This is a genomic window from Methylopila sp. Yamaguchi (assembly GCF_002897035.1).
GTDB lineage: Bacteria > Pseudomonadota > Alphaproteobacteria > Rhizobiales > Methylopilaceae > Methylopila.
In genome coordinates, this window is sequence record NZ_BAUX01000002.1 from 55,620 (window position 1) to 112,085 (window position 56,466).

A 56,466-nucleotide genomic window follows, 5' to 3' on the forward strand; every position below is an offset into this window, starting at 1 on the left:
GATCGCCGTAGAGAGGGCGGCGACGCGGGAGTACCTACCAAAATTCATGAGCGTTCCCTTCATGTCGTTCGAGACGACCGTCGCATCGGCGGCCGCGCGGATCGGATGGCGTCAACACGTGCGCCGAGATGCGCGAAGCCGAGCGTTTCTAACGCGAAGACGTCGCTGTCTGTCCAGCAAATGCGGCGACAGAGTGGCGCTTTTCGCTCCGTCCCCGCCTTGTCCGGGCGCGCTTCGCGGTTGTGATACGCTCTTTCTCGTGATTTGCGAATCGGACCCCGCGTCGGACCCTTACCGAATGCCGACACGATCCGACAGATGTCCGCGGCGCCGACTTTCGCTGATGCTGGCGGCGGTCGCGCTTGCCGCCGCCGCTTGGGCGGGCGCAAGCGCCCCAGGACGAGCCGACGAGCCAGTGCTGCGCACGGGCGTCGCCATGCATGGCGCGCCGGCGCTGCCTCCCGGTTTCGACCATCTCCCCTACGCCAATCCCGACGCGCCGAAGGGCGGCCGGGTGACCTACGGCTGGCTCGGCGCCTTCGAGACGCTCAATCCCTTCGGTTACCGCGGCAAGCCTGCGCAGGGTCTGAAGGCGAACGTGTACGAAAGCCTGCTCGCCCGCTCCTACGACGAGCCGTTCTCGCTCTATGGGCTGATCGCCGAGAGCGTCGAGCTGCCGGACGACCGCAGCTCCATCACGTTCCATCTGAATCCCAAGGCCCGGTTCTCCGACGGCGAAGCGATCACCGCCGACGACGTCGTCTTCACCTTCGAGCTGCTGCGGGAGCGCGGCCATCCGTCGTTCCGGACCAACTACCGGCGCGTGCGCGCGGTCTCCGCCGAGGACGAGCGCACGGTGCGCTTCGACCTCTCGGGATCCGACGACCGCGAGATGCCTTTGATCCTCGGGCTGATGCCGGTGCTGCCCCGCCACGCGACCGACCCCCAGACCTTCGAGGAGACGAGCTTCAAGCCGCTCGTGGGAAGCGGACCCTATGTGGTGAGCGACGTCGCCCCGGGCCGGGCCGTCACCTTCCGGCGGGATCCGAACTACTGGGGCGCGGACCTCCCCGCGAACCGCGGCCTGAACAACTTCGACGAGATCCGCTACGACTACTACCGCGACGCCAACGCGCTGTTCGAGGCCTTCAAGGCCGGGCTGATCGACGTGCTCCCGGAATCGGACCCGATCCGCTGGACCACCGGCTACGACTTCCCCGCCGTGCGGAACGGCGAGGTCGTGCGCGACGAGCTGAAGACCGGCCTGCCGTGGGGCATGAGCGCCTTCGTGTTCAACACCCGCAAGCCGCTGTTCGCGGACATCCGCGTGCGCGAGGCCCTCGCGGCGCTGTTCGACCACGCCTGGATCGACCGCAACCTCTACGGCGGCGCGACGGTGCGGACGTCGAGCTACTACGAAGGCTCGGAACTCGCCTCCACCGGCCGCGCCGCCGACGCCCGAGAGCGCGCGCTTCTCGCTCCGTTCCCCGGCGTCGTGCGGCCGGACGTGATGGAGGGGACGTGGCGGCCTTCGACCAGCGACGGCTCCGGCCGCGACCGCGACCAGCTCCGACGCGCTCTCGAGCTTCTCGCCGCCGCCGGCTGGACCGTGCGCGACGGCGAGCTGCGCGACGCGGCCGGCGCGCCGTTCCGCTTCGAGATCCTGGTCAGCGACAAGGACTTCGAGCGCCTGTCGCTGGCCTATGTCGGCGCGCTCAGTCGCGCCGGCATTCGCGCGACCGTGCGGCTGGTCGACTCCACGCAGGCCTTCCGGCGCCTGCAGACCTACGACTTCGACATGATCCCCTACAAATGGGTCTCGACGCTCTCGCCGGGAGCGGAGCAGAAAAAGTACTGGAGCGCCGCCGCCGCCGACACGCCAGGCGAGCGCAACTACATCGGCGTCAAGCAGCCGGCGGTCGACGCCATGATCGAGGCTCTGCTCGCGGCGCGGGAGCGGGACGATTTCGTCTCCGCCGCGCGCGCGCTCGACCGGGTTCTGCTTTCGGGTTTCTACGTCGTCCCGTTGTTTCATCTCAAAGATCAGTGGATCGCGCGCTGGCGGCGAATCGAACGACCCGATACGACTCCTCTGTACGGCGCGGCGTTCGAGACTTGGTGGCGCGCGCCGGCCTCCGCGGACCGACCGCGCCCCTGACCTTTCGGACCCGGCCCATGCGCCTTCCTGCCGCTTCGAACGACCCTCTCCCCAACCCGGTCGCGGGACGTTCGACGCTTGACGAGGTGCTCGCCCACAACGCCGCCGGTCATCCGGACGGGCGCGCGCTGGTGGAGTCCGGCCTGCCCTTCGGCGGATCCTGGCGCGAGGTGGACCGGGCGGTATCCGCGCTGGCTCATCGCTTCGCGGCCTGGCGGCTGAGCCCGGACGCCGCGGTCGGCGTGCAGATGGGGTCGAGCCCGGAGGGCGCGCTCGTCGTCGCCGCGCTGTGGCGCGCCGGCCTGATCCCCGCTTTGCTGCCCCTCCCCTGGCGGCGTCGCGAGATCGCGGCCGCGCTCGACGCCGTACGCGCCGAGGCGATCGTCGCGGTCACCGAACGCTCCGGTCTCAAGGGCGCTGAGAACGCCTGCGAGGCGGCCGTCGGTCTCGAACGCATCCGCTTCATCGGCTCGTTCGGCGCCAACCCGCCCGACGGCGCGACGCCGCTCGACGCGGCGCTCGTCGAACCCGCGTCGCCGTTCGAGCGCGTGGGCCGGCCGGACGACGCCGCCGACCATGTGGCGGTGATCAGCTTCGAACTCGGCGCCGTGCCGGTCGCCCGGACCCACAACGAGCTCGTGGCGGCGAGCCTCGGCGCGCTGCTCTCGTCCCGCCTCGACTCCTCCGGCCGCCTGCTGTCCACGCTTGACCTTGGCGGCCTCGCGGGCGTCGCCACTGGCCTCGCGCCCTGGCTGCTGGCGCGGTCCGCGGCGACGTTCCACCAGGCCTCGACCACCGCCGCCTTCGCCGCCGCAGCGCGCGCCCTCGACGCGACGCACGTCGCAGCGCCCGGCCGGGCGCTGGAGCGGCTCGTGGGCGATGGCGCGCTGGGCGGGACCATGCCCGAGGCGCTGATCGCCGTCTGGCGCGCGCCTGATCCGCGCAGCGGCGCCTGCGCCTCCGGCCTGACCACGCCCGCGACCCTGGTCGACGTCACCCTGTTCGGCGAACTCGGCCTCTTCGCCGCCGCCCGCAAGGCGCCGACCCGGCCGGTGGCGACCGCCCTCGGGCCGATCGCGCCGGAGGGCCTGGCGCCCCTGATCGAGACCCAGGTGATGCCCGACGGACGCCTGCTGGTGCGCGGCCCCGCCTGCCCCGGAGGCCGTTTCCTCGCCGCCGGCGGGGCGCGGCTGACCCACGACGCCGACGGCTTCGTCGACACCGGCCTGGTCGGAATCGCCGACCGCACCGCCGGCCGGATCTCGCTTGGCGGTCGCCGCCGCGGCGTGGCGCAGGTGGGCGGCGTGGCGCTCGCGCTGTCGGAAGCCGAAACCGCCATGGCCGCCGTCGGCCTCCCCGGAGCGGTCTCCGTCGAGGACGACGCGGTTCTGGGCGGCCGGCTGCGGCTCGAAGCGGCCGGGGGCCGGCGCGTCGCCGAACAGGAAGCCGCGGAGGCGCTCGCCGAAGCCGGCTTCGGCGCGGCCTTCGCCCCGCTGACGACGCCGGCGGAGCGCGCACGCCTGACGGCCTGACGCCGCGACGCGCCATCCGCCGCGGCGAGGAGGCTTACGTCGAGGCGCGCCGAGGCCTATATCGGGCCGACGCGTCCCCGATTTGAAAGCGTCCGCCGTGGCCTCCGAACCCCTCACCATCGACGTCTTCGCCGATCCCGTCTGCCCCTGGTGCTGGCTGGGCAAGCGCCGGCTCGACGCCGCCCTCGCCGCCCGGCCGGACGTCAACGCCGAGGTGCGCTGGCGTCCCTACCAGCTCGACCCTTCGGTGCCGCCGGAAGGCGCGGACCGGGCGGAGTATCTTGAGGCGAAGTTCGACGACGCGGCGCGTGTGCGCGCGACCCACGAGCAGCTTGTCGCCATCGGCCGCGACGAAGGAATCGCGTTTCTGTTCGGCGAGATCGAGCGCTTCCCCAACACGCTGGATTGCCACCGGGCGATCCGCCTCGCCGCGGAGGAAGGGCTGGTCGCGCAAAGCGCCTTCGTCGAGCAGCTGTTCGAGCTCTACTTCACCGAAGGCGAGGACATTTCCGACCACGCCGTCATCGCGCGCGCCGCCGACGAGGCCGGTCTCGACGTCGAAACCTTGCTGGAGCGGCTCGAGTCGGACGACGACTCCGAGGACGTGCGCGACGAGATCGAGCGCGCCCGCGCCATGGGCATCGACGGCGTCCCCTGCTTCATCTTCGCCGGCAAGCTGGTGGTCATGGGCGCTCACACGCCGGAGGTGCTGGTGGAGGCGATGGACCGCGCGCTGGGCGACGAGGACGACGTCGAGGCGTAGGGGACTCGGAACCGCGGCGCCCCGACGTGAAGGGCGGCCTTCAGGGTCCGGCTTGACCGGTCAACCCCCGACGAAGAGCTCCGGGGTCTCCGGTAGGTCCTCCGGTCAAGCCGGAGGCCGACGGCTCGGCTAAAACGACGTTACGGGAACATCGCGAGCTGGTTCAGGCCCTCGGTCTCCGGGAAGCCGGAGATCAGGTTCATGTTCTGCACCGCCTGACCCGAGGCGCCCTTCACCAGATTGTCGAGCGTGGAGATCACGATCGCCCGGTCCGGCCCGCGGTCGGCGATCACGCCCAGCTGGACGTTGTTCGACCCGCGCACGTGGCGCGACTGCGGGACCTTGCCGAACGGCAGAACCTGGACGAAGGGCTCGCCGGCGAAGGCCGCGCCCAGCGTTTCATGCAGCTGCTCCGCCGTCGCGCCGGCCTCAAGCGTCACGGTGATGGTCGCGTAGATGCCGCGGTTCATCGGGATGAGCTGCGGCGTGAAGGTCGCGAGCGACGCGCGCCCCGCCGCCTTGGCGAACTCCTGGTCGAGCTCCGAGGTGTGGCGGTGCTTGCCGACGCCATAGGCATGGACGCCTTCAGACACCTCGGAGAACAGCATCTCCTCCTTGGCCGCCCGGCCGGCGCCGGACATGCCGGTGGACGAGACGATCACGATCTGGGCCGGATCGATCAGCTTCGCCTTCAGCAGCGGAACCAAGGGCAGGATCGACGTCGTAGAGTGACAGCCGGGGTTCGCCACCAAACGCGCGCCGCGGATCGCGTCGCGGTTGAGCTCGACGAGGCCGAAGGCGGCCTCCGCCTGCAGCTCAAGCGCCTGATGCGCATGGCCGTACCATGTGGCGTAGGCGTCCGGGTCGGACAGACGGAAGTCGGCCGAGAGGTCCACCACCTTCAGATCAGGCTTCTTCGCGAAGAGGTCCTTGATCACGGTCTGGGTCGTGCCGTGGGGCAGCGCGCAGAACACGAGGTCGATCGCCGTCAGGTCGAGCTCGGCGATGGTGACGAGCTTCGGCAGGTCGAGCCCCGCGAACTGCGGGAAGACGTCCGCCATCGCCTGCCCCGCCTTGCGGTCGGCGGTCAGCGCCCGGATCGCCACGCGCGGATGGCGCGCGAGCAGGCGCACCAGCTCGGAGCCGGTGTAGCCGGAGGCGCCAAGGATCGCGACGTTCAGGGGGGCGGTCATCGTCTCAAGCCTTACGTTGAAGTCCTCCCGGCTCCGGGGAGCGGAGAGCCGGGACCGTCAGCAGCACTGCCCGTTATCACATTTCGCGCGGCGTCGGGATGACGGCTGTGCGTGCTTCGAGACGCCGGCCTGCGGCCGGCTCCTCAGCTTGAGGAGGTTTTGCGATCCGGACCTCAAGATGAGGCCGCGTCACGCTCCACCTCGTCGTCATGCCCCGGCTTGTCCGGGGCATCCACTCCTCCGCCTTGAGACTTCGCCAACTGGATCCCCCGGACAAGCCGGGGGATGACGCCGCGGCTTCGCCTATCCCGGCCGAGAAAGACAGCAGCTTGGCGTTCAGATCTCCACCACCACCCGGCCGCGGACCTTCCCGTCCAAGATCGCCTCGGCCGTCGGCACGATCTCGTCGAAGCCGATCGTCTTCGTCATGGCGGCGAGCTTGGCGCGGTCGAGGTCCTTGGCGAGCCGGCCCCAGGCCTCGATGCGGATCGGCTTCGGCACGGTCACGCTGTTGACGCCGAGCAGCGACACGCCGCGCAGGATGAACGGCGCGACCGAGGTCGGCAGGTCCATGCCGGCGGCGAGACCGCAGGCGGCGACCGCGCCGCCGGACTTGGTCTGGGCGATGGCGTTCGCGAGCGGCACGGAGCCGACGGAATCGATCACGCCGCCCCAGATCTCCTTCTGCAGCGGCTTGCCGGGAGCGGCCAGTTCCTCACGCGGCAGGATGCGCGCGGCGCCCAGGTCGCGGAGATACTCGGCCTCGCTCTCTCGGCCGGTGGAGGCCACGACCTCGTAGCCGAGCTTGGCGAGCAGCGCGACGGCGACCGAGCCGACACCGCCGGCGGCGCCGGTGACGAGCACCGGACCACGCTCCGGCGTCACGCCATGACGCTCCAGCGCCATCACGCAGAGCATCGAGGTGTAGCCGGCCGTGCCGATCGCCATGGCCTCGGCGGCGCTCAGCCCATCGGGCAGCGGCACCAGCCAGGCGCCCGGCACGCGGGCGATCTCGGCGTAGCCGCCCAGATGGGTCTCGCCGACGCCCCAGCCGTTCAGCACGACCTCGTCCCCGACCTTGAACTCGTCGGTCGTCGACGCCGCCACCTTGCCGGCGAAATCGATGCCGGGGATCATCGGGAAGCGCCGGACCACCGGCGACTTGCCGGTGATCGCCAGCCCGTCCTTGTAGTTGACGGTGGAATGGGACACCCGGACGACGACGTCGCCGTCCATCAGTTCGGCCTCGTCGAAGTCGACCGTCGAGAGGGTCTGGCCGGCGTCGCCCTTGTCGATGCGCAGCGCGCGGAAGGTGGACATGTCGAGCTCCTGACGTGTGACGTTCGGGTGAGGCCCTAGATAGAGGGCCGCCCCCCGTTCGTCATCCCGCAGGCGCCCCGCGGTCAGCCCTCCATCGCGTCCAGCGCGCCGGTGTTCTCCGGCAGCACCTGGCCGCCGTCGACCACGATCGTCTGGCCCGTGACGTAGTTGGCGACGTCGCTGGCGAAGTAGAGCGCCGCTCCGGCAATGTCCGCGACGACGCCCAGCCGCTTCATCGGCACCGAGGCCGCGGTCTTGTCGATGTAGTCCTGCCCGACGCCCGCCATGCCCTCCGTCATGATGTTGCCGGGCATAACGGCGTTCACGGTGATCCCGAACGGCGCGAGCTCGATCGCCGCGGTGCGCATGAAGCCGAGCTGCCCGGCCTTGCTCGCCCCGTAGTGCGACCAGCCGGGATAGCCGGTGATCGGCCCCGTGATGGAGGAGGTCAGCACGATCCGCCCGGCCTTCGACGCCTTCAGCGCCGGCAGGCAGGCCTGCACCGACAGGAAAGTGCCCTTGAGGTTCACGTCCATGACGAGGTCGAAGTCGGCCTCCGTCATGTCGGCCAGCTTGGCCGCCGGGAAGATGCCGGCGTTGGCGCAAAGCACGTCGATTCCCCCGAAGCGCTCGACCGCCGCGGCCGCCATCGCCTGGGCGCCGGCGAGCTTCGACACGTCGGCCGCGAAGCCGCTGGCCCCGCCGCCGATCTCCGCGGCGACCGCATCGGCCTCCGCGCCGTTTCGCGCGACCACCAGCACCCGGTAGCCGGCGTCGGCGAAGCCCTTCGCGATGCCCTTGCCGATCCCCTTCGAGCCGCCCGTCACGATGGCCGTGCGGGATGTTGCGTAAGTCATGGGCGCCCCTGCCGTCTGCCTGTTTCGGCAGCAAGGTCGCTCATAAAAACAACGTTGTAAACCCAACAAACCGGGCGATACTCGCCACAGAAAATGACCGACTTGCCAAGTCGGCAGAGAGGCCGCGGCGGCCGCGGCCTGGCGATCACTCGGGGATCAGGGGACTTCGCATGACCACCGTGACCAAGCGCGACGCGCTGAAACTCTTGGGCGGGGCTGCGCTTGCAGCGCCCTTCGCCGGCGCTCTTCCGGCGTTCGCGGCGCGCGAGAACGAGCTGAACATCCTGTGCTGGGAGGGCTACAACTCCGCGCAGGTGCTGGACCCCTACCGATCCGCCAAATCCGCCACCGTCAAGGCCGAGAGCCTCACCAACGATCCCACCATGATCAACCGGCTTCGGGCCGGCGAGACCAAGGTCTGGGACCTGATCAACGTCAACAACCCCTGGGCTCGCAAGGCGATGTATCCAGAGGGCCTGATCAAGCCGCTGCCGAAGGCCGAATTCGAGCCCTTCTTCGATAAGATGCTGCCTCAATTCAAGGCGCCGTACCGCTGGGCCATGAGCGACGACGGCAAGGAGCTGCTGGGCATGGCCCAGCGCTTCGGGCCCTACAGCTTCGTGGTGAACACCGACAAGGTGAGCCGGAAGACCGCGGAGGAGCAGGGCTGGGAGCTGTTCAACGACCCCTCGCTCAAGGGCAAGTACGGCATCCTCGAGAGCGACGACTGGAACGTCTTCAACATCTTCATGATCGCGGGCATCAACCCGTTCAAGGTCCACGACGCGGCGGAGATGGCGAAGTTCGGCGAGACGGCCAAGAAGGTCTTCGGCGGCGCCAAGCTCGTCGGCGACATCGCAGCGATGAACCAGGCGCTGGTGTCGGGCGAGATCGACTTGCACATGACGGGGGGCACCTACTCGGTCTCCCCCGCCCGCGCCGACGGCCACCCGGAGCTTCGCGCGGTCACCCCGCTCAAGGGCCCGATCGACGGCAAGGGCGGCATCTCCTGGATCGAGATCACCTCGACCGTGAACAACCCCAACCTGTCGCCGCTCGCGACTGAGTTCCTGAAGTACGTGCAGGACCCGAAGGTGGCGCACACCGTGGCCTTCGCCGAAGGCACCTTCAACCCGGTGGCGCAGATGGGGAACAAGGCCTGCTTCGACCTCTTCACCAAGGAGGAGCTCGACGCCATCCAGTGGGACAGCCTGGAGGAGGAGATGTCGCGGTCGGCCGAGTACGACATCGTGCCGGACTACGACAAGGCGCTCGAGATCATGACCTCCGCCAAGCGCACCAAGGGCTGAGACGGGCGCTCGCCGAGCCGCCCTCCACGCCGGCTCATCGCACGTCATCCCGGACGACGGCCGTCGATCCGGCAACGTCCTGCGATGAGCCCTCGCTCCGCGCGATCCCGGCTCTTGCTCCGCGCGGCCGGGATGACGTCCCTTGATCCAAGACGCATGAGGTTCAGCCCATGACGGCGGCCGCCTTCGCCTCGCCCCCGGCGCCCTCGCCTCTCCCGGAGGCCCTGCCCATCCTCCAGCTCGTCGGCGTGCGGAAGACCTTCGGAGCCTTCGCCGCGGTGGAGCGCATCGACCTCGACATCCGCGACGGCGAGTTTCTGACGATCGTCGGGCCCTCCGGGTCGGGCAAGACGACGCTCCTGCGGATGCTGGCCGGCATGGAGGCGCCGAGCGAGGGCGACATCAGCCTACGCGGCGTGCGCATCAACGAGACTCCGCCGGCGCGGCGGCCGACCTGCCTGGTGTTCCAGTCGCTTGCGCTGTTCCCGCACAAGACGGTGGGCGAAAACATCGAGTTTCCGCTGAAGGTGAAGAAGGTCTCGCCTGCGGCTCGCAAGTCCCGCGCGCTGGAGCTGCTGCGCCTCGTCCAGCTGCCGGAGAGCTACTACGCCAAGAACGTCATGCAGTGCTCCGGCGGCGAGCGGCAGCGCGTGGCGCTCGCCCGCGCGCTCGCCTACGACCCCGACGTGCTGTTCTTCGACGAGCCGCTCTCGGCGCTCGACTACAAGCTCAAGAAGGTGATGGAGAAGGAGCTCAAGGACCTCCATCGCCTGAGCGGCAAGACCTTCGTGTACATCACGCACAGCCTCGAGGAGGCGATGGTGATGTCGGACCGCATCGGCGTGATGCGCGCCGGACGCCTCGTGCAGGTCGGCACGCCGGAGGAGATCTACACCCAGCCGTCGACGAAGTTCGTCGCCGAGTTCATGGGCGAGGTGAACGTGTTCGACGCCGTCCGCGCCGAGGGCGGCTGGCGGATCGACGGCGTGGACGGGCCGGCGACGCTCAACCTGCCGTCGGCGCTGCGCGAGGCGGACGCCGCGGCGGTCGTAGTTCGACCGGAGTTCCTACGTTTCGTGGAGGGGCCCGCCGGCGCCCAGAACCGGCTCACAGGCGTCGTCTTCAACGAGTACGCGCTGGGCTCCCGGATCCAGTATCAGGTGCGCGTGGGCGAGAAGACCTTCCTGCTGGAGCTCTCTCGCGCCAACGCCTGGCGCGGCAAGCCCGGGGACGCCGCGATCATCGGCTGGGACGCCCGCGACGCCATCGTGGTGGCGGCGTGAGCGGGGCGACGGCGGTGGCCGACGCCTCTCGGCTCGCTGTCGGCGCGTCGCCCGCAAGGACCCGAGCCGCGTTTCGGCTGTCGCGCGGCGCGCTCTGCTCGCTCCCCGTCGGCCTGACGCTGCTGCTGGGCTTCGTCGCGCCCCTTGCGACCGTCGCCGCCTACGCCTTCGCGACGCCAAAGAGCTTCGACGTCTTTCGCTCGTTCACGCTGACCAACTTCGCTTCGATCTTCGATCCCGCGAACACGGTCTGGCAGTCCTTCGTCTGGTCGCTTGGACTCGCGGTGCTGACGGTGGTCGCGCTCGCGGTCGTGGCCTACCCCATCGCCTGGGGCCTCGCCCGCAGCTTCGGGCGCTGGTCGGGCTTCATCAGCGTGCTGTTCGTGTTCCCGCTGTTCGTGTCGGAGAACGTGCGGCTCTACGGCTGGACGTTGTTCTTCCTGAAGAACGGCGTGCTCGACGGCACGCTGAAGCTGGTTGGCGGCGCCGGCCCCGAGGTGCTCTACACACCCGGCGCCATCCTGTTCGGCATGGTCTACGTCTACCTGCCCTTCATGCTGTTCCCGATGACGCTCGGCCTCGCGATGGTGCCGAAGGACCTCGTCGAGGCCGCGCGCGATCTCGGCGCCTCCCGGCTGCTGATCTGGCGCGAGATCGAGCTGCCGCTCGCGACCCCTGGCGTCCTGATCGGCATGCTGTTGACCTTCGTGCTGGCGGTCGGGGCGGTGGCGGAATCCAAGGTGCTCGGGGGGCAGTCGGTGATCGTCATCACCCACGACATCGAGATCGCCTTCACCTACGCCCAGAACTGGCCGCTCGGTTCGGCGCTCGCGCTGCTGCTGACGGTCATCGTCGGCGCGCTGTCGCTGGCGGCGCTGGCGAAGCTCGACCTCGACCGCATCCTGGGGAGGCGGTGAGCCATGAACCAGTCCGCCCGTCGCTCCAACTTCCTGATCTGGGCCTGGACGCTGTTCGTCCTCGTGCTCGTCTATCTGCCGATCGTCTGCGGCGCGCTCGCGGGGCTGTCGAAGAGCCGCTACTTCGGCTTCCCCGTCGCCCGCTGGTCCACGGAGTGGTGGAGCCGCGCGCTGGAGAGCTTCGAGGTCCAGACCATCGTCAAGACCTCGCTGGCGATCGCGCTCATCGTCACTCTGGTCGCCGTCGTCGTCGCCTTCTTCGGCGCGCTCGCCTTCGCGCGCTACGACTGGAAGGGGCGGCGGCTCTATCAGAAGCTGGTGCTGCTGCCGATCTTCTTTCCGCAGCCGGTGCTCGGCCTCGCGCTGCTGCTGTGGTTCAACGCGGTCGGGATCCAGCCGACCTGGCAGACGGCGATCTTCGCCCATCTGGTCTGGATCGTGCCGGTCGTGACGCTGGTCATCGCGATCCAGGTCTATGGCTTCGACCCGGCGCTCGAGGAAGCGGCGGCCGATCTCGGCGCGGGGCGGCTGTTCGTCCTGCGCGAGATCACGCTGCCGATCCTGTGGCCGGGCGTCTGGTCGGGCGCGCTCTTCGCTTTTCTGCTGTCCTGGGGCAATTTCCCGCTGTCGCTCTACACGACCGGCGCGGACTCCACCGTCCCGGAGTGGCTCTATTCGAAGATGGTGGCGGGCTACACGCCGATGGTGCCGGCGCTCGGCACCATGAGCACGCTCGCCGCCGCGACCCTGCTGCTCGCCGGCGGTCTGATCGCCGCCCTGCTCCGCCGCCGCGCCGCGGGCAAGGCGGCGAGCGCGTAAGCTCCCGGGCGCGGCCGGACGCTCAGCCGCCCAGCTGCGTCAGCGCCGCCTCGATCTTGGCGAGTCGGGCGGCGTAATCCGCGCGCTTCTCACGCTCGGCCTCGACCACCTCCTCCGGCGCACGGGCGACGAAGCTCTCGTTGCCGAGCTTGCCGTCGATGCGCTTGATCTCGCCCTGCGTCTTGGCCCGCTCCTTGGCGAGCCGGTCCTTCTCGGCGGCGATGTCGACCACGCCTTCGAGCGGCACGGCGACCACGCAGCCGCGGACAATGAGCTGGATCGCCGCCTTGGGGGCCTCGTCGGCGAAGGACACCGCGGAGACACGCGCGATGCGGGCGAGCGTCGGCGCCGCCCGCATCGCGCGGGCGCGAGTCTCGCCGTCGCCGCCGACCACCACCAGCGGCAGCGTGGCGGAGGCCGGCACGCCCATCTCGGCGCGGGCCGAGCGCAGCTCCGTCACCACCTCGACCAGCCAGCCGATCTCGGACTCGGAGGCCGCGTCGCCGAGACCCTCCAGCGCCGGCCAGCGGGTGAGCGCCAGCACGTTCGCGCGGGGAGCGTCGCCGGCGCGGGCGTCCCACAGCTCCTCCGTGACGAAGGGCATGAACGGGTGCAGCAGCTTCACCACTTCGTCGAGCACGAAGGCGACCGTGGCGCGGGTCTCCGCGGCTTCCGCGCCCTGCCCTTCGCCCTGGAGCACCGGCTTCACCAGCTCGAGATACCAGTCGCAGACGACGTTCCAGGTGAAGCGGTAGGCCCCGCCCGCCGCCTCGTTGAAGCGGTAGGCCTCCAGCGCCGCCGTGGTTTCGGCGACCGCTTTCGAGGCCTCGCCAAGGATCCAGCGGTTGACGGTCTCCTTCACCGAGGACGGATCGAAGCCGGGAACTGGACGGCAGCCGTTCATCTCCGCGAAGCGCGAGGCGTTCCAGAGCTTGGTCGCGAAGTTGCGGTAGCCCTCGACCCGGGCGCGGGCGAGCTTGATGTCGCGGCCCTGCGCGGCCATCGCCGCCAGCGTGAAGCGCAACGCGTCCGCGCCGTAGGCGTCGACCAGCTCGATCGGGTCGATGACGTTGCCCTTCGACTTCGACATCTTGGCCCCCTTCTCATCGCGGACGAGGGCGTGGATGTAGACGTCGCGGAACGGCACCTCCTTCATCACGTAGAGGCCCATCATCATCATCCGGGCGACCCAGAAGAAGATGATGTCGAAGCCCGTCACCAGCACGGCGTTGGGGTAGTACTTCTCGAGCTCCGGGGTCTGGTCCGGCCAGCCCATGGTGGAGAACGGCCACAGCGCGGAGGAGAACCAGGTGTCGAGCACGTCCTCGTCGCGGGTGAGCGCCGTCGGCGCTCCGTAGTGGGCCTCGGCGGCCGCGAGCGCTTCGGCTTCCGTCTCTTCGACGAAGATGGCGCCGTCCGGCCCGAACCACGCCGGGATCTGGTGGCCCCACCACAGCTGGCGCGAGACGCACCAGGGCTGGATGTTCTCCATCCACTCGAAGTAGGTCTTGGACCAGTTCTCGGGAATGAAGCGGGTGCGGCCGTCGCGGACGGCGGCCATGGCCTCCACCGCGAGCTTGCCGGCGTCGACGTACCATTGGTCGGTCAGATAGGGCTCGATCACCACGCCCGAGCGGTCGCCGTGCGGCACCTGATGGACATGGGGTTCGGTCTCGACCAGAAGGCCGAGCTCTTCGAGGACCGCCAGCACGCGCTTGCGCGCGTCCGCGCGGTCGAGCCCGTCGAGCGACATCATGAGATCGAGGTCGAGCGTCTCCGGCGCGCCGTCCAGGAACGCGTCATTGCCGAGCAGCGCGAGGCGGCCGTCCGGCGTCAGCACGTTGATCAGCGGCAGATTGTGACGCTTGCCGACCTCGAAGTCGTTGAAGTCGTGCGCCGGCGTTATCTTGACCGCGCCGGTGCCCTTTTCCGGATCCGAGTACTCGTCCGCGATGATCGGAATGCGCCGGCCGACGAGCGGCAGGACGACGAACTTGCCGACGAGGTGCTTGTAGCGCTCGTCGTCGGGGTGCACGGCGACCGCGCTGTCGCCCAGCATGGTCTCGGGTCGCGTGGTCGCGACGACGATCGACTCAGTCGAACCCTCGACGGGATAGCGCAGGTGCCAGAGATGGCCCTTCACCTCGACCGACTGGACCTCGATGTCGGAGATCGCGGTGAGCAGCTTCGGGTCCCAGTTCACGAGCCGCTTGTCGCGATAGATCAGCCCGTCCTTGTGCAGGCGGACGAACAGCTTCACGACCGCGCGCGACAGGCCCTCGTCCATGGTGAAGCGCTCGCGCGACCAGTCGGCGGAGGCGCCGAGCCGCTGCAGCTGCTTCAGGATCATGCCGCCGCTCTCGGCCTTCCACTCCCAGACGCGCTCGACGAACTTCTCGCGCCCCATGTCGCGCCGGCCGGGCTGCTGGCGCTCGGCGAGCTGGCGTTCGACGACCATCTGGGTGGCGATGCCGGCGTGGTCCATCCCAGGCTGCCACAGCACGTCCTTGCCGCGCATGCGCTCGAAGCGCGCGAGGATGTCCTGCAGCGTGTCGTTCAGCGCGTGCCCCATGTGGAGCGAGCCGGTGACGTTCGGCGGGGGGATGACGATGCAGTAGGGCTCTGCGCCCGGCTCCGCGCCCGCGCCCGCCTTGAATGCGCCCACCTCGTCCCAGCGGGCCGCGATCCGCGGCTCGATGTCGGCCGGCGAATAGGTCTTGTCGAGCATGGGACGGCCTCGGACGCGCTTGAAAACCTGCGGGCCGCGAACGGCCCGCGCGCGTTGAACCCCAAGCGCGGCGGGGGTGTCAATCTCGGGAGGTAGGCAGCGATCGCCCTGCGCCTCGGAACCGCAGTTCGCGCCCGCCTCTCGGGATCCGTTTGGAAATTCGCGTTCCGGCCGAAGCGCGTGCTTCGAGATGCTCGTCAAGAGGCGGGCGCCTCAGCACGAGATCGCTCTCATCTGCTGGAAACGCAAACGCCTCGTGCTAAGGGGCCACCCTAAGGCGGCCTCTCGAAGCACGCACGACATCGTCGTGACAGTCGACCCCCGGCCTTTTGACGGCCCTCAGCGGCCGCCGCGAGCGACGCGCTCGATTTCGTGGCGCACAAGGCGCTCGACCAGCGGCGGCAGGTTGTCGTCGAGCCACGCCTTGAGCATCGGCCGCAGCATCTCCTTGACGAGGTCGTCCAGGGTCCTGGCGTTTTGCGACAGGATGGTGTGCGCCAGCGAACCGAAGGCGGCGTTGACGGCCTCGCCGGCCGGCTCCGAGATCAACCGGTCCCCAACCACCTCCCGCGCGGCGGGGCGCGGGCTGAAGACCGCCGGCGCGGGCTCCGGCTCCGGCTCGGGCTCGGCCGTCATCTCGTCCGTGAGTTCGAAGACGTCGAGATCGTCGATCTGCGGATCGGTCTCCGGCGCGGCCTCGACGATTACCGGGCGGAGCGGCGCCTTCGCCTCCACGGCGGGCTTCGCAGCAGCCGCGGGCTTCTCGAGCGGCGCCGCTTGCGGCACCGGCGGCGCGTCGAACGACGCGAGCATGGCGTCGATATCGTCCTGGCCGAGCGAGCCGGACGGCTCCGCCTCCATGCGCTCCGGCGCCTTCAGCGGCTCGGCCTTCGCCGGCGCCGGCTCGTCATCGGAGATGATGCGACGGATCGAGGCCAGGATTTCCTCCATCGTCGGCTCGTGAGCCTTCGCGGCAGTGCTCATCCGTCTGTCCTCTCACTCGCGCAGCCGCCCCTCGACGCGACCACAACCGTCGCGGCCCGGCACGAATCGCCCGGCCGCGCACGGATTTCCGTGAGTATGGCGCCGTCGACTCGGCTCACAAGCGGCGGCGGCCCGTCGCCCACAGCCTCGCGCTGGTCAGCGGCCGTCCGGGGTGCGCAGGCCGATCCACTTGTCGCGCACCTGGTCGTAGTGGACGTTCGGATCGTAGCGCGCGACCTGCAGGCCCAGGCGCTCAGCCGTCAGCCAGCCGACTGACGACAGCAGCGCGTAGGTCGCCACGACGCGGTCGCGCTGAGCGGTAATCAGCGACTGCCGTGCGTTCAGAAGGTCCTGCTGCGCGTTCAGCACGTCGAGCGTGGTGCGCTGGCCAACCTTGGCCTCCTCGCGCACCCCGTTCAACGCCGTCTGCGACGCCTCGATCTGGGCCTGCGCGGACTTGATCTGCGCCGTGGTGGCTTCGACCTGGCCCCAGGCGGAGACGACGGCTTGCCGCACCTGATCGCGCGACACGTCCGCCTCAAGCCGACGCTGCCCCGCCGTCTCCTTGGCCTGCCGGGCCTGCGAGTAGACGGTGCCGCCCTCGTAGATCGGGATCGTGAGCTGGCCGACGATGGACCCAGACGTCGTGTGGTTGATCGACGAACCCGGATCGTAGCGGCGCTGGAACGAGGCCTGCAGGTTGAGCGACGGCAGCAGGTTGCCCTCGACCACGCGGATGTCGAGGTTGGCAGCGTCGACGCCGTGCAACGCGGCGAGGATCGCCGGATGCTGCGCCTGGCTGAGGCCGATGGCCTGCGACAGCGACTTCGGCAGCAGGCGATCAATCGACTTCGCCGCTCGGGGCCGTGCGATGTCCTCGCCCACGACCTGACGGTAGGTGGCGCGGCTGGTGTTGAGCTGCGCCTCGGAGGCGCTGACCTCGGAGCGAGCGCCCTGCAACGCGGCCTCGGCCTGCGCCGTGTCGGTGCGCGTCACCTCGCCGACCTGGAAGCGCTCGCGCGCGGCGCGCAGCTCCTCTTCCAGCACCTGCACGTTGTTCTTGCGGACGTCGAGGATCGCGTAGTCCCGCAGCACGTCCATATAGGCCTGCGCGGCGTCGAACAGGATGTTCTGCTCGCTGTTCCGCAGGGTCTCGCGCGCGCCGAGGATGTTCGATTCGGCCCGGCGGACGGAGTTCTTGGTCTGGAAGCCGTTGAAGACGTTCTGCTCGACGGTGACGCCGGCGCCACGGGGATAGCTGTTCTCGATTAAATTGTAGCGCTCGCGAACTGGAGCTAAGCCGGCAGGGGTCTGTTCGAAGCTTGAATTTACACCCTTGGTCCGGTCGCGCTGAAATCCAGCGTCCACGGCTGCGCTGATCGTCGGCCGGTAGCCCGAGAGCGCCTGCGGCACCTGTTCGTCCGTGGCGCGCACCTGCGCGCGCTGCGCGTTCAGATTGGGATTGCCCTGATAGGCGCGCGCTAACGCGCCCTCAAGCGTCTGGGCCTGAGCGGACGTCCCCCCAAACGACAGCGCGGCCAGAACGGCCATCGCTGCGACGCCTAGCGCACGTCGCTGGCGGAGACGATACGAGTCGCTCGTCGACATATACTCACCGAATTTCGTGCGCAGCGGCGGCATGAGAATCCCGTCGCGCGTCGTGACGCGTCCCGGCGGCGATCCTACCGGCGCCGTCCCGCCATGGAAACGACCCAGGCGCGCCGTTAACCATTAAGTCACGACCTGTGACGCAGCGGCGCCACAGCGGCTCACGCGGAGGTGAAGTCCGCGCCTAGAGCGCGAACACATCCTCGGCCGCGAAGCCGGGGAGAACCGCGGCATGGGCGTCGAACGCCGGCGCCGCGCCGAGCTCCGAGCCGTTGCGGCGGAAGATGGTGGCCTTCGTCGGCCGCGTGCGGCCCGCCGGCGCGATGATGCGCCCGTGGGGCTTCAGCTGCGCGGCGAGAGCGCCGAGGCCGTCCTCCACCGCGCCCTCGATGAAGATGAGATCGTAGGGCGCGCCCGCGGGCGCGCCGGCCGGCAGCGGCCCCTCGACCAGCGTCACGCCGTCGACCGCAAGATTCGTCCGCGCTTCCGCCGCCAGGGCGGGATCGCTTTCGACCGCGGTCACCACGCCGACGAGCCGCGAAAGCACTGCGGCCGCATAGCCGAGCCCGGCGCCCACGACGAGCGCGGTTTCGCCCTCGCGCGGATCGGCGAGTTGGATGAGCTTGGCGAGCGTCATGGGGTCGAGCATCTCGCGGCCGCCGCCGAGCGGCGCGCGCGAATCGAGATAGGCGACGTCGCGCCGGCCGGCGGGCATGTAGTTCTCGCGCGGCGTCTCGGAGAAGGCGGCGATGACCCGCGGATCGGTCACGTCCGCGACACGGATCTGGCAATCGACCATGCCCTGCCTGAGGCGCGCGAAATCCGACATGACGTCTCGTCTCCGAACGGTCCTGGCGCCGGGCCAGCCCCGCGCCGCGACGTCCTATCTGCGGCGCCGCGCCGCGTCAGGCAAGCGCGCCGCGTCATTCGCGTGTTGCGATGGCCCGACCTGCAGGCTATGGAGAGCCGCCGTTCCGCGAGCAGCATCCGCCGGGTCTCGAACCCCAGCCGCATCTCGCACGAGGCCACGTGGCGGAATGGTTACGCAGAGGACTGCAAATCCTTGTATCCCGGTTCGATTCCGGGCGTGGCCTCCACTTCTCAGCGGCGCATCCGCCACAGTCTGCTGATCTCTCGACGACTACGCAGTTTCACTGTCGTGCGAATCGGCTCCCGTCCGTCATCCACCTGATCGGCCGCCGCAGGTGCGCGGCCGTTTCGGGGGAATCGGTACTCATGCGCTTCGTTCTCATCATCGCGGCCGCGGCATCGCTCGCGGGCTGCGCCAGCATCACGCGCGGCTCCACCAACCAGGTCACGGTCACGACGGAGCCGGCGGGGGCCAGCGTCCGCACGTCGATGAACCACAGCTGCCCGTCCAGCCCCTGCACCTTCACGGTCGGACGCAAGGACGAGTTCATCGTGACGGCGTCGAAGCCGGGCTACCGCGAGGCCACGATGCCGGTGAAGACGCGGATCGCGGGCTCCGGCGCGGCGGGCTTCGCGGGCAACGTGCTCGTCGGCGGCGTCATCGGCATGGGCGTCGACGCAGCGACCGGCGCGACGCTCGAGCATTATCCCAATCCGATCGTGCTCGCTCTCCAGCCCGAGGCGCCCGCGTCCGCGCCCGGGCCGCGCCGCAAGAAGGCGCCCGCCTCCAGCCCCGCGTCCAAGCCCGTCGCGCAGGCGGAAACGAAGCCCGCGTCGTAACTCCGTCGCGAAAGCGGCTTGGCGCCCGGTCGAATCTTCTGCTATAGGCGCGGCCTCCCGAGAGCGCGGCGCGCTTCTCGCGGTCCTCGGTAGCTCAGCGGTAGAGCCCTCGACTGTTAATCGAGTTGTCGCAGGTTCGAATCCTGCCCGAGGAGCCAGTTTCAGGCCAGGCGACTGGTCCGCTTCGATCCAAACATCCCCGGACGCCCGCGCGTCCGGGGATGTTTGCGTTTAGGGCTCACCGGAACAGCGCGAAGCCCTCGCCCTTCACCCGGTCGAGCCGTTCGCGGCAGGCGGCGTAGGCCGCGTCGCCGGAGCGCACGCGGCCGAGCGGGGCCGCGCTCCAGTCCGTCTCCCGCACGAAGGCGATGGGCGCCGCGATCGGCGTGAGCTGGGAGCCGGGGCCTGCGAGCAGCGTCGACAGCACGCCGTACATCGCGCCGTCGATGGTGGGCCGGCCCACCGTGATCAGCCGGTGCTGCCCGTGGCGGTTGGTGACGAGGTAGAGGTGGCCGGACTGGTGCGGGGCCGCCACCTCGCCGGACTGCGAATAGGGCGCGTCGAGCCGCTCCCGCTCTACGAACACGAGACGGCTGGCGTCGTCGCTCCAGAGGATGTCGGTGCGGTAGGCGTAGACGGCGTGGGCGTCTCCGAAGGAGGGGCGCAGCGTGAGGTAGGCGCCCTCGAGCCAGCGCACGGCAGGGCGGGAGTAGGCGCCCAGCGAGTCGGGCGCGGAGGCTTCGCTCCGGGCGGCGGCGGACGGCGCCGGACCCTCGCGCAGCCGCAAGCCGAGCGCGTCCTCGATCCGGATAACGCTCGCGAGCGTAAAGGGCCGGCGGCCGGACAGCGCCTTCTCGAGCGTCGAGATGCTGATGCGGGCGAGGTCGGCGAGCCCCTGCCGGGACATCCGCCGCAGCGCCAGCTCCTCGCGTACGCGGAGCGCCAGCGCCTGGGCCGCCGCGCCCGCGATCTCCCTGTCCGCCCCCGGCGTCCCGTCCATATCCGCACCGTTCCGCACAAAACCGCACACGCCGCGACAGTGCCGCGCCGCCGTCCGCCGGACAAGGCGGAGCGCGCCGGAAGCTTGCCGATCATCACGCTCGTGCGGCGCAGGTCCTCCGGGCCACGACGGAGGGGCGGCCGATCGGGCCGCGATCCTCCTGTGGAGCGCCTGCGATGACCCTCCCCTGCTATCCCTTCACCTCGTCCGGCGCCGCTCGCCGGCAAGCCGCGGACCGGACCCCGCCGCTGCGGCTCGACCAGGGCCGCGGGTCCGTCCGGCGCTTCCTGATCGCGCTGGCGACGCTGTTCGTGGTGCTCGCCTCGAGCTTCTGCGGCCTGCTCGCCATGGCCGCCGCCGGCCGTGCGGCGGAGAGCGCGGTCGTCACGCCGGCGACGGCTCGGGCCGGCGCGCTGCTGCTGAAGGGCGCGACGCCCGGCGCCTATGTCGAAGCGCCCGCGGTGCGCGCGGACTACGACGTGACGGTCAGCGGCCCGACCCAGCGCACGCGGGTGACGCAGGCCTTCGTCAACCCCGGCTCGGGCTGGATCGAGGGCGTCTACGTCTTCCCGCTGCCGGAGAACGGCGCGGTGGACGCCATGCGGATGGTCGTCGGCGGCCGCGTGGTCGTGGCGGAGGTCAGGGAGCGGGCCGCGGCCAAGGCCATCTACGAGCAGGCCAAGCGCTCCGGCCAGGCCGCCGCGCTGACCGAGCAGGAGCGGCCGAACATGTTCACCAACTCGGTTGCGAACATCGGGCCGGGCGAGACGGTGGTGGTGCAGATCGAGTACCAGGCGCCGGTGCGCCGCGACGGCGACGTGTCCTCGCTGCGCATCCCCCTGGTCGTCGCGCCGCGTTACGCGCCCGCAGCGGCCGGGTTTGAGACCGTGTCCGACGGATCCCCGTCCAAGACGGCGCGCGGCGGCGATCCCGTTCCGGACCGCGACCGCGTCACGCCGCCCGTGCGCGACCCCGCGACCTCGACGCCCACGAATCCGGTGACGATTACCGTGCGGCTTCAGGCGGGCTTTCCCGTCGCGACGATCGAGAGCGCGCACCATGCCGTGCGGACCGAGGCGCCCTCCCCCGACCGGCGCTTGGTGACGCTGGCCGGTCCGGTCGCCGCCGACCGCGACTTCGAGCTGAGCTGGACGGCGGCGCCCGCGACGGCGCCCTCGGTCGGCCTGTTCCGCGAGCGCGTCGGCGACGCCGACTACCTGCTGGCCTACGTCACGCCCCCGGCGGCGAAGGCTGCGCCGGTCGAGACGCCGCGCGAGGCGGTGTTCGTCATCGACAACTCCGGCTCCATGAGCGGCCCGTCGATGGCGCAGGCGAAGGCCAGCCTCGCCTTCGCCCTTGGCCGCCTGAAGCCGGCCGACCGGTTCAACGTGATCCGCTTCGACGACACCATGGACACGCTGTTCGCCGACGCGCTGCCCGCGACCGAGGCCAACGTGGCGCGAGCGCTCCGCTTCGTAGACGCGCTGCAGGCCCAGGGCGGCACGGAGATGCTGCCGGCGCTCAGAGCCGCGCTGAACGATCCCCGGCCGGCCGACGAGCGCTTCCTGCGCCAGATCGTGTTCCTGACGGACGGCGCGGTCGCCGACGAGCAGCGCATGTTCGACGCCATCGCCTCGAGCCGCGGCCGCAGCCGGCTGTTCATGGTCGGCATCGGCTCGGCCCCCAACAGCCACCTGATGAGCCGCGCCGCGGAGCTTGGCCGCGGGACCTTCACCCACATCGGCTCGTCCGCGCAGGTCGAGGACAACATGCGGGCCCTGTTCGGAAAGCTGGAGAGCCCGGCGGTCACCAACCTCTCGCTCACGATCCCCGGCGGCGCAGCCGACGTGACGCCGGCGATCCTCCCGGACGTCTACCGCGGCGAGCCTCTCGTGATGGCGTTGCGCCTGCCGCGCGCCGAGGGCGCGATGGAGATCCGCGGGGCGATCGGCGGCCAGCCGTGGCGGGAGACGCTGAACCTTGCGGACGCCGCGCCGGGCGCGGGCGTCTCCAAGCTCTGGGCTCGGCGGAAGATCGACGACGCCGAGGTCGCGCGGACCACGGCCGCGCTGACGCCGGACAAGGCCGACGCCGCCATCCTGCGGCTCGCGTTGGAGCACCATCTCGTCACCCGTCTCACGAGCCTTGTGGCCGTGGACGCCGCTCCGCGCCGGGCCGCCGACGCGCTGCTCGACCGCGCCGACGTGCCCCTCAACCTGCCGGCCGGCTGGGACTTCGAGAAGGTGTTTGGTCCCCGCGCGCCGGCAGCCCCCATGCGCCGCGCCGATCTCGTGGAACCCGTCGCCGTCGCCGCCGCGCAGGAGGTCTCCCTACCGCAGACCGCGACCGACGCGGAGCTGCGCCTGCTCGCGGGCCTCGGGCTGCTGGGCGTCGCCCTTCTGGCCGCGGTCGCCCGCCGGCGGGAGCGAGGCGCGTGACCCGGCGGCTTTCGCTCAGGACGGCGCTCGTCGCCGTCCTGACGCTCGCAGGCCTGACGCTCGCGGCGCAGGGCCTGTGGATCCCGGCGAAGGCGGCGCTGGCGCAGCTCCTGCTCGACCGCGCCTTCGCCCGCACGCTGAGCGAAGGCCGGCCGGAAAAGGCATGGGGCTGGGCGGACACCTGGCCGGTCGCGCGCATCTCCGTCCCGCGACTCGGCCGCAGCACTGTGGCGCTGTCCGGCGTGAGCGGCGAGGCGCTGGCGTTCGGTCCGGGCTGGGCGCCTGGCACGCCCGAAGCCGGCGACGACGGCGTCGCCGTCTACGCCGCCCACCGCGACACGCATTTTGCCTTTCTCGCCGATCTCGTGGTCGGCGACCTCATCGAGGTGACGCGGCGCGACGGCCGGACGGCGCGGTTCCGGATGACGGGCGCTCGCGTCGCATCGTGGGACCGATCCGGGATTGACCCGAACGCCGCCGGCCGCGGGCTGGCGCTGGCGACCTGCTGGCCCTTCGGCGCGCGCGTCTCGGGGCCTCTGCGCTACGTCGTCGAGGCGACGGAGATAGAGGACGCCCCGGTCACGGCCTCGGCGGAACGCCGTCCTTGAGCGCCGCTACGATCGCCGCGAGGCCGTCCGTGAGCGCCGCGGGACCCGGCTGGAGGATCAGCGGCGGTTTGATCTCGAAGACGCGGCCGTCGCGCACCGCGGGAATCGCGTCCCAGCCAAGTCGCGCGCGGATCTTCGCGGGCGAGACCTTCTTCCCGCACCACGAGGCGAGGATCACGTCCGGCGCGGCGGCGATCACCGCCTCGGACGAGACGATCCGGTCCTTCGCCGCGGCGTTGCGCGCGAGAGCTGCGAAGACGTCGTCGCCGCCGGCCACCTCCACCAGTTCGGACACCCAGCCGATGCCGCTGATCATCGGCTCGTCCCACTCCTCGAAATAGACCTTTGGCCGCGCCCTCCCCGCGACTTGCGCCCGCCGGGCCGCGAGGTCCGCGGCGTAGCCCTCCGCAAGACGCTCGGCCCTCTCCCCCGCCCCGACGAGCGCGCCGACGCAGCGGATCATCGCGAGGACGCCCGCGACGTCCCTGTGGTTGAAGCCATGGACGGCGACGCCCGCCCGCAGGAGCTCCGCCACGATCTCGGCCTGCAGGTCCGAGAACGCGAACACGAGGTCCGGCGCGAGCGCGAGGATCTTGGGGATGTCGGCGGAGGTGAAGGCCGAGACGCGCGGCTTCTCGCGCCGCACCTGCGGAGGGCGGACGGCGTAGCCGGAGACCCCGACGATCCGCCTGTCCTCGCCAAGGAGGTACAGCGTCTCCACCGTTTCCTCGGTCAGGCATACGATCCGCTCGGGGGGAAAGCAGCGCATCTCGTCGCCTCTTCAGGTTCGCGGCGCCTTGGGACGTGGGGCCAGACCTAGCGGAGCCGCCATGACGGGACCAGCGCGGGCCTGCCGCCGACTGATCCGTCGCCCGGCCGCAGCCGTAGGCTTGGAAGATCCCCCTCGTCCCCGCCCGCGAGTCCGATGCCCTCGTCCGGAAAGTCTTCGTCCTGCGCGCTTGTGTGGTTCCGCGAGGATCTGCGCCTCGCCGACAATCCCGCGCTCCGCGCCGCCCTGGACTCGGGCAAACCGGCGCTTGGCCTCTATGTGTTCGACGACGCCACCCCAGGCCAGCGGCCGCTCGGCGGGGCCTCGCGCTGGTGGCTCGCCCAATCGCTGCGTGCGCTTGCGAAGGACTGCGAAACGATCGGCCTGCCCTTCGTCATCCGCCGGGGCAAGACCGCCGAGGTCGTGCCCGCCGCCGTCGAGGAGGCCGGAGCCGATACGGTGCTGTGGAACCGGCGCTACGTCGCGGCGGAGAACCAGATCGACGCGGCTCTCAAGGAAAGCCTGCGCAAGGACGGCCGCGAGGTCGAGAGCTTCAACGCGCGCCTGATGTTCGAACCCTGGGAAGTCACGTCCAAGGCCGGCGGGCCTCTGAAGGTCTATTCGCCGTTCTGGCGCGCCTGCATGGCGAAGGGCGAACCGCGGGCGCCGCTGCCGAAGCCGCGCAAGGGCGAGATCACCGCGGCGCCGGCGCTGAAGGGACTGACGGTCGACGACCTTGGCCTGGAGCCGACGACGCCCCACTGGGCCGGCGGGCTGCGGGAGGCCTGGACGCCGGGGGAGACTGGCGCGCGCGAGGCGCTGACGGAGTTCATCGACCACGGCCTGCGCGGCTACGCGGAGGGCCGGAACCGGCCGGACCAGCCGCACGTGTCGCGCATGTCGCCCCATCTGCGGTTCGGCGAGGTGAGCCCCTATCAGCTGTGGCATGCGGTCGAGCGTGCGAAGGCCGAGGGCGACGCGACGGCGACGGACGTCGAGAAGTTTCGCTCGGAGCTCGGGTGGCGGGAGTTCTCGTACCACCTGCTCCACAGCAACCCGGACCTCGCCACAAAGAACTTCAATGCGCGGTTCGACGCCTTCCCCTGGAAAACCCCGGACCCTGCGCATCGGAAGGCCTGGCGGAAGGGCCTGACCGGCTTTCCGATCGTGGACGCGGGCATGCGGCAGCTCTGGACCACGGGCTGGATGCACAACCGGGTGCGGATGCTTTGCGCCTCGTTTCTGATCAAGGACCTCATGATCGACTGGCGCGAGGGCGAGGACTGGTTCTGGGACACGCTCGTCGACGCCGACCCGGCTAACAATTCCGCGAGCTGGCAGTGGGTGGCGGGATCCGGCGCCGACGCGGCGCCGTACTTCCGGGTGTTCAACCCCTCGCTTCAGGGGAAGAAATTCGACCCGCAGGGAGACTACGTGCGCGCCTTCGTCCCCGAGTTGAAGGACGTTCCTGAGAAGCACATCCACGAGCCCTGGGACGCGCCGCGCGAGGTTCTCGAGCGCGCCGGCGTGACCTTGGGCGAGACCTACCCCCAGCGCATCGTCGACCACGACGCGGCGCGCCACGCCGCCCTCAAAGCCTTCGGCCGGATCAAAGATCAATGACGACGTCCCGCTTGCGCATCGCCGTCGTCGGCTCCGGCATCTCGGGCGCCGGCGCGGCCTTCGCGCTCCACCCCCGCCACGACGTCACGGTCTACGAGCGCGAACCACGTCCCGGCGGGCACAGCCACACGGTGGACGTCGACTACGACGGCGTGCGGATCGCCGTCGACACCGGGTTCATCGTCTACAACGGCCTGAACTACCCGAACCTCACCGCGTTGTTCGACCATCTCGGCGTCGCGACCAAGGCGACCGAGATGAGCTTCGGCCTCTCGCTCGACCGGGGCGCCTTCGAGTGGTCGGGCAAGACGCTGGGGGCCCTGTTCGCCCAGCGCCGCAACCTGGTCGCGCCGTCCTATCTCTGGATGCTGCGCGAGGTGATGCGGTTCAACAAGCTCTGCGTCGCCGACAAAGCGGCCGGCGCGCTGGTCGGCCTCAGCCTCGGCGACTGGCTGGACCGACGCCGCTTCGCCCGGCGCTTCCGCGAGGACTACCTCGCTCCCATGGCGGCCGCGATCTGGTCGACCCCCGCGGCGCACGTGCTGGACTTCCCCGCCGAGAGCTTCGTCGCCTTCTTCGCCAACCACCGGCTGATCAACACCGAGCGTCCGATCTGGCGCACGGTGGAAGGCGGCAGCCGGTCCTACGTCGAGAAGCTCAACGCGCCGTTGCGCGACCGGCTGCGCCTCGGCGCGCCCGTGGCGTCGATCGCCCGCGACGACCTCGGCGTCACCGTGACGGACGCCGCCGGCCGGGCGGAGCGGTTCGATCAGGTGATCCTGGGATCGCACACCGACGAGTCGCTCCGCCTGCTGACCGACGCCAGCGACGCGGAGCGCGCGGTGCTGGGCGCAATCCGGTACCGGCCCAATGACGTGTGGCTGCACAGGGACGCGCGCCTGATGCCGCGGCGCAAGGCGGTGTGGTCGGCCTGGAACTACCTCGGCAGCCGGACCGATCCCGCCGTCGCCGCCCGCGACGTGGCGGTGACTTATTGGATGAACGAGTTGCAGGGCGTCGATCCCGAACGCCCGCTGTTCGTGACGCTGAACCCGCCGTTCGAGCCCGACCCGGCGCTGGCCTTCGCGCGCTTCCGCTACGACCATCCGCAGTACGACGCCGAAGCGCTTGCGGCCCAGCGGCGGCTCCCTGAGATCCAGGGCAAGCGCCGGACGTGGTTCTGCGGCGCCTGGACCGGGTTCGGGTTTCACGAAGATGGCTTGTCATCGGGCCTCGCCGTGGCGGATGCTCTGGGAGCCGCGCCGCCGTGGCGCGCGCCGAGCTTCGCCGAGGCCGCGGAGTGACGGGATACGAGGCGCCCAGTTTTCGGCCGCCGGAGGCCGCCGCGTCGCTCTACCCGGGCGCGGTTATGCACGCGCGCCTGAAGCCGTTTGTTAACCGGTTTGTTTACCGGGTGTTCGCCTTGTTGATCGATTTGGACCGGCTTGACGTCGCTTGTCGCGCCGCGCGCCTGTTCTCGGTCGGCCGCTTCAATCTCGCGAGCTTCCACGAGGCGGACCACGGGCCGGGCGACGGCTCCTCGCTGTCGACCCATGTCCGCGGCCTGCTGGCGCGAGCCGGACAGGACCCGGAGGGCGGCCGCGTGCTGCTGCTCTGCTACCCCCGCATCCTCGGCTACGTGTTCAATCCCCTGAGCGTCTACTGGCGCTACGACGACGCGGGCGCCCTCGCCGCCGTGGTCTACGAGGTGACCAACACCTTCGGCGAGCGGCACGCCTATGTCGCTCCGGTCAAGGACGGCGAACTCACCGAAGCCGGGCTCCGTCAGGAGCGTGACAAGCTGTTCTACGTCTCGCCCTTCCTCGAAACCGCGATGCGCTACGCCTTCCGCATCCGCCCGCCGACGGAAAGCGTGCGCCTGCGCATCCTCGAGAGCGACGCCGAAGGGCCGATCCTCTCCGCCACCTTCGCCGGCGAGCGCCGGGCCTTGACCGACGGCGCGCTGCTCCGGCTGTGCGGCGCCATGCCGTTGATGACGCTCAAGGTTTTCGCCGGCATCCACTGGGAGGCGCTTAAGCTTTGGATCAAGGGCGCGCGCCTCGTGGACCATGACCCTCCCCCTTCGCCTGCGAGCCACGACGCTCCAGGCCCCATACGCCACGGGCGCGGGGCTCGCCGCCCTCAAGACCGCGCCGTGGCGCCGACCGTCCGGGAAACGACCGCGCCATGAACGATCATGCCATGACCGCCGCCCCGATGCCTCAGACTCCCGGCAGCTTCGCCCCCGCGCGCGTCACCGAGCCCGCGCCGCCCGCCGCGCCGTTGCGCGTGACGCTGGACAACGTCGCAGAGGCCGCGCGGGGCCTTCCGCTTGAGGTCCGCATCGCGCTGCAGGTCGCCGCGCGCATCGCCCGCGGCCGTCTGTCCGTGACCTTCCCCGACGGCCGCACTTTGGTGTTCGACGGCGTCGAGCCCGGTCCGGACGCGACGCTCGTCGTGCGCGATCTCGGCTTCGCGCGGCGCATCCTGAAGGGCGGCGACATCGGCGTCGCCGACGGCTTCCTCAACGGCGAGTGGGACAGTCCTGACGTCACCGCGTTCCTGGAGCTGTTCTGCGTCAACGCGGACCATGTTTCGCAGTATCTGATGATGAAGCCGCTCTACCGCGCGCTTCAGAACGTCCGTCACTGGCTGAACCGCAACACCAAGAAGGGCGCGCGTCGGAACATCGAGGCCCATTACGACCTTGGAAACCGGTTCTACGAGCAGTGGCTCGACCCGACGATGACCTACTCTTCCGCGATCTTCGACGGCGGAACGCAGGACCTCGCTGCGGCGCAGCGACGGAAGTACGAAACGCTCGCGCGCTCGATCGGCGCGAAGCCCGGCGACCATATTCTCGAGATCGGCTGCGGCTGGGGCGGCTTCGCGGAGTACGCCGCGACCGAGATCGGCTGCAAGGTGACCGGCCTCACCATCAGCCCGGCGCAGCTGGACTACGCCCGCAAGCGCATGTTCGACGCGGGCCTCTCCGAGCGGGTCGAACTCAAGCTTCAGGACTATCGCGACGAGCGCGGCGCTTATGACGGCGTCGCCTCGATCGAGATGTTCGAGGCGGTCGGCGAACGCTGGTGGCCGGCCTATTTCGCGCAGGTGCGCGACCGCCTGAAGCCCGGCGCCGCCGCCGGCATCCAGGTCATCACCATCCAGGACCGGTTCTTCGACGCTTACCGACGCGAGACCGACTTCATCCAGCGCTACGTCTTTCCCGGCGGCATGCTGCCCTCCCCCACCGTTCTGCGCGACGTCGCCAAGGCCGCGGGCCTCTCGGTCGCGGCCGAGAAGATCTTCGGGATCGACTACGCCCAGACGCTGGTGGAGTGGCGCAAGAGCTTCCGGGCGGCCTGGCCGAGCATCCAGCCGCTCGGCTTCGACGAGCGTTTCCGCAGGCTCTGGGAGTACTACCTCGCCTATTGCGAGGCGGGCTTCCGCTCCGGCAACATCGACGTGCGCCAGGTCGTGTTCGCGCGGGCATGAGGACCGGCCGCGAACTTTCGCTCGCGGCGCTCATCGCCTACGCCCTGCCCGCGATCCCCTTCGCGGCGCTCACCCTGCCGCTCTACATCGTGGTGCCGAGCTACTACGCCGAAGGGCTCGGGCTTCCGCTCGCGGCCGTCGGCAACGCCCTGCTCGCCGTCCGGCTGATCGACGCGATCGCCGACCCCGCGGTCGGGATCGTCGCGGACCGCTGGCGTCCTCGCTTCGGCAGGCGGCGCCTTTGGTTCGCCGCCGCCATGCTTCCAACGGCGATCGCCGCGTGGATGATCTTCACGCCCGAGCGCGGGGACGGGATCGGCTACCTGCTGTTGTGGGGCGCGGCGCTGTCGATCGCCTGGACCGCGGCGCTGGTGCCTTACAACGCCTGGGGCGCTGAGCTTTCGACCTCCTACGCCGGCCGTAGCTGGATCGCCGCCTGGCGCGAGAGCGCGGCGCTGGTCGGCACCTTGGTCGCGCTGTCGCTGCAGGCGATCATCCCCGCCTCGCTCGGCGGCGGTCAGGCGGAGGTGCTCGCCTCCTACGCGGTGTTCGTCGGCCTTGGCCTTCCGCTGCTTGCGCTCGGGACGCTCGCCCTGACGCCCGAACCCGCTGACGCCTCACGGCGGCGCTTGGGCTTTCGCGAAGGGCTCGCGGCCATGAAGGCGAACACCGCGTTCGCCCGACTGTTGATCGCATTTTTCGTCAACGGCTTCGCGAACGGGCTGCCGGCGACCCTGTTCCTGTTCTTCGTCGGCGAACGCTTGGGCGCGCCGGACCTCGCAGGACCGTTCCTTGTCGCCTACTTCGCGGCCGGGGTGCTCGGCGTGCCGTTCTGGCTCTGGCTGGCGCGGCGGACCTCGAAGCACCGCGCCTGGTGCCTCGCCATGCTGCTTGCGTCCGCGGTGTTTCTGCTCGCGCCGCTGCTGGGGCCCGGCGACGTCGCGCTGTTCGGCGTCGTGTGCCTGATGACGGGAGCCGCCGTCGGCGCCGACCTCGCGCTGCCGCCGTCGATCCAGGCGGACGTGATCGACGTCGACACAGCCGCCTCGGGCGAGCAGCGCAGCGGGCTGTATCTCGCGGCCTGGGGGCTTGCGACCAAGCTGGCGCTCGCAGCCGCGGTCGGCCTCGCCTTCCCCGTCCTGGCGGCGACCGGGTTCGACCCGGCGGCCGGGTTGCGCGAACCGCTCGGGCTGACGACCCTCGCCTGGCTCTACGGCGGCCTGCCCGTCGCGCTGAAGCTGGTCGCGGTCTGGCTGATGTGGAATTTTCCGCTCGACGAACACTCCCAGAAGGAGCTCCGCGCCCGCATCGAGGCGGCGGCGTAGGGTCTCGCGCTCAGTCCGTCTTCCTGTCCCAGCCCGTCGCCTTGGTCACCAGCCAGAAATAGGCGGGATAGGGCAGCAGCTTGAGAACCTTCAGCACGTAGGTGAAGCGCTTCGGGAAGGTGATCTCGAAGCCGCCGCGCTCGATGCCGGCGACGATGCGCTTCGCCGCCTCGTCCACAGCCATCAGCGCCGGCATCTTGAAGGCGTTCTGCTTGGTCGCCGGCGTGTCGACGAAGCCCGGATTCACCACCTGGATCGAGACCCCGACCCTGTCGAGATCGAACTTCAGGCTCTCCGCGAGATTGTTCAGCGCCGCCTTGGTGGCGCCGTAGGCGGCGGAGGTGGGAAGCCCGGCGTAGCCTGTGACGGACGCCACCAGCACGATCTTGCCGCCCCGCCGCGCGGTCATCGCAGGAAGCACCGCGGCGAGACATCCCACCGTACCCTTCAGGTTGACGTCGAAGGTCTTGAAAAAGGCGTCGGCGTCAAACGGGACGGCTCGCACGGGGATGAAGAGGCCGGCGTTGAGCACGGCGAGATCGATCGTCCCGAGCTCGGCCGCGACGCGCGCCGCCAAGGGCGTGAGGCTCTCCGCGTCTGAAAGATCGCCGGGAAAAGCTGCGATACGGCCGCCGAAGGCGGCGGCCTCCGCCGCAAGGCTCGCGAGTTCATCCTCTCGGCGGGCGGTGGCGGCGACCGCGACTCCCGACCGGGCGAGTTCGAGAGCGACAGCGCGCCCGATGCCGGAACTTGCGCCGGTCACCCAGGCGACCGCGACGCCCTTCACTTGCCGAACAGTCGCTGCAGGACGCCCCACACGGGTCCGGTCATCTTCAGCGGCGCGTCGGTCACGGCGAAGCAGACGCAGTCCTCGTCCCGACTGGTCGTCGGCCTATGCTCGACGTTGCCGTCAGCCAGCGAGACGTCCCCACGACGATAGACGTCGCGTTCATCGTGAAAAGCCCCCCGCAGCACCAGCGTCGCTTCGGACCCGGCGTGGGTGTGTCTCGGCATCCGACGACCGGCGGAAATGTGATAGAAGACCGCCTCGACGCCGTCCTTGTCGAAGACCTTGTACTCCTTCAGCCCAGGCAGCTTTCGCTTCCAAGGAAGCTGGTCGAGCGGCTTGCCGACGAGCCGATAGAGCGGGGACGGAAGCTCCGGGTCGTGCTGAACGGGACGGCCAGCGCCGTAGTAGCCGCCGGCGTAGATCGCCGAGAGCACGTGGTCCCGCGGCACCCGCTGCGGCAGAGGGGCGTCGATTCGATCGAGCGCCGCGCCGGCTTCGGCCTCAAGAGCCCTGACGAAGCCTCGGTTCTCCTCCGACAGCATCAGGTGCGCGGTGACCAGCGCATGCATATGAGGCTCCAGAGCGCCGACCACATAGCCGGCGAGCAGAGCGTCGATCGGTCGGGCGGCGTCTTCCGGCGTTGGGCTGAGAGGCGAAGCCACGTGAAACGAACCTCGGTGAACCGCTCGGGGTCGGGACGGACCAGCTCACGGCTTCCAGAAGGTTACGCGCGGCTCGCCCTGATGGATTATCGTGTCGCTACGCGTTTCGCCACAGGGGTGGGAACTGCGCGGTCTCGCTTTTCAACCCGCAGCCGCCAGACTACGGTGCCGCCCTCGATAATCTATCGAATGAGGTTGTTCATGACCATCCGCAGCGGCCTGGTCGACGCCATCGGGCGCACGCCGCTCATCCGTCTGCGCCAGGCGTCCGAGCTTACGGGCTGCACGATCCTCGGCAAGGCGGAGTTCATGAACCCCGGTCAATCGGTGAAGGACCGGGCCGCGCTCTGGATCATTGAGGACGCGGTCAGGCGCGGCGAGCTGAAGCCAGGGGGCGTCATCGTGGAGGGCACGGCCGGCAACACCGGCATCGGCCTCGCGCTGGTCGCGAACGCGCTGGGCTATCGCACGGTGATCGTCATCCCGGACACGCAGTCCGACGAGAAGAAGCAGATGCTGCGGCTCGCCGGCGCGGAGCTCGTCGAGGTGCCGGCCGTCCCGTACAAGGACCCGAACAACTACGTGAAGCTCTCCGGGCGCCTCGCCGAGGATCTGGCGAAGACCGAACCGAACGGCGCGATCTGGGCCAACCAGTTCGACAACGTGGCGAACCGGCAGGCGCACATCGACTCGACCGGCCCCGAGATCTGGAACGACCTCGACGGCAAGGTGGACGGCTTCGTCTCAGCGGTCGGCACCGGCGGGACGCTGGCCGGCACCGGAATGGCGCTGAAGGAGCGGTCGAAGGACATCAAGATCGCCCTCGCCGACCCGCCCGGCGCCGCGCTCTACAGCTACTACACCACGGGCGAACTGAAGGCCGAAGGCTCCTCCATCACCGAAGGCATCGGCCAGGGCCGCATCACCGCAAATCTCGAGAACGCGCCCGTGGACTTCGCCTACCAAATCCCGGACGCGGAGTCCGTCCAGATCGCGTTTGACCTTTTGGAGCACGAGGGTCTGTGCCTCGGCGGCTCCTCGGGCGTCAACGTCGCCGGCGCGATCCGGCTGGCGAAGGAGCTCGGGCCAGGCCGCACCATCGTGACGATCCTGTGCGACTACGGCACGCGCTATCAGTCAAAGCTGTTCAACCCCGAATTCCTGCGCTCGAAGGAGCTGCCGGTGCCGGCCTGGCTCGAGAAGCCCGGCGCGGTCGACCTCAGGAAGGTGCTGCAGTGAGCAATCCCAACCTCGTCTCCACCGAGTGGCTCGCCGAGCGCCTCGGCGATCCGACCGTCATCCCCGTCGACGGCTCCTGGTACCTGCCTGCGGCCAACCGGGACGGGCCGAGCGAGTTTCTCGACGCGCGCATTCCGGGCGCGGTGTTCTTCGACATCAACGCCGTGGCGGACACGTCCACTGACCTGCCGCACATGCTCCCCGCGCCTGACGTCTTCGCCGCGGCGGTGGGCGAGCTTGGGATCGGCGACGGCGCGACGATCGTCGCCTATGACGGCGCCGGTCTGTTCGCGGCGGCGCGCGTGTGGTGGACGTTCAAGGCCTTCGGCGTGAAGGACGTCTATGTGCTCGACGGCGGCCTGCCGAAGTGGAAGGCGGAAGGGCGGCCCCTCGAAAGCGGCGCCTCGACGCGAGCCCCAGCACGGTTCACGCCGCGCTTCGACCCGTCCGTAGCGAAGAGCGGAGACCAGGTGGCCGAGGGGGTCGACGCCGGCTTGTTCCAGGTGGTGGACGCGCGACCCGCTCCGCGCTTCCGCGGCGAGGCGCCCGAGCCCCGGCCGGGCCTCGCGCTCGGCCACATCCCTGGCTCGCTCAACGTGCCATTCGACCAGGTGGTGAAGGACGGCCGGCTCGCGGAGGAAGCGGAGCTGCGCGCCGCGTTCGAGGCGGCGGGCGTGGACGTGAACGGCCCGATCGTCACCACCTGCGGCTCGGGCGTTTCGGCCGCCATTCTCGCGCTGGCGCTGGAGGGCGTGGGCGCGAAGGCCGAGGGGATCTACGACGGTTCCTGGGCCGAATGGGGCGCAGGCGGCCGGCCGGTCGAGACCGGGCCGGCGAAGACCGCCCAGTGAGGCCTCGTCCCGGATGGCCAAAGGCCGATCCGGTATCGTCTGCAGAATGAAGCGCGTGATGGTCCGGCTTGATCGGACCATCAATGTCCGGCGTCGAGCCTGACGTCCAGCATGGGTCCGCCGGTCAAGCCGGAGGACGACGCAGCGCTTTACGAACCGGGGCGCAAGACCTCAGTCGGCGCCTCACACCAGCCGGCTCTGCGCCAGAGCCGCCGTCACGAAGCTTGCGAACAGCGGGTGCGGCTCGAAGGGGCGCGACTTCAGCTCCGGATGGAACTGGACGCCCACGAACCACGGATGGTCCTCGTACTCCACGATCTCCGGCAGCAGCCCGTCCGGCGACATGCCGGAGAACACCAAGCCATTCGCCTCCAGCCGCTCGCGGTAGGCGGTGTTGACCTCGTAGCGGTGGCGGTGGCGTTCCGAGATGTCCTCGGAGCCATAGATCTCCGCGACCTTCGAGCCGCGCTTCAGCCGGGCGTCGTACGCGCCGAGGCGCATGGTGCCGCCGAGGTCGCCGTCGGCGCGGCGGGCCTCCAGCGCGTTGCCGCGCGTCCACTCGGTCATCAGGCCCACCAGCGGCTCGTCGGTCGGGCCGAACTCGGTGGAGTTCGCGTCGGGGATGCCCGCGAGGTTCCGCGCGGCCTCGATCACCGCCATCTGCATGCCGAAGCAGATGCCGAGATAGGGCACCTTGCGCTCACGCGCGAAGGTTGCGGCCCGGATCTTCCCTTCCGCGCCCCGCTGGCCGAAGCCGCCGGGCACCAGGATGCCGTGGACGTGCTCGAGGAACGGCGCCGGGTCCTCGTTTTCGAAGATCTCGCTCTCTATCCAATCGAGGTTGACCTTCACGGTGTTGGCGATGCCGCCGTGCGCCAGCGCTTCGGACAGCGATTTGTAGGCGTCCTTAAGGCCCGTGTATTTGCCGACGATCGCGATCGTCACCTCGCCCTCGGGGTTCTTGACCCGATGGGTGACGTTACGCCAGCGGTTGAGGTCGGGCGCCTTGACCGGTTCGATGCCGAAGGCCGCCAGCACTTCGGTGTCGAGCCCCTCGCGATGATAGGCCTCCGGCACCGCGTAGATCGTGTCGACGTCGCGGGCCTCGATCACGGCGCTCTCGCGCACGTTGCAGAACAGGCCGAGCTTGCGGCGCTCCTCGGGCGGAATCGGCCGGTCGCAGCGGCACAGCAGGATGTCGGGCTGGATGCCGATCGAACGCAGTTCTTTCACGGAGTGCTGGGTCGGCTTGGTCTTGAGCTCGCCCGCGCTCGGGATCCACGGCAGCAGCGTGAGGTGGATGTAGATCGCGTCGCCGCGCGGGAGATCATTGCCGAGCTGGCGGATGGCCTCAAAGAACGGCAGGCCCTCGATGTCGCCCACCGTGCCGCCGATCTCCACCAGCACGAAGTCGAAACCCTCGTTGCCGTCGCGCACGAAGTGCTTGATGGCGTCGGTGACGTGCGGGATCACCTGCACCGTGCCGCCGAGATAGTCGCCACGGCGCTCCTTGGCGATGATGTCCTGGTAGATCCGCCCCGTGGTGATGTTGTCTTTCTTGGACGCCGGAATGCCGGTGAAGCGCTCGTAGTGACCGAGATCGAGGTCGGTCTCGGCGCCGTCGTCGGTGACGAAGACCTCGCCGTGCTGGGTCGGGCTCATGGTGCCCGGATCGACGTTCAGGTAGGGGTCGAGCTTGCGCAGCCGCACCGAATAGCCGCGCGCCTGAAGCAGCGAGCCGAGCGCGGCGGAAGCGAGGCCCTTTCCGAGCGAGGACACCACGCCGCCGGTGATGAAGACGTATCGGGCCATCGCTCTCTTCCGCTCGCATCCCAAAGGGCCGCGCGCGTCGCGACCCGTCAGGCCTAACCGGCCGCGTCCGATTCGGGGAGGCGGCGGGCCAGTTGTTCACACCACGAAACAACGCGTCCGCCCGCCCGGCCTTGAGGGGGCGGGTCGATGAGCGGGCGGTCGTTGTTGTCTGGACGCTCCTGTTACATCGGGCGCCCGCCGAGGGGAAGCGTCTCGCGCACGGCGGCGGGTCCGCCATGCGCGAGACGTGGTCTTTGGGTGTCAGTGCGCGAGCACCGCGAGCAGCAGCAGCGCCACGATGTTGGTGATCTTGATCATCGGGTTCACCGCGGGGCCCGCCGTGTCCTTGTACGGATCGCCCACCGTGTCGCCGGTCACCGCGGCCTTGTGGGCGTCGGAGCCCTTGCCGCCGTGGTGGCCGTCCTCAATGTACTTCTTGGCGTTGTCCCAGGCGCCGCCGCCCGAGGTCATGGAGAGCGCGACGAACAGGCCGGTCACGATGACGCCTAGCAGCATGGCGCCCACCGCTGAAAAGGCCTCGCTCTTACCCGCGACGCTGAGCACCACGAAGTAGGCGACGATCGGCGACAGGACCGGCAGCAGCGACGGCACGATCATCTCCTTGATCGCCGCGCGCGTCAGGATATCGACCGCGCGGCCGTAGTCCGGCCGATCGCGCCCTTCCATGATGCCGGGCTTCTCACGGAACTGACGCCGCACCTCCTCCACGATTGAGCCGGCGCAGCGGCCGACCGCCGTCATTCCCATCGCGCCGAACAGGAACGGCAGCATGCCGCCGAACAGCAAGCCCACGACGACGTAGGGGTTGGTCAGCCCGAAATCGAGTTTCACGCCCTCGAAGTAGGGGTACTGCGCCGCGTTCTGGATGAAGTGGCTGAGGTCGGAGGTGTAGGCTGCGAACAGCACGAGCGCGCCGAGGCCGGCCGAACCGATGGCGTAGCCCTTGGTCACCGCCTTGGTGGTGTTGCCGACCGCGTCCAAGGCGTCGGTGGCGTGGCGCACCTCCGCCGGCAGGCCCGCCATCTCCGCGATGCCGCCAGCGTTGTCGGTCACAGGTCCGAAGGCGTCGAGCGCCACCACGAAGCCCGCGAGCGCGAGCATGGCGGTGACCGCGATCGCGATGCCAAACAGCCCGGCGAGCGCGTTGGTCGAGATGATGCCGGCGATAATCACCAGCGCAGGCAGCGCCGTCGCCTCGAGCGAGATGGCGAGGCCCTGGATGACGTTGGTGCCGTGGCCGGTGACGGAGGCCGCGGCGATCGATTTCACCGGGCGGAAGTTGGTGCCGGTGTAGTACTCGGTTATGACGATGATGAGCCCCGTGATGACGAGGCCGATGACCGCGCATAGGTAGAGGCTCCAGCCGGTGAAGGTGACGCCCGTCGTCGTGGTGTAGGACGTCGAGAACCCGACCAGCAAGCCCGTGACGATGGCGAGCCCCACCAGCGAAAACGCCGCTGCGGCGCCGAAGCCCCGGTAAAGCGCGCCCATGATCGACTGGCTCGCCGGCAGCTTCACGAAGAAGGTGCCCGCGATCGACGTGACGATGCAGATCGCGCAGATCGCCAGCGGATAGAGAATCAGACTGTAGAGCGCGGCGTCGCCGGCAAAGAAGATCGCCGCCAGCACCATGGTGGCGACTACGGTCACCGCGTAGGTCTCGAACAGGTCGGCCGCCATCCCGGCGCAGTCGCCGACGTTGTCGCCCACGTTGTCGGCGATGGTCGCGGGATTGCGCGGGTCGTCCTCCGGAATGCCGGCCTCGACCTTGCCGACGAGATCGCCGCCGACGTCGGCGCCCTTTGTGAAGATGCCGCCGCCGAGGCGCGCGAAGATCGAGATCAGCGAGGCGCCGAAGCCGAGCGCCACCAGCGCGTCGACCACCACGCGGTCCTCCAGCGTGTGGCCGAGGATCCCGGTGAGGACGGCGTAGTAGCCGGCGACGCCGAGCAGCGCGAGGCCCGCCACCAGCATGCCGGTGACGGCGCCGGAGGTGAACGCGATCTCAAGGCCTGCGGCAAGCGACTTCGACGCCGCCTGGGCGGTGCGCACATTGGCCCGGACCGAGACGTTCATGCCGATGAAACCGGCGGCCGCCGACAGAACCGCGCCGATCAGGAAGCCGATCGCGACGGTCACCGAGAGGAAGATCGCGACAGCTATGAAGATCGCAAGCCCGACGACGCCGATGGTGGCGTATTGCCGACGAAGATAGGCCTGCGCGCCCTCGGCGATCGCCCCCGCGATCTCCTGCATCCGCGCATTGCCCGCGTCCGCCGCCACGACGGACCGAATGGCCCATACGCCGTAGACGACGGACAGCAAACCTAAGACGATTATCAACAAAAGCGCCATCGAAGCCGTTCCTTGGATTGCGTTTCCTCGTGACGGCGGAACGGCGTGGACGTTCGGCGATCATGCGCCGCGCCCGTTTTTGCTTGTCGTTTTCGACGCCCGCTCCGCCTGACCGATCGGTCGCCGAGAAAGCTGCCAGAAGGCGCCCCCCCGCGCAACGCGCCGTATGGTCGGAGGCCTTGCGTCTCTCCTCGCCTTTGTTCCCGTTGCGCAATCCACGCGCCCCGACGACAGTGCCGGCCAGAGTCTCAAGGCGGGCGGGACGTTCCGCGACGAACGGGGAGTGAGGCGGGTGAAATTCCATGTGGTGGCGGCGACCGCGTCGCTTGGCGGCCTTCTGTTCGGCTACGACACCGGCGTGATCTCAGGCGCCCTGCCCTTCATCCGCGACCTGTTCCAGCTCTCGGAAGCCATGCAGGGCTTCGTCGTCTCGATCGCGCTGCTGGGCGCGGCCGTGGGAGCCGCGACTGCCGGCTCGCTCGCCGACGCCTACGGCCGCCGCAAGGTCATTCTCGTCGTCGCGCTGTTGTTCGTGGTCGGCGCGCTGGTCTGCGCCGCGGCGCATGAGGTCGTCACGCTGCTGATCGGCCGCGCCATCCTCGGCGTGGCGATCGGCGTCGCTTCGATGCTGACCCCGCTCTACCTCGCCGAGATGGCTCCCGCCGAGAAGCGCGGCGGCGTCGTCTCGCTGAACCAGATGTGCATCACGCTCGGCATCCTGCTGTCCTATGTCGTCGCCTACCTGCTGTCGGAGGTCGACGGCGGCTGGCGCTGGATGCTGGCGATCGGCTGCCTTCCAGGCGTCGTGCTGGGCCTCGGCATGCTCGTCCTGCCCGAGAGCCCGCGATGGCTGGCCGGTCAGGGGCGGCACGACGAGGCGTCGGACGCCTTGCGTCGCCTGCGCGACGGGGGCGACGTCACCTTCGAGCTTAACCAGCTACGAACCGATCTGAAGACAGAGCACGGCCAGATCGCGCCGTGGTCCGCGCTGCTCGAGCCGCGGGTCCGCATTCCGCTGATCGTCGGCGTCGGGCTTGCGATCTTCCAGCAGATCACCGGAATCAACACGGTGATCTATTACGCGCCGATCATCTTCGAGAAGGCGGGCATGGCCTCGACCTCAGCCGCGATTCTGGCGACCGCAGGCGTCGGCGTGGTCAACGTCGTGATGACCTACGTGGCGCTCAAGCTGCTCGACACGGCTGGGCGACGGAAGCTGCTAATCGTCGGGCTTGCGGGCATGGCCGCGATGCTCGCCATCCTCACTATCGGCTTCGCGGTCGGCACGGAGGGCGCGCTGGCTTGGATCGCGACGCTGTCGGTCGCGGCTTACGTGGGCTTCTTCGCGATCGGCCTCGGCCCGGTGTTCTGGCTGCTGATCTCGGAAATCTTTCCGCTCGCGGTCCGCGGCCGCGCGATGGGCGTCGCAACCGTCGCGAACTGGGGCTCCAACCTCATCGTCAGCCAGGTGTTCCTGATGCTGATCGCAGGCCTCGGCTCGGCGACGACCTTCGGCGTCTTCGCCGTCATGAGCGTCGGCGCGCTGCTTTTCACCATCGCGCTCGTGCCGGAGACCAAGGGCCGGACGCTGGAGGAGATCGAAGCGGATTTCGCCGGCCACGCCGTCAAGGCATGAGCCTGGAGGAAGACCTCCCCCGAAGCGGCGGCGCGTCCCATATGAGCAGCAGATCTTGCTGCACACGGTGACGCCATGACCGCACGCCTTCTGCTCATCGCCGCCGGGCTCATCGCGCTCGGCGGCTGCGCGGCGGACCCGAAGGAGTTGGCTGCGGCCGACAGCGCCAAATGCCGGGAGTACGGCATGCGCCCAGGCACAGAGGCGTTCGCCAACTGCCGGATGACGCTCGACGTCGAGCGCCGACGGGCGCGCGATCGGCCGATCTATGTGCCGATCGACGGCTATGGCCCGCTAGGACCCGGCGCCTACGGGCGGTTCTGACGCTTTTCGCGCGGAGCGGACTGAATTCGGCGCCGCGCTCCGCTGAGCCCACCGTCAAAACCGGGACGCTCGCCATGGCGCAGCGTCCTGCGGTTCACGCCCGATCAAACGAAAAGCCCCGGCGCAAGCGCCGGGGCTCCGAAACAGAGGATGCGACCGGCGCGTCAGCGGGCCGCCGTCGAGCCTTCGTCGATGCGGGTTGCGGCGTAGGCGATCGCCTTCTGGTAGACGCTCGCCTTGTTCCACTCCGACAGCACGGCGAAGTTGGCCGAACCTTCTTCCCAGCCGCCGCCTGCGCGCCAGCCCTTCTGCTTCAGGTAATTGGCGATCGACGCAACGGTGTCGGCCGATGAGCGGACCATGTCCGCGCGGCCGTCGCCGTCTCCGTCCACGGCGTACTTGAGATAGGACGAGGGCAGGAACTGCGCTTGCCCGATCTCGCCGTGCTCCGCGCCGCGCATCTCGGACATGGTGAGATCGCCGCGGTCGACGAGGGTCATTGCCGCGATCAGCTCGCCCTGGAACATGTCCGAGCGGCGGCAGTCATAGGCGAGGGTGGCGAGGCCGTTGAAGACGTTCTTGGACCCCTGGATGGCGCCGAATGCCGTCTCCATGCCCCAGATCGTCGCGATGATCGGCGCCGGCACGCCGTAGCGGGCCTCGACGCGATCGAACAGCGCCTTGTTCTTCTGGATGCGCGAGCGCGCCTGGCTGATCAGCGAAGCGGGCGCGCGCTTGGCGATGAACTGCTCCAGCGTGAGCTTGAACGGCCGCTGCGTGCGATCGTAGGCGATCAGGCGGCGGTCATAGGACACGCCGGCGAGCGCCGCGCTGGCGGTGCGCTGGGAAATGCCGCGGGAGACCGCTTCCGCCTGGAAGTTCTGGACCCAGGCGTCGAAGCCTGCGCCGTCGTTGCCGCCGCACTGCGCCGCAGACGCCGTCCCGACGGACAGCGCGGCGCCCAGGCTGATCAAGCCGGCGCTAAGAAGCTTCGTGGTGATGCGCATGTCGTCTCCGCCGCGTCTGTTGTTTGTTCATGACGTCTACGGGACCCGACACGACGCCAACGCCGACATCAAGTCGGCTCCGGCGGCATTTTGATGGTCGAAGCTTGCGATTCAATTGCCGCGGGCGGTCATGGCTGGTCACACGTTGCGCAGAGGCAACACGTTGCCGTCAGAAATGGCTGAAACTTGTCTCTCCGAGCATGACCGGCCGGCCGTGGCGCTCCACGCTGACGCCCTCGCCCTCGATCAGCACGCCGATGTCGGTCACACGGACGCCCGCCGCGGCCGCCTCCGACTCGAACGCCTCCGCGTCTTCCGGTTCGATCGCGGCGAGGATCTCGTAGTCGTCGCCGCCTGTGAGGGCCGTCGCGAACGCCGCGGGGTCGACGCGAGTCGCGCGGAACGCCGCCGCCGACAGCGGGACCCGTCCCGCATCGATCACGGCGGCGACCTTTGAGGCTGCGGCAAGTTTGCCGACGTCCCCAACCAGCCCGTCGGAGACGTCCATCGAAGCGGCGGCGTAGGTCGCAACCACCCCGGCCAGCGCAAGGCGCGGTTCCGGCAGCAGGTACCGGTCGAGCAGCGTCTCCTTCTCGGCGCGCCGCAGGTCCCAAAGCGCCGCCAGGCGCTCATCGAGCCGCAGCTTCAGCCCGAGAGCCGCGTCGCCGATCGCGCCAGACACATACAGCCGTTGCCCTGGAGCCGCTCCCGTTCGCCGCGGAGCCTGGCCCTCCGGGGCGTGGCCGAAGGCGGTGATCGACACCATCAGCGGACCCGGCGTCCGGACCGTGTCGCCGCCGAGCAGCGACAGGCTGAACTCCTCCTGGTCGATTGCGAGGCCTTCGACGAAGCCTTCCAGCCAATCGACCTCCCAGTCGTCGGGAAGCGCCAGCGTCACGAGGTAGCCGGCCGGCTGCGCGCCTTTGGCGGCGAGATCGGACAGGTTCACACGCAGCGCCTTGCGAGCGATGGCGTCGGGGGGGTCGTCGGGGAAGAAATGCACGCCGGCGACGATCGCGTCGACGGTGACGACCAAGTCCTTGCCGAAGGCGGGCGGGATCGTGGCGGCGTCGTCCAGCAGGAGCGCGGCGCCGGGGGCTGTGGCCAGCGGGCGGAAGAACCGCGCGATCAGGCCTGCTTCGTCGGGGCGTCCGCGCCGTCCGGTCACGCCAGCGCCGGCTTCGCGCCGTACACGCGGTCGGCGCGCTGTTCGAAGGCCTCGGCGTAACGGCGGAACACGCGTTCGAAGGCGGCGCCTACCAGCATGGAGAGGGTGCGGCTGCGGAGCTCCCAGTCGATGAAGAACCTTACCTCGCACCCCCCCGACTCCAGCGGCTCGAACGACCACCGATTCTCGAGCCGGCTGAACGGACCGTCGAGATACTCCACGAGGATCGAGCGCTTCTCCCGGTCGAGCGTCACCCGGCTGGTGAAGGTCTCCCGGAAGATTTTGTAGGCCACCGTCATGTCGGCGACGAGCACCGGCCGTTGGTCGCGCTCTTCGCGGCGGCGGATCTTCAAGGCCTCGCAGAGCGGCAGGAACAGCGGATATTTCTCCACGTCCGCCACGAGGTCGAACATCTCCTCGGCGGAATGAGGAACCCGGCGGGACGTGCGAAAGCTCGGCATATGTCGTCTTAGGCCCGGATCGAAATCGCGTCGAAGTGAGGGATATAGGTTGTCCGGCGGCGGTTATCGCCCGGATTGCGGCGCGTGGCCACCGTCAGTAGATCGTCCCGTTGCGGGCGAGCCACTCATCGAACACGGCTTCGGCTTCCGGCATCTGAACGCGCTCACACGCGATCCAGCGCTGGTCGAGCGGCCGGCCGATCTCCTCGTAGATCTTGGCGTCGTCGAAGCCGATGCGCGCGGCGTCGTGGCGGCTGTTGGCGAAGACGATCCGGTCCATGCGCGCCCATGCGACCGCCGCGAGGCACATCGGGCATGGCTCGCACGAGGCGTACATGACGTGGCCCGTGAGCACGTGCGTGCCGAGCGCCTCCGCCGCGCGACGGATGGCGACGACCTCGGCGTGGGCGGTCGGGTCGCCATGGGAAAGGACCTGGTTCCAGCCCTCCGCCACGATGCGGCCGTCCGACGTCGCGACGACGGCCCCGAAGGGACCGCCCTCGCCCGCCTCGCTGTGCACGCGCGACAGCTCTACGGCGCGCGCGAGAAGGTCCGGATCGCTCATGGGATCAGGATCGTCGAGCCGGTGGTGGCCCGGCCTTCGAGCGCCCTATGCGCGTCGGCCGCCTGCTCCAGCGGATAGCGCGCCCCGATGTCGATCGTCACGGCGCCGGACGCAATCACGTCGAACAGGTCCTCCGCCGTCGCAAGCAGCTCGGGCCGGGTCGCGGCGTAGTGATTCAGGGTGGCCCGCGTCGCGAAGAGCGATCCCTTCTGGGCGAGCAGACCGATGTTGAACGGCTCGATCGAGCCCGAGGACTGCCCGAAGCTCACCCACATGCCGCGTGGTTTGATGCAATCGAGCGAGGCCGGGAACGTGTCTTTGCCGACGGAATCGTAGACCACGTCCACGCCTTTGCCTCCGGTGATCTCCTTCACCTTGGCGACGAAGTCCTCGGACCGGTAGTCGATGACGTGCGCGCAGCCCTTGGTCTTTGCGAGCGCCACCTTCTCCGGCCCACCGGCGGTGCCGATCACCGTCGCGCCGAGATGGTTTGCCCACTGGCAGGCGATCTGGCCGACGCCGCCCGCGGCCGCGTGGAAGAGGATCGTGTGCTCCGGCCCGACGCGGAAGGTGCGGCGAAGCAGGTACTGCGCCGTCATGCCCTTCAGCATCGCGGCGGCTGCGGTCTCGTCGGTGACGCCGGCGGGAATCTTCACCAGACGCTCCGCCGGGATGACCCGCTCCGTGGCGTAGGAGCCGAGCGGGCCGCCAGCGTAGGCGACGCGGTCGCCCGGCTTGAGGTCGGTCACCCCTTCCCCGACCGCCACGACTTCGCCTGCGCCCTCGGACCCGAGCACGAAGGGCGTCTCCTGCGGGTAGAGCCCCGTCCGATGGTAGACGTCGATGAAGTTCACGCCGATCGCCGTGTGGCGGATGCGGGCGTCACCCTTCTTGAGGGGCGGCAGTTCGACATCCTCGAAGGTCAGCGCTTCGGGGCCGCCGGTCGCATGAACGCGGATCGCCTTCGCCATGGGACAGGGTCCTTTCGATGTGACTCGGGTTTCGCCGCATCACATGGCGCAGAGTCGGCGCGAGAGGAAGCGCGCGGCGCGCAGGGCCGCCGACGAAAAGCGGCGGAGCCGATGACAGGCCCCGCCGCACAGGATCAGGAGAGCAAGCTCACTTTGCGAGCTTGGCGGCGATTTCCGCCACGTGCTTGCCCTGGAACCGCGCCCCGGCGAGTTCGTTCTCGCTCGGCTGGCGGGAGCCGTCGCCCTTGGCGAGGGTGCTCGCGCCGTAGGGCGAACCGCCGGTGATCTCGTCCATGTTCATCTGGCCGGCGAAGGAATAGGGCAGCCCGACGACCACCATGCCGTGGTGAAGCAGGGTCGGGAGGAAGCCAAGGATCGTGCTCTCCTGACCGCCGTGCTGGGTCGCCGATGCGGTGAACACCGACCCGACCTTGCCCACCAGTTTCCCGGCGAACCACAGGCCGCCGGTCTGGTCGATGAAGCTGCGCATCTGCGACGCGACGGTGCCGAAGCGGGTCGGCGCGCCGAAGATGATGGCGTCGTACTCGGGGAGCTCCTCGACCGTCGCGATCGGCGCGGCCTGGTCGAGCTTGAAATGATTGGCCCGAGCGGCCTCCTCGGGGACGGTTTCCGGCACGCGCTTCACCACCGCCTCGGCGCCTGCCTCGCGCACGCCTTCGGCGACGGCGTTCGCCATGGTCTCGATGTGGCCGTAGGTGGAGTAGTAAAGGACGAGCACTTTGGTCATCGGAATCTCGCTGGCTGGAGTGAGTCCGGCGCGGCGCGCCGACGGCTTGGGCGGTAAGGTGCATCGTGCATCGACGCCAATCAATGCTCATAAAATGGATGCACCACTTGCACTCACGCAAATGAACGTACGGCGCTGCGTTGCAGGCTCGCAAGATGCTAAGCGGGAACCGAACATTGTCAGAGAGTCCACCACGATGACCGAGTCCGCACCCGCCGTCAGATTGCTGCGCGAAGGCGCGCGGGCGACAATCCTGATCGACCGTCCAGCCAAGAAGAACGCCATCGACGAGGCGACCTGGCGGGCGCTCCCGCTCGTCGCCGCGGAGATCGCGGCCGATCCCGAGATCGCGGTCGTGGTGGTCCGGGGTGCGGGCGGCGTGTTCAGCGCGGGCGCCGACATCGGCGAGTTCGTGGCGCTCACCGCCGCCGACGAGGCGCGCCGGCGCTCCTACGCCGACGCCGTGCGCGACGGCGAGGAGGCCATCGCACGCATCGCTCAGCCGACCATCGCCGCAATCGAGGGCGTCTGCGTCGGCGGAGGGTGTCAGATCGCCCTCGCCTGCGACCTCCGCGTCGCGGCCGAAGGCGCCCGCTTCGGCGTCACCCCGGCGCGGCTCGGCATCGTCTATCCCGTCGCGAGCACCGCGCGGCTGGTCGGCGCCGTCGGCGCATCGGCGGCGAAGGAGCTCCTGTTCACGGGTCGGCTCATGGGCTCGGACGAAGCTCTGGCGAAGCGGCTTGTGGACCGCCTCACGCCTCCGGACGCGCTCGACGCCGCAATCGACGACCTCGTCTCCGCCATGGCCGCGGCCTCCCGCTACTCCATCGACGCCGCCAAGCGCACGGTCGACGCCATCGTCGGTGGCGCGACCGACCACATGGCGCTGGACGCGCTGTGGCGCGGCGGCTTCTCCGGAGAAGACCTCAAAGAGGGCGCCCAGGCATTCCTGGACAAGCGGCTTCCACGCTTTACGTGGCGGCCGTGAAGCGCCTAAGGCGAGCGTAAACCGCCGCCGAGCTGTCGAGGTTTGACAGCGCTTCGCCGCAGGGTCCAATTCGCAGCTGCAGCAATCCCACGGAAAGCCCGGAGACGTCCCCCATGACGAGCCGAATCGTAGCCGTCGATCCCTTCGATCTGGTGGTGTTCGGCGGCACCGGCGATCTCGCGCACCGGAAGCTGTTTCCGGCGCTGTATCGGCGGGACCATGACGGCCAGCTGACCGAGCCGACGCGCATCGTCGGCGTCTCCCGCAAGGATCACACCGACGAGTCGTTCCGCGCCGAGGTCAAGGAGGCGCTGCAGACGTTCGTGCCGGCAGACGAGCTCGACAAGCCGACGCTGAAGCGCTTCCTCGCCCGCATCCGCTACGTCACCGTCGAAGCGGCGGGCGAGGCAGGCTGGGCGGATCTGAAAACGCTGATCGCCGACGGACTCGACCGCGTGCGCGCATTTTATCTCGCGACCTCGCCCGACCTGTTCGACGCCATCACGCACAATCTGAAGACGCACGACCTCGTCACTCAGAAGACCCGCGTCGTGCTGGAGAAGCCGCTGGGCAAGGACCTCGCGTCCGCCCAGGAGATCAACGCCGCGGTCGGCGAGGTGCTGGACGAGAGCCAGATCTACCGCATTGACCACTATCTCGGGAAAGAGACGGTCCAGAACCTCCTGGCGCTGCGGTTCGCCAACGTGCTGTTCGAGCCGGTGTGGGACTCCGCGCACGTCGACCATGTGCAGATCACCGTCGCGGAGAAGATCGGCGTGGGCTCGCGCGGCGGCTACTACGACACCTCGGGCGCGCTCCGCGACATGGTGCAGAACCACATCCTGCAGCTGCTCTGTCTCGTCGCCATGGAGCCGCCGGGCGAGCTCGACGCCGACAGCTTGCGCGACGAGAAGCTCAAGGTGCTGCGGGCGCTGAGGCCCATCGACGACGCCTCGGTGCGCTCGCTCACCGTCCGCGGCCAGTACCGCACCGGGGCGATCGACGGGAAATCGGTGCCCGGCTACGTCGAGGAGCTGGGCGACGGCGCCCAGAGCCAGACGGAGACCTTCGTCGCGCTCAAGACGGAGGTGCGGACCTGGCGCTGGGCCGGCGTGCCCTTCTATCTCCGCACCGGGAAGCGGCTGCCTCAGCAGGTGTCCGAGATCGTGATCCAGTTCCGCGAGGTGCCGCGCTCGATCTTCGGCGCCGCCGGCGGCTTCCTCGCGCCCAACCGCCTCGTCATTCGGCTGCAACCCGACGAAGGCGTGAAGCTCTACCTGATGATCAAGGACCCCGGCCCTGGCGGCCTGCGCTTCCGCGAGGTGCCGCTGAACCTCTCGTTCGCCGACACGTTCAAGGTCCGGAACCCCGACGCCTACGAGCGCCTTCTGATGGACGTGATCCGCGGCAGCCAGGCCCTGTTCATGCGCCGCGATGAGGTGGAGGCCGCCTGGAGATGGGCGGACCCGATCCTTGAAGCCTGGTCGCGGCTCGGCCACGCGCCGTCGACCTACACCGCAGGCACCTGGGGCCCCTCCTCCGCGGTGGCGCTGATCGAGCGCGACGGCCGCACCTGGCACGAGGACCCCGACGCATGAGCGATCACCACGTCGCGATCAAAGAGTTCGAGAGCCGTGAAGAACTGGCGCAGGCGCTCGCCGACCAGACCGCCGACGCCCTCCGCTCGGCGATTTCCGACGGCGGGGCGGCGACGCTCGCCGTGTCCGGCGGCTCGACGCCGAAGCTCTATTTCCAGAAGCTCTCGCTGGCCGAGCTCGACTGGGAGTCGGTCACCGTCACGCTCGTCGACGAACGCTGGGTCCCGGAAAGCTCCGAGCGCTCCAACGCGCAGCTGGTGAAGGAAAACCTGCTCCAGAACGAGGCCCACGCCGCGAGCTTCGTGCCGCTCTACACCGGCGCGGCCAGCCCCGAGGAGGGTCTCCACGAGGTCGCCGAGCGCGTCGCGGACCTCTCGGGTCCGATTACGGTCGCGATTCTGGGCATGGGCGACGACGGCCACACCGCCTCGTTCTTTCCCGGCGGCGACCGACTGGCCTACGCCATCGATCCGACGAGCCATTTGCTCGTTTCGCCGATGCGCGCCGAGGCCGCCGGGGAGCCCCGCATCACTCTGACCTTGCCCGTGCTGCTCGCAGCCACGATGCTGGTGCTTCACATAGAAGGCGAGGGGAAGAAGAACGTTCTGGAGACGGCGCTCGCGGGCAAGGACGCGACCGAGATGCCGATCCGGGCCGTCGTCGCCCACGCGCCGCACCCGCTGCAGATCGTCTGGGCGCCCTGAGCGCCTGACGGGGAGCACAGCGCAGATTTCACGAGGAGCGCTCGCATGACCCTCGACGCCCGCATCGCGGAGGTGACCGCCGCTATCGTCGACCGATCGCGCGACGAACGCGCGCGTTATCTCGACGCGATCGAGAAGGCCGGGGCCAAGGGCCCGCACCGCGCGGCGCTGTCCTGCGGCAACCTCGCCCATGGCTTCGCCGGCTGCGGCGCGGCGGACAAGCAGGCGCTGAAGGACCAGATCGTGCCGAACATCGGCGTCGTCACCGCCTACAACGACATGCTGTCGGCGCATCAGCCCTACGAGCGTTTCCCCGACATCATCCGCGCGGCGGCGCGCGAGGCCGGCGCGGTGGCGCAGGTGGCGGGCGGCGTGCCCGCCATGTGCGACGGCGTCACCCAGGGGCAGCCCGGCATGGAGCTGTCGCTGTTCTCCCGCGACGTCATCGCCATGTCGACGGCGGTCGCGCTCAGCCACGACATGTTCGACGCCGCGCTTTACCTCGGCATCTGCGACAAGATCGTGCCCGGCCTCGTCATCGGCGCTCTGGCCTTCGGGCACCTGCCGGCGGTGTTCGTACCCTCCGGCCCCATGCCCTCCGGCATGACAAACGACGAGAAGGGCCGCATCCGCGGGCTCTACGCCGAGGGCAAGATCGGCCGCGCCGAGCTGCTGGAGGCCGAGAGCGCGAGCTATCACTCGCCCGGCACCTGCACCTTCTACGGCACGGCGAACTCGAACCAGATGCTCATGGAGATCATGGGCCTCCATCTGCCGGGCTCGAGCTTCGTGCCGCCGAACACTCCCTTACGCGACGCGCTGACCACCGCAGCCGTGAACCAGGCGCTCGCCATCACGCGGTCGGGCAACGGTTACGCGCCGATCGGCCAGATCCTGGACGAAAAGGCCTTCGTCAACGGCATCGTCGGTCTCAACGCCACCGGCGGCTCCACCAACCATGCGATCCACCTCGTCGCCATGGCGAAGGCGGCCGGCATCACGCTGACCTGGGACGACTTCGACCGGCTCTCGGCCGCGACGCCTCTGCTCTGCCGCATCTACCCCAACGGCTCCGCCGACGTGAACCACTTCCACGCCGCCGGCGGCATGGGCTTCCTCATCCGCGAGTTGCGCGGCGCCGGGCTGCTGCACGACGACGTGCTGACCGTCATGGGGCCGGGGCTCGGCGAGTACGTGAAGGAGCCGACGCTGGCCGGGGGTGAGATCGTGTGGAGGGACATCGAGCCCGCAAGCGGCGACCTCTCGGTGCTGCGCCCGGTGGCCGAGCCGTTCCAGGCGGACGGCGGCCTGCGCCTGCTCGACGGCAACATGGGGCGCGCCGTCATCAAGGTCTCCGCCGTCGACCGCGACCGCTGGGTCGTCGAGGCGCCGGCGCGCGTGTTCACCACGCAGGACGGGCTGGAGGCTGCGTTCCGCGCTGGCGAACTCGACCGGGACGTCGTCGCCGTGGTGCGCTTCCAGGGGCCCAAGGCCAACGGCATGCCGGAGCTGCACCGGCTGACGCCCTCGCTCTCGGTGCTGCAGAAGCGGGGGCACAAGGTGGCTCTGGTGACCGACGGGCGCATGTCCGGCGCCTCCGGCAAGGTCCCGGCGGCGATTCACGTGACGCCCGAAGCCGCCCACGGCGGCCCGATCGGCAAGATCCGTGACGGCGACGTCATCCGGGTCGACGCGGAGGCCGGAACGCTGGAGGTGCTGGTGGACGCCGCCGAGTTCGCGGCTCGGGAGAACGCCTTCGAGGAAACCGAGCCCCAGTTCGGCATGGGCCGTAACCTGTTCGCGGCGTTTCGCGCCGCCGTGGGACCCGCCGAGCAAGGCGCGAGCGCTCTCTGACGGCGCACGCCTTCCCGCTGCGGCAGGTTGACACAAGCGGCGTCGATCCCCATCGTCTGCTCACTCCGAGGGGTGCCCGCAGGGGCTGAGACGGCGATCGCCGAACCCTTTGAACCTGATCCGGGTCATGCCGGCGAAGGAACGGGGCGCCTCTCCCAGACGCTTCCCGACATTCGCCGGCTGCGACCTGCTTTTGAAAGCCGCACGCCATGGCCGCGCAGACGCGCGTCACCGTTCTGGGAGCCGGCGTCGCCGGCCTGACCACAGCCGTCGAGCTCGCGGAGCGCGGCGCGAACGTGACCGTGCTCGAGCGCGGCAGCCGCGTCGGCGAACACGCCTGCTCCTGGTCCGCCGGCGGAATGCTGGCGCCCTGGTGCGAGCGGGAGAGCGCTGAGGAGGCGGTAATCGAGGGCGGCGGGGTCGCGCTCAACTGGTGGCCCTCCCACGTCGACGGCGTCGTGCGCCAGGGCACGCTGGTGGTCGCTCCAGCGCGCGACAACGCCGAACTCGCCCGCTTCGCCCGCCGCACCTCCCGCTTCGAGGCGCTCGACGGCGAGGGCGTCGCCGCGCTTGAGCCCGACCTCGCGGGACGGTTCCGCTCCGGCCTGTTCTTCCCCGACGAAGCGCATCTCGACCCGCGCGCCGCGCTGGCGGGTCTCGAGTCGCGGCTCGCGGCGCTCGGCGGTCACATCCGCTTCGGGGTCGAGGCCGAGGCCGACAGCGCCGAAGGCGACGCCGTGGTGGACTGCCGTGGTTTCGCGGCCCGCGCGGAGTTTCCTGATCTTCGCGGCGTCCGCGGCGAGATGCTGGTTGTGCGGACCCGGGAGATCGCGTTCCAGCGGCCGGTGCGGCTGCTGCATCCGCGGATCCCGTTCTACGTCGTGCCGCGGGCCGACGGCCTGTTCATGCTTGGCGCGACCATGATCGAGAGCGCGGAGCGGCGCGGCCCCGTTGTCCGCTCGGTGGTCGATCTGCTGAATGCGGCCTATGCGCTGCACCCGGCGTTCGGCGAGGCCGAGATCGTCGAGACCCGCGCCGACGTGCGCCCCGCCTTCCCCGACAACCTGCCGCGCGTTGATACCCGCGGCCGGGTCACTTACGTCAATGGTCTGTACCGACACGGTTTTCTGCTTTCCCCGGCCTGCGCGCGCGCAGCCGCGGACGCCGTGTTGGGACCCAAGGAGATGAGCCATGAAGCTGATCGTGAACGGCGACGAGCGTGAGCTCGGCGTGCGCGATCTGGCCGAAGCGTTGAGCGCGCTCGACTACGACGACGCGATCGTGGCGACCGCCGTCAACGGCGACTTCGTGCCCGCCCGGGCGCGGGCCGCGACGCCGCTGAACGACGGCGACCGCATCGAGATCGTCTCGCCGCGGCAGGGAGGCTGAGGCCATGGAGCTCTATGGAGTCAAGATCGGCTCGCGCCTGCTGCTCGGCACGGCGCAGTACCCCTCGCCTGCGATCCTCGCCGACGCTGTGAGGGCCTCGGGCGCGGAGATCCTCACCGTCTCGCTGCGCCGCGAATCCGGACGGCTGCGGGAGGGCCAGGACTTCTGGGGCCTGATCGCAGGCTTGAACGTGAAGGTTCTGCCCAACACCGCCGGCTGTCACTCTGTGAAGGAGGCTGTCACCACCGCGCAGATGGCGCGTGAGGTCTTCGGCACCAACTGGTTGAAGCTCGAGGTGATCGGCGAGGCGGATACGCTGCAGCCCGACGTGTTCGGCCTGGTCGAGGCCGCGCGCATCCTCACCGAGGACGGCTTCGAAGTCTTCCCCTACACCACGGAAGATCTCGTTGTGGCCGAACGACTTATCGACGCCGGCTGCAAGGTGCTGATGCCGTGGGGCGCGCCGATCGGCACCGGCATGGGGCTCAACAACGTTTACGGCCTGCGGTCGCTGCGGGCGCATTTCCCCGACGTGCCGCTGGTGGTCGACGCCGGCATCGGCAAGCCGAGCCACGCCGCCGCCGCCCTCGAGCTTGGCTACGACGCCGTGCTGCTGAACACCGCCGTGGCCAAGGCCGGCGACCCTGTCGCCATGGCCGGCGCGTTCAAGCTCGCGGTGGAGGCGGGGCGGTCGGCCTACCTTGCCGACCCGATCGAGCCGCGGGACATGGCGGCGCCCTCCACCCCCGTCTTCGGTCGCGCGAGCCTCGCATGACCCGGCGCCTCGACCCGTTCTACCCCGTCGTGGACAGCGCCGCCTGGGTGCGGCGGATGACCGACGCGGGCGCGAAGCTCGTGCAGCTGCGTGTGAAGGACAAGCCGGAAACCATTTTGCGCACTGAGATTTCGGACGCGCTTGCGACCTGTTCGGCGGCGGGAGCCGACCTCGTCGTCAACGACTACTGGAAGCTCGCGATCGAGCTTGGCGCCTCCTTCCTGCACCTCGGCCAGGAGGACCTCGACGACGCCGACCTCGGGGCGATCCGCCGAGCCGGGATCAGGCTCGGCGTCTCCACGCACACCCCGGAGGAGCTGGACCGCGCGCTCTCCGTGGACCCGCACCACGTCGCTCTTGGGCCGATCTGGCCCACCATCCTGAAAAAAATGCCCTTTGCGCCTCAGGGCCTTGCGCGCATCAGCGAGTGGAAGCGCGCGATTGGCGACCGCCCGCTGGTGGCGATCGGCGGCCTGACGCCCGACCGGGCGGCGCAGTGCCTTGCGGCCGGCGCAGACGTGGTCGCGGTGGTGAACGACGTCGTGGGGGCCCCCGACCCGGAAGCGCGCGCCCGCGAGTGGATCGACCTCACGCGCGCCTCGGCCTGAAGCTCCGAACCGGGCACGGCTGGTTTACTCGGCCGGGCCGGCGGTTAACGCGGGGCGTCACTTGAGTCAACCCCAAGGCGACCGTCGAGGGCGCTTCGCGCATCGGCGCGATCGCTCGCGTCTCACCCCATGCCGCCGTCGTTCGCCGCCGAGAGATCCTCGACGGACGTCGCGCCGGGCGCGGGCAACGGCTTCGGCTCGCCTTCGCCGGGCATTCGCCGGAAGCCAGCGACCTCGGAGGCGTCGGGCGCGTCGAGGTCTTGGGCGTCGTCCGGGCCCGCCTTCGCGCCCGGCTTCACCTGCGGCTGTCGGGCGGCCTCGGCCTCGGAGAGGCCGGTCGCGGCGCTGGCGTCGTCGGGCTTGGGATTGTGCGTCATGGAACCTGTCTCCGGTCGGTCGCCTCCTTGGGAAGCGCCGCCGGAGGCCGAAGGTTCCAGACGCCTCGTCAGTGCAGGATCTGGCTGAGGAACAGCTTGGTGCGCTCGTGCTGCGGGTTGGCGAAGAAGGCGTTGGGCTCGTTCATCTCGATGATCTGGCCCGCGTCCATGAAGATCACGCGGTTCGCGACCTGCCGGGCGAAACCCATCTCGTGGGTGACGCAGAGCATGGTCATCCCGTCGTTGGCGAGGCCCACCATGGTGTCGAGCACCTCCTTGACCATCTCGGGGTCGAGGGCCGACGTCGGCTCGTCGAACAGCATGATCTTCGGCTGCATGCAAAGCGCGCGGGCGATCGCCACGCGCTGCTGCTGGCCGCCGGAGAGCTGACCCGGATACTTCTTCGCCTGCTCGGGAATGCGCACCCGCTTGAGGAAGTGCATCGCGAGCTCTTCGGCGTCCTTCTTCGGCATCTTGCGCACCCAGATCGGCGCAAGGGTGCAGTTCTCGAGGATGGTGAGGTGCGGGAAGAGGTTGAAGTGCTGGAAGCACATCCCGACCTCGCGGCGGATCTCGTCGATCTTCTTGAGATCGTTTGTGAGCTCGGTGCCCTCGACGATGATCTGGCCCTTCTGGTGCTCCTCCAGCCGGTTGATGCAGCGGATCATCGTGGACTTGCCCGAGCCGGACGGTCCGCAGATCACGATGCGCTCGCCGCGCTTCACCTTGAGATTGATGTCCTTCAGCACGTTGAAGTCGCCGTACCATTTGGACATGCCGATGATCTCGACCGCGGTCTCGTTCGAGATCTGCGCCTTCTGGGCGGCGGGAAGTTCGGAGGCGTCGACGACGGACTCGGCCATGGGCGTGGCTCCTTGACGGTTCAGTGCTTGTGGCCGACGTCCAGCCGCTCTTCGACGAAGCGAGAGTAGCGGGACATGCCGTAGCAGAAGATGAAGTAGACGATGCCGGCGAAGGCGAAGCCGGTGTAGACGGTGCCGGGCGTCGCCCAGTTCGGGTCGGCGAAGGCCGCCCGGATGATGCCGAGGAAGTCGAAGATCGAGACGATCGCCACCAGCGTCGTGTCCTTGAACAGGCCGATGAAGGTGTTGACGATGCCGGGGATCACGAGCTTCAGCGCCTGCGGCAGCACGATCAGGATCATCATCGGCCAGTAGCGCAGGCCCATCGCCATGGCGCCTTCGTACTGCCCTTTCGGGATCGCCTGCAGGCCGCCGCGGACGACCTCCGCCATGTAGGCCGCTGAGAACAACGACACGCCGACGAGCGCGCGCAGGAGGCCGTCGATGGTCCAGCCCGAGGGCAGGAACAGCGGCAGCATGTAAGTCGCGAAGAACAGCACGGTGATCAGCGGAACGCCGCGCCAGAACTCGATGAAGGCGATCGCGAAGAAGCGCACCACCGGCAGCTTTGAGCGGCGGCCGAGGGCGAGCAGCACGCCGAGCGGCAGCGAGGCGACGATGCCGGTGGTGGCGACGACCAGCGTGACCAGCAGGCCGCCCCAGGCGCGGGTTTCGACCGGGCGGAGGCCGAACACGCCGCCGCTCAACATGATGACGGCGAAGATCGGGAACGCGACGAAGAACAGGAGCGCGTTCGCCTTCTTGTAGGGCGCCGCGGGGGTCAGCAGCGGCGCGATCAGCGCGACGGCCACGAAGAAGACGGTCGCCGGCCGCCAGTGCTCCTCCGCGGGGTAGAAGCCGTAAAGCAGCTGTCCGAACCGCGCGGTGATGAAGGGCCAGCAAGCCCCCACGCCCGGCGCGATGCAGGCCTCGCGGTTCGCGCCGGTCCACACCGCCCGGAGGACGAGGAAGTCGAGCATGATCCACGCGACATAGATCGCGAGCGCCAGGCAGACCACGGACAGCAACGTGTTGGCGGGCCCGGCGAACAGGTTCTGCCGCGCCCAGCCCGAGATTCCCACCAGCGAGGCCGGGGGCGGCTCGGGCTGCAGGATCTCCTTGCGGACGAAAGGCTGGTCGTTGCCGAAAGCGACGTCGCTCATGTCCGACTCACCGTTCGATCAGCGCGACGCGCCGGTTGTACCAGTTCATGAAGAGCGAGGTCACAAGGCTGATAACGAGGTAGCAGCCCATCGTGATGGCGATGATCTCGATGGCCTGCCCGGTTTGGTTCAGCGTCGTCCCGGCGAAGACCTGCACCAGTTCGGGGTAGCCGATGAAGGCCGCAAGCGAGGAGTTCTTCGTCAGGTTGAGGTACTGGCTCGTGAGCGGCGGGATCATCACGCGCATTGCCTGGGGAATGACCACAAGGCGGGTCGACAGATTGGGCTTGAGGCCGAGCGAGGCCGCCGCCTCCGATTGGCCGTGGCTGACCGCCTTGATGCCGGCGCGGACGATCTCGGCGATGAAGCCGCCCGTGTAGATCGAAAGCGCCACGACGAGCGCCGCGAACTCCGGCAGCAGGCGGGACCCGCCCACGAAGTTGAAGCCCTTGAGCACCGGCGTCTCAAGGGTGAGCGGAAAGCCCACGAGCGCGAAGCCGACGAAGGGCAGCCCCACGAGCAGCGCCACCGAGGTCCAGAACACCGGGAATTGCTGGCCCGTCTTCTCGCGACGGGCGGTCGCCCATTTGTTCAGGACGATCACGCAAACAACGGCGATCGCGAAGGCGATGAAGCCGACGTGGCTGCCCTCGCCGAATACGATCCGCGGGATGTAGACGCCGCGGTTATTGATGAAGACCTCGCCGAAGATGGAGTAGCTGTTCCGAGCGGCGGGCATCGCGGCCAGCACCGCGAGGTACCAGAACAGGATGTGGAACAGCAGCGGGAGGTTGCGCGTCACCTCGACGTAGACGGTGCAGACCTTGCGCACCATCCAGTTCTTCGACAGGCGGCCGACGCCGACGAGGAAGCCGAGGATGGTGGCGAACACGATGCCGACGACGGCGACGAGCAGCGTGTTGAGAATGGCGACGAGCAGCGCGCGGCCATAGCTCGACGACTCGTTGTAGGGAATCAGCGTCTGGTTGAGGCCGAAGCCCGCCGTCTGATTGAGGAAGCCGAAACCGGACGCGATGCGCTGGTTCGAAAGGTTTTCCTGCGCGTTCCAGATCATCGCTCCGAGCAGGAGCGCG

The 56,466-nt window shown here is 69.5% G+C and carries 51 protein-coding genes, 2 tRNA genes and 1 riboswitch (2 of these 54 running past the window's edge); of the genes, 29 read left to right on the top strand and 24 right to left on the bottom strand.

What is annotated here, in order from left to right; genetic code table 11:
* On the bottom strand, positions 1-63 hold the 5' portion of the coding sequence (locus METY_RS02450) for an invasion associated locus B family protein (RefSeq protein WP_103119819.1). The gene continues 678 nt to the left of window position 1, outside the view; only the first 63 of its 741 coding nucleotides appear in the window; it begins with the start codon at positions 61-63; its stop codon lies beyond the left edge, outside the window.
* A gap of 280 nt (positions 64-343) precedes the next feature.
* On the opposite strand from METY_RS02450, the gene METY_RS02455 reads away from it, so the two are divergent.
* The 3 genes from METY_RS02455 (at position 344) to METY_RS02465 (ending at position 4,453) form a co-directional block, all read left to right on the top strand.
* On the top strand, positions 344-2,158 hold the full coding sequence (locus tag METY_RS02455; protein ID WP_103119820.1) for an extracellular solute-binding protein: 1,815 nt from the start codon (positions 344-346) through the stop codon (positions 2,156-2,158).
* A gap of 17 nt (positions 2,159-2,175) precedes the next feature.
* Positions 2,176-3,690 (top strand): class I adenylate-forming enzyme family protein, encoded by a 1,515-nt coding sequence (locus METY_RS02460; RefSeq protein ID WP_146035646.1) that lies wholly within the window; start codon positions 2,176-2,178, stop codon positions 3,688-3,690.
* Between the two features lie 97 nt (positions 3,691-3,787).
* Positions 3,788-4,453, top strand: a complete 666-nt coding sequence (locus tag METY_RS02465) for a DsbA family oxidoreductase (RefSeq protein ID WP_103119822.1) — start codon at positions 3,788-3,790, stop codon at positions 4,451-4,453.
* Positions 4,454-4,593: 140 nt separating this feature from the next.
* Here the strand turns inward: METY_RS02465 and argC are convergent, their stop codons facing one another.
* The 3 genes from argC to fabG all read right to left on the bottom strand — a co-directional run bounded on the left by argC (position 4,594) and on the right by fabG (position 7,823).
* On the bottom strand, positions 4,594-5,646 hold the full coding sequence (gene argC, locus METY_RS02470) for an N-acetyl-gamma-glutamyl-phosphate reductase (RefSeq protein ID WP_103119823.1): 1,053 nt from the start codon (positions 5,644-5,646) through the stop codon (positions 4,594-4,596).
* 336 nt (positions 5,647-5,982) lie between these two features.
* A complete protein-coding gene (gene acuI, locus METY_RS02475; RefSeq protein WP_103119824.1) occupies positions 5,983-6,966 on the bottom strand; it encodes an acrylyl-CoA reductase (NADPH) in 984 nt (327 codons plus the stop codon).
* 83 nt (positions 6,967-7,049) lie between these two features.
* Positions 7,050-7,823 (bottom strand): 3-oxoacyl-ACP reductase FabG, encoded by a 774-nt coding sequence (gene fabG / locus METY_RS02480; protein ID WP_103119825.1) that lies wholly within the window; start codon positions 7,821-7,823, stop codon positions 7,050-7,052.
* 170 nt (positions 7,824-7,993) lie between these two features.
* On the opposite strand from fabG, the gene METY_RS02485 reads away from it, so the two are divergent.
* The 4 genes from METY_RS02485 to METY_RS02500 all read left to right on the top strand — a co-directional run bounded on the left by METY_RS02485 (position 7,994) and on the right by METY_RS02500 (position 12,152).
* Entirely contained in the window at positions 7,994-9,133 is a 1,140-nt protein-coding gene (locus METY_RS02485) for an ABC transporter substrate-binding protein (protein ID WP_103119826.1), read from the top strand.
* Between the two features lie 170 nt (positions 9,134-9,303).
* Positions 9,304-10,416 (top strand): ABC transporter ATP-binding protein, encoded by a 1,113-nt coding sequence (locus tag METY_RS02490; protein ID WP_103119827.1) that lies wholly within the window; start codon positions 9,304-9,306, stop codon positions 10,414-10,416.
* A gap of 14 nt (positions 10,417-10,430) precedes the next feature.
* Positions 10,431-11,333 carry an ABC transporter permease gene (locus tag METY_RS02495; protein WP_103119828.1) on the top strand — a complete coding sequence of 301 codons (903 nt, stop codon included), beginning with the start codon at positions 10,431-10,433 and terminating at the stop codon, positions 11,331-11,333.
* A gap of 3 nt (positions 11,334-11,336) precedes the next feature.
* Positions 11,337-12,152 (top strand): ABC transporter permease, encoded by an 816-nt coding sequence (locus tag METY_RS02500; RefSeq protein ID WP_103119829.1) that lies wholly within the window; start codon positions 11,337-11,339, stop codon positions 12,150-12,152.
* Positions 12,153-12,174: 22 nt separating this feature from the next.
* Here the strand turns inward: METY_RS02500 and METY_RS02505 are convergent, their stop codons facing one another.
* The 4 genes from METY_RS02505 to METY_RS02520 form a co-directional block, all read right to left on the bottom strand.
* A complete protein-coding gene (locus METY_RS02505) occupies positions 12,175-14,880 on the bottom strand; it encodes a valine--tRNA ligase (RefSeq protein WP_103119830.1) in 2,706 nt (901 codons plus the stop codon).
* Positions 14,881-15,219: 339 nt separating this feature from the next.
* On the bottom strand, positions 15,220-15,864 hold the full coding sequence (locus METY_RS02510; RefSeq protein WP_103119831.1) for a PopZ family protein: 645 nt from the start codon (positions 15,862-15,864) through the stop codon (positions 15,220-15,222).
* A 156-nt stretch (positions 15,865-16,020) separates the two neighbouring features.
* Positions 16,021-17,415: a TolC family outer membrane protein gene (locus METY_RS02515; RefSeq protein ID WP_244593492.1), complete on the bottom strand. Its 1,395-nt coding sequence runs from the start codon at positions 17,413-17,415 to the stop codon at positions 16,021-16,023.
* Positions 17,416-17,656: 241 nt separating this feature from the next.
* Positions 17,657-18,301 (bottom strand): protein-L-isoaspartate O-methyltransferase family protein, encoded by a 645-nt coding sequence (locus tag METY_RS02520; protein ID WP_103119833.1) that lies wholly within the window; start codon positions 18,299-18,301, stop codon positions 17,657-17,659.
* A 194-nt stretch (positions 18,302-18,495) separates the two neighbouring features.
* Here METY_RS02520 and METY_RS02525 point away from each other — a divergent pair.
* The 3 genes from METY_RS02525 (at position 18,496) to METY_RS02535 (ending at position 19,340) form a co-directional block, all read left to right on the top strand.
* Positions 18,496-18,569: transfer RNA gene (locus METY_RS02525), tRNA-Cys, on the top strand.
* A gap of 139 nt (positions 18,570-18,708) precedes the next feature.
* The gene (locus METY_RS02530; protein ID WP_103119834.1) at positions 18,709-19,182 is read left to right on the top strand and encodes a PEGA domain-containing protein; all 474 of its coding nucleotides are present in this window, start codon (positions 18,709-18,711) and stop codon (positions 19,180-19,182) included.
* An 83-nt stretch (positions 19,183-19,265) separates the two neighbouring features.
* Positions 19,266-19,340: transfer RNA gene (locus METY_RS02535), tRNA-Asn, on the top strand.
* 80 nt (positions 19,341-19,420) lie between these two features.
* Here METY_RS02535 and METY_RS02540 read toward each other — a convergent pair.
* Positions 19,421-20,182 carry a helix-turn-helix domain-containing protein gene (locus tag METY_RS02540; RefSeq protein WP_103119835.1) on the bottom strand — a complete coding sequence of 254 codons (762 nt, stop codon included), beginning with the start codon at positions 20,180-20,182 and terminating at the stop codon, positions 19,421-19,423.
* Positions 20,183-20,358: 176 nt separating this feature from the next.
* Here METY_RS02540 and METY_RS02545 point away from each other — a divergent pair, with 176 nt between their 5' ends.
* Positions 20,359-22,620, top strand: coding sequence for a marine proteobacterial sortase target protein (locus METY_RS02545; RefSeq protein ID WP_103119836.1), 2,262 nt, complete (start codon positions 20,359-20,361; stop codon positions 22,618-22,620).
* Positions 22,617-23,228: a class GN sortase gene (locus METY_RS02550; protein ID WP_103119837.1), complete on the top strand. Its 612-nt coding sequence runs from the start codon at positions 22,617-22,619 to the stop codon at positions 23,226-23,228. Before METY_RS02545 ends, METY_RS02550 begins: the two co-directional genes overlap by 4 nt.
* On the opposite strand, the gene METY_RS02555 is transcribed toward METY_RS02550, so the two are convergent.
* Positions 23,200-23,997 (bottom strand): cobalamin-binding protein, encoded by a 798-nt coding sequence (locus tag METY_RS02555; protein WP_103119838.1) that lies wholly within the window; start codon positions 23,995-23,997, stop codon positions 23,200-23,202. The genes METY_RS02550 and METY_RS02555 overlap by 29 nt on opposite strands.
* A gap of 156 nt (positions 23,998-24,153) precedes the next feature.
* Here METY_RS02555 and METY_RS02560 point away from each other — a divergent pair, with 156 nt between their 5' ends.
* The 5 genes from METY_RS02560 to METY_RS02580 are packed head-to-tail and all read left to right on the top strand — an operon-like array spanning position 24,154 to position 30,443.
* Positions 24,154-25,620 carry a cryptochrome/photolyase family protein gene (locus tag METY_RS02560; RefSeq protein ID WP_103119839.1) on the top strand — a complete coding sequence of 489 codons (1,467 nt, stop codon included), beginning with the start codon at positions 24,154-24,156 and terminating at the stop codon, positions 25,618-25,620.
* Positions 25,621-25,631: 11 nt separating this feature from the next.
* Positions 25,632-26,924, top strand: coding sequence for an NAD(P)/FAD-dependent oxidoreductase (locus tag METY_RS02565; protein ID WP_103120119.1), 1,293 nt, complete (start codon positions 25,632-25,634; stop codon positions 26,922-26,924).
* Positions 26,921-27,811, top strand: coding sequence for a DUF1365 domain-containing protein (locus METY_RS02570; RefSeq protein WP_255400801.1), 891 nt, complete (start codon positions 26,921-26,923; stop codon positions 27,809-27,811). Before METY_RS02565 ends, METY_RS02570 begins: the two co-directional genes overlap by 4 nt.
* Positions 27,812-27,822: 11 nt before the next feature.
* Positions 27,823-29,118, top strand: a complete 1,296-nt coding sequence (locus tag METY_RS02575) for an SAM-dependent methyltransferase (RefSeq protein WP_244593493.1) — start codon at positions 27,823-27,825, stop codon at positions 29,116-29,118.
* Positions 29,115-30,443, top strand: a complete 1,329-nt coding sequence (locus METY_RS02580) for an MFS transporter (protein ID WP_103119841.1) — start codon at positions 29,115-29,117, stop codon at positions 30,441-30,443. Before METY_RS02575 ends, METY_RS02580 begins: the two co-directional genes overlap by 4 nt.
* 10 nt (positions 30,444-30,453) lie before the next feature.
* Here the strand turns inward: METY_RS02580 and METY_RS02585 are convergent, their stop codons facing one another.
* Together METY_RS02585 and METY_RS02590 are read right to left on the bottom strand one after the other, a co-directional pair.
* Positions 30,454-31,230 (bottom strand): SDR family NAD(P)-dependent oxidoreductase, encoded by a 777-nt coding sequence (locus METY_RS02585; RefSeq protein ID WP_103119842.1) that lies wholly within the window; start codon positions 31,228-31,230, stop codon positions 30,454-30,456.
* Positions 31,227-31,895 carry a ChrR family anti-sigma-E factor gene (locus tag METY_RS02590; RefSeq protein WP_103119843.1) on the bottom strand — a complete coding sequence of 223 codons (669 nt, stop codon included), beginning with the start codon at positions 31,893-31,895 and terminating at the stop codon, positions 31,227-31,229. Before METY_RS02590 ends, METY_RS02585 begins: the two co-directional genes overlap by 4 nt.
* A 201-nt stretch (positions 31,896-32,096) precedes the next feature.
* Between METY_RS02590 and METY_RS02595 the strand changes: the two genes are divergently transcribed.
* Entirely contained in the window at positions 32,097-33,134 is a 1,038-nt protein-coding gene (locus METY_RS02595; protein ID WP_103119844.1) for a cysteine synthase A, read from the top strand.
* Positions 33,131-33,985 carry a 3-mercaptopyruvate sulfurtransferase gene (gene sseA, locus METY_RS02600; RefSeq protein ID WP_103119845.1) on the top strand — a complete coding sequence of 285 codons (855 nt, stop codon included), beginning with the start codon at positions 33,131-33,133 and terminating at the stop codon, positions 33,983-33,985. The genes METY_RS02595 and sseA overlap by 4 nt, the downstream gene beginning before the upstream one ends.
* Before the next feature lie 183 nt (positions 33,986-34,168).
* Here sseA and METY_RS02605 read toward each other — a convergent pair whose 3' ends face one another.
* Complete coding sequence (locus METY_RS02605) at positions 34,169-35,797, bottom strand: CTP synthase (protein WP_103119846.1); 1,629 nt, start codon at positions 35,795-35,797, stop codon at positions 34,169-34,171.
* 261 nt (positions 35,798-36,058) lie between these two features.
* A complete protein-coding gene (locus METY_RS02610; protein ID WP_103119847.1) occupies positions 36,059-38,173 on the bottom strand; it encodes a sodium-translocating pyrophosphatase in 2,115 nt (704 codons plus the stop codon).
* Between the two features lie 292 nt (positions 38,174-38,465).
* Here METY_RS02610 and METY_RS02615 point away from each other — a divergent pair, with 292 nt between their 5' ends.
* On the top strand, positions 38,466-39,809 hold the full coding sequence (locus tag METY_RS02615) for a sugar porter family MFS transporter (RefSeq protein ID WP_103119848.1): 1,344 nt from the start codon (positions 38,466-38,468) through the stop codon (positions 39,807-39,809).
* Between the two features lie 75 nt (positions 39,810-39,884).
* Positions 39,885-40,133, top strand: a complete 249-nt coding sequence (locus METY_RS02620; RefSeq protein ID WP_103119849.1) for a hypothetical protein — start codon at positions 39,885-39,887, stop codon at positions 40,131-40,133.
* A 164-nt stretch (positions 40,134-40,297) separates the two neighbouring features.
* On the opposite strand, the gene METY_RS02625 is transcribed toward METY_RS02620, so the two are convergent.
* From METY_RS02625 to wrbA, 6 genes are all read right to left on the bottom strand, one after another.
* The gene (locus METY_RS02625; protein WP_103119850.1) at positions 40,298-41,140 is read right to left on the bottom strand and encodes a lytic murein transglycosylase; all 843 of its coding nucleotides are present in this window, start codon (positions 41,138-41,140) and stop codon (positions 40,298-40,300) included.
* A 169-nt stretch (positions 41,141-41,309) separates the two neighbouring features.
* Complete coding sequence (thiL, locus tag METY_RS02630; RefSeq protein ID WP_103119851.1) at positions 41,310-42,308, bottom strand: thiamine-phosphate kinase; 999 nt, start codon at positions 42,306-42,308, stop codon at positions 41,310-41,312.
* Entirely contained in the window at positions 42,305-42,769 is a 465-nt protein-coding gene (locus tag METY_RS02635; RefSeq protein WP_103119852.1) for a type II toxin-antitoxin system RatA family toxin, read from the bottom strand. The genes thiL and METY_RS02635 overlap by 4 nt, the downstream gene beginning before the upstream one ends.
* A gap of 94 nt (positions 42,770-42,863) precedes the next feature.
* Positions 42,864-43,334 (bottom strand): nucleoside deaminase, encoded by a 471-nt coding sequence (locus tag METY_RS02640; protein WP_103119853.1) that lies wholly within the window; start codon positions 43,332-43,334, stop codon positions 42,864-42,866.
* On the bottom strand, positions 43,331-44,305 hold the full coding sequence (locus METY_RS02645) for a quinone oxidoreductase family protein (protein WP_103119854.1): 975 nt from the start codon (positions 44,303-44,305) through the stop codon (positions 43,331-43,333). Before METY_RS02645 ends, METY_RS02640 begins: the two co-directional genes overlap by 4 nt.
* Before the next feature lie 148 nt (positions 44,306-44,453).
* Positions 44,454-45,053: an NAD(P)H:quinone oxidoreductase gene (gene wrbA, locus METY_RS02650; protein ID WP_103119855.1), complete on the bottom strand. Its 600-nt coding sequence runs from the start codon at positions 45,051-45,053 to the stop codon at positions 44,454-44,456.
* Between the two features lie 196 nt (positions 45,054-45,249).
* Here wrbA and METY_RS02655 point away from each other — a divergent pair, with 196 nt between their 5' ends.
* The 8 genes from METY_RS02655 (at position 45,250) to METY_RS02690 (ending at position 52,969) form a co-directional block, all read left to right on the top strand.
* Positions 45,250-46,041 carry an enoyl-CoA hydratase/isomerase family protein gene (locus METY_RS02655; RefSeq protein ID WP_103119856.1) on the top strand — a complete coding sequence of 264 codons (792 nt, stop codon included), beginning with the start codon at positions 45,250-45,252 and terminating at the stop codon, positions 46,039-46,041.
* A 113-nt stretch (positions 46,042-46,154) separates the two neighbouring features.
* Positions 46,155-47,639, top strand: a complete 1,485-nt coding sequence (zwf, locus tag METY_RS02660; RefSeq protein ID WP_103119857.1) for a glucose-6-phosphate dehydrogenase — start codon at positions 46,155-46,157, stop codon at positions 47,637-47,639.
* Positions 47,636-48,343 carry a 6-phosphogluconolactonase gene (gene pgl, locus METY_RS02665; RefSeq protein ID WP_103119858.1) on the top strand — a complete coding sequence of 236 codons (708 nt, stop codon included), beginning with the start codon at positions 47,636-47,638 and terminating at the stop codon, positions 48,341-48,343. Before zwf ends, pgl begins: the two co-directional genes overlap by 4 nt.
* A gap of 45 nt (positions 48,344-48,388) precedes the next feature.
* Positions 48,389-50,197 (top strand): phosphogluconate dehydratase, encoded by a 1,809-nt coding sequence (gene edd, locus METY_RS02670; protein ID WP_103119859.1) that lies wholly within the window; start codon positions 48,389-48,391, stop codon positions 50,195-50,197.
* Between the two features lie 58 nt (positions 50,198-50,255).
* A riboswitch (TPP riboswitch) is annotated at positions 50,256-50,356 on the top strand.
* Between the two features lie 50 nt (positions 50,357-50,406).
* Complete coding sequence (thiO, locus tag METY_RS02675; RefSeq protein ID WP_103119860.1) at positions 50,407-51,420, top strand: glycine oxidase ThiO; 1,014 nt, start codon at positions 50,407-50,409, stop codon at positions 51,418-51,420.
* On the top strand, positions 51,389-51,586 hold the full coding sequence (thiS, locus tag METY_RS02680; protein ID WP_103119861.1) for a sulfur carrier protein ThiS: 198 nt from the start codon (positions 51,389-51,391) through the stop codon (positions 51,584-51,586). The genes thiO and thiS overlap by 32 nt, the downstream gene beginning before the upstream one ends.
* A 4-nt stretch (positions 51,587-51,590) precedes the next feature.
* Positions 51,591-52,361 (top strand): thiazole synthase, encoded by a 771-nt coding sequence (locus tag METY_RS02685; protein WP_103119862.1) that lies wholly within the window; start codon positions 51,591-51,593, stop codon positions 52,359-52,361.
* Entirely contained in the window at positions 52,358-52,969 is a 612-nt protein-coding gene (locus tag METY_RS02690) for a thiamine phosphate synthase (RefSeq protein WP_103119863.1), read from the top strand. Before METY_RS02685 ends, METY_RS02690 begins: the two co-directional genes overlap by 4 nt.
* Before the next feature lie 122 nt (positions 52,970-53,091).
* On the opposite strand, the gene METY_RS02695 is transcribed toward METY_RS02690, so the two are convergent.
* From METY_RS02695 to METY_RS02710, 4 genes are all read right to left on the bottom strand, one after another.
* Positions 53,092-53,346 (bottom strand): hypothetical protein, encoded by a 255-nt coding sequence (locus tag METY_RS02695; protein ID WP_103119864.1) that lies wholly within the window; start codon positions 53,344-53,346, stop codon positions 53,092-53,094.
* A gap of 68 nt (positions 53,347-53,414) precedes the next feature.
* Positions 53,415-54,209, bottom strand: a complete 795-nt coding sequence (locus tag METY_RS02700) for an amino acid ABC transporter ATP-binding protein (protein ID WP_304481659.1) — start codon at positions 54,207-54,209, stop codon at positions 53,415-53,417.
* Between the two features lie 20 nt (positions 54,210-54,229).
* The gene (locus tag METY_RS02705; protein WP_103119865.1) at positions 54,230-55,372 is read right to left on the bottom strand and encodes an amino acid ABC transporter permease; all 1,143 of its coding nucleotides are present in this window, start codon (positions 55,370-55,372) and stop codon (positions 54,230-54,232) included.
* Positions 55,373-55,379: 7 nt separating this feature from the next.
* Positions 55,380-56,466, bottom strand: partial view of an amino acid ABC transporter permease gene (locus METY_RS02710; RefSeq protein WP_103119866.1) — the 3' portion only. It continues 116 nt past the right edge of the window; 1,087 of the gene's 1,203 nt are visible here — the last part of the coding sequence; the start codon falls outside the window, past its right edge; its stop codon occupies positions 55,380-55,382.

Coding starts and splice junctions, on each gene's coding strand:
- METY_RS02460 (WP_146035646.1), top strand. CDS start 2,176: ATGCGCCTTCCTGCCGCTTCGAACGACCCTCTCCCCAACCCGGTCGCG.
- METY_RS02655 (WP_103119856.1), top strand. CDS start 45,250: ATGACCGAGTCCGCACCCGCCGTCAGATTGCTGCGCGAAGGCGCGCGG.
- METY_RS02500 (WP_103119829.1), top strand. CDS start 11,337: ATGAACCAGTCCGCCCGTCGCTCCAACTTCCTGATCTGGGCCTGGACG.
- METY_RS02575 (WP_244593493.1), top strand. CDS start 27,823: ATGACCGCCGCCCCGATGCCTCAGACTCCCGGCAGCTTCGCCCCCGCG.
- METY_RS02515 (WP_244593492.1), bottom strand. CDS start 17,415: ATGGCCGTTCTGGCCGCGCTGTCGTTTGGGGGGACGTCCGCTCAGGCC.
- METY_RS02505 (WP_103119830.1), bottom strand. CDS start 14,880: ATGCTCGACAAGACCTATTCGCCGGCCGACATCGAGCCGCGGATCGCG.
- METY_RS02640 (WP_103119853.1), bottom strand. CDS start 43,334: ATGAGCGATCCGGACCTTCTCGCGCGCGCCGTAGAGCTGTCGCGCGTG.
- METY_RS02605 (WP_103119846.1), bottom strand. CDS start 35,797: ATGGCCCGATACGTCTTCATCACCGGCGGCGTGGTGTCCTCGCTCGGA.
- edd (WP_103119859.1), top strand. CDS start 48,389: ATGACCCTCGACGCCCGCATCGCGGAGGTGACCGCCGCTATCGTCGAC.
- METY_RS02685 (WP_103119862.1), top strand. CDS start 51,591: ATGGAGCTCTATGGAGTCAAGATCGGCTCGCGCCTGCTGCTCGGCACG.
- METY_RS02645 (WP_103119854.1), bottom strand. CDS start 44,305: ATGGCGAAGGCGATCCGCGTTCATGCGACCGGCGGCCCCGAAGCGCTG.
- METY_RS02555 (WP_103119838.1), bottom strand. CDS start 23,997: ATGCGCTGCTTTCCCCCCGAGCGGATCGTATGCCTGACCGAGGAAACG.
- METY_RS02595 (WP_103119844.1), top strand. CDS start 32,097: ATGACCATCCGCAGCGGCCTGGTCGACGCCATCGGGCGCACGCCGCTC.
- METY_RS02540 (WP_103119835.1), bottom strand. CDS start 20,182: ATGGACGGGACGCCGGGGGCGGACAGGGAGATCGCGGGCGCGGCGGCC.
- METY_RS02560 (WP_103119839.1), top strand. CDS start 24,154: ATGCCCTCGTCCGGAAAGTCTTCGTCCTGCGCGCTTGTGTGGTTCCGC.
- acuI (WP_103119824.1), bottom strand. CDS start 6,966: ATGTCCACCTTCCGCGCGCTGCGCATCGACAAGGGCGACGCCGGCCAG.
- METY_RS02580 (WP_103119841.1), top strand. CDS start 29,115: ATGAGGACCGGCCGCGAACTTTCGCTCGCGGCGCTCATCGCCTACGCC.
- METY_RS02620 (WP_103119849.1), top strand. CDS start 39,885: ATGACCGCACGCCTTCTGCTCATCGCCGCCGGGCTCATCGCGCTCGGC.
- zwf (WP_103119857.1), top strand. CDS start 46,155: ATGACGAGCCGAATCGTAGCCGTCGATCCCTTCGATCTGGTGGTGTTC.
- METY_RS02610 (WP_103119847.1), bottom strand. CDS start 38,173: ATGGCGCTTTTGTTGATAATCGTCTTAGGTTTGCTGTCCGTCGTCTAC.
- METY_RS02700 (WP_304481659.1), bottom strand. CDS start 54,209: ATGGCCGAGTCCGTCGTCGACGCCTCCGAACTTCCCGCCGCCCAGAAG.
- METY_RS02490 (WP_103119827.1), top strand. CDS start 9,304: ATGACGGCGGCCGCCTTCGCCTCGCCCCCGGCGCCCTCGCCTCTCCCG.
- METY_RS02520 (WP_103119833.1), bottom strand. CDS start 18,301: ATGTCGGATTTCGCGCGCCTCAGGCAGGGCATGGTCGATTGCCAGATC.
- METY_RS02695 (WP_103119864.1), bottom strand. CDS start 53,346: ATGACGCACAATCCCAAGCCCGACGACGCCAGCGCCGCGACCGGCCTC.
- METY_RS02635 (WP_103119852.1), bottom strand. CDS start 42,769: ATGCCGAGCTTTCGCACGTCCCGCCGGGTTCCTCATTCCGCCGAGGAG.
- METY_RS02705 (WP_103119865.1), bottom strand. CDS start 55,372: ATGAGCGACGTCGCTTTCGGCAACGACCAGCCTTTCGTCCGCAAGGAG.
- METY_RS02455 (WP_103119820.1), top strand. CDS start 344: ATGCTGGCGGCGGTCGCGCTTGCCGCCGCCGCTTGGGCGGGCGCAAGC.
- METY_RS02530 (WP_103119834.1), top strand. CDS start 18,709: ATGCGCTTCGTTCTCATCATCGCGGCCGCGGCATCGCTCGCGGGCTGC.
- METY_RS02510 (WP_103119831.1), bottom strand. CDS start 15,864: ATGAGCACTGCCGCGAAGGCTCACGAGCCGACGATGGAGGAAATCCTG.
- METY_RS02545 (WP_103119836.1), top strand. CDS start 20,359: ATGACCCTCCCCTGCTATCCCTTCACCTCGTCCGGCGCCGCTCGCCGG.
- pgl (WP_103119858.1), top strand. CDS start 47,636: ATGAGCGATCACCACGTCGCGATCAAAGAGTTCGAGAGCCGTGAAGAA.
- wrbA (WP_103119855.1), bottom strand. CDS start 45,053: ATGACCAAAGTGCTCGTCCTTTACTACTCCACCTACGGCCACATCGAG.
- METY_RS02690 (WP_103119863.1), top strand. CDS start 52,358: ATGACCCGGCGCCTCGACCCGTTCTACCCCGTCGTGGACAGCGCCGCC.
- argC (WP_103119823.1), bottom strand. CDS start 5,646: ATGACCGCCCCCCTGAACGTCGCGATCCTTGGCGCCTCCGGCTACACC.
- METY_RS02485 (WP_103119826.1), top strand. CDS start 7,994: ATGACCACCGTGACCAAGCGCGACGCGCTGAAACTCTTGGGCGGGGCT.
- thiO (WP_103119860.1), top strand. CDS start 50,407: ATGGCCGCGCAGACGCGCGTCACCGTTCTGGGAGCCGGCGTCGCCGGC.
- fabG (WP_103119825.1), bottom strand. CDS start 7,823: ATGACTTACGCAACATCCCGCACGGCCATCGTGACGGGCGGCTCGAAG.
- METY_RS02625 (WP_103119850.1), bottom strand. CDS start 41,140: ATGCGCATCACCACGAAGCTTCTTAGCGCCGGCTTGATCAGCCTGGGC.
- thiS (WP_103119861.1), top strand. CDS start 51,389: ATGAAGCTGATCGTGAACGGCGACGAGCGTGAGCTCGGCGTGCGCGAT.